Source organism: Kurthia senegalensis (assembly GCF_000285595.1).
Classification (GTDB): domain Bacteria; phylum Bacillota; class Bacilli; order Bacillales_A; family Planococcaceae; genus Kurthia; species Kurthia senegalensis.
In genome coordinates this window covers 1-44,167 of sequence record NZ_HE611068.1, presented here as the reverse complement: position 1 = coordinate 44,167, position 44,167 = coordinate 1, and the positions used below count along the sequence as shown (strand labels likewise).

47 protein-coding genes and 1 pseudogene are annotated in these 44,167 nt (G+C 38.8%); 35 read left to right on the top strand and 13 right to left on the bottom strand.

What is annotated here, in order from left to right; all coding sequences use genetic code 11:
* Positions 1-82 precede the first annotated feature (82 nt).
* Positions 83-985, bottom strand: coding sequence for a LysR family transcriptional regulator (locus KSHG_RS11755; RefSeq protein ID WP_010306667.1), 903 nt, complete (start codon positions 983-985; stop codon positions 83-85).
* Between the two features lie 106 nt (positions 986-1,091).
* Between KSHG_RS11755 and gltB the strand changes: the two genes are divergently transcribed.
* The 15 genes from gltB to KSHG_RS11680 all read left to right on the top strand — a co-directional run bounded on the left by gltB (position 1,092) and on the right by KSHG_RS11680 (position 19,833).
* Positions 1,092-5,606: a glutamate synthase large subunit gene (gene gltB, locus KSHG_RS11750; protein ID WP_010306663.1), complete on the top strand. Its 4,515-nt coding sequence runs from the start codon at positions 1,092-1,094 to the stop codon at positions 5,604-5,606.
* 13 nt (positions 5,607-5,619) lie between these two features.
* Positions 5,620-7,104, top strand: a complete 1,485-nt coding sequence (locus KSHG_RS11745) for a glutamate synthase subunit beta (RefSeq protein ID WP_010306659.1) — start codon at positions 5,620-5,622, stop codon at positions 7,102-7,104.
* Positions 7,105-7,535: 431 nt separating this feature from the next.
* Complete coding sequence (gene sufC / locus KSHG_RS11740) at positions 7,536-8,318, top strand: Fe-S cluster assembly ATPase SufC (RefSeq protein WP_010306654.1); 783 nt, start codon at positions 7,536-7,538, stop codon at positions 8,316-8,318.
* 19 nt (positions 8,319-8,337) lie between these two features.
* Positions 8,338-9,645 carry a Fe-S cluster assembly protein SufD gene (sufD, locus tag KSHG_RS11735; protein ID WP_010306648.1) on the top strand — a complete coding sequence of 436 codons (1,308 nt, stop codon included), beginning with the start codon at positions 8,338-8,340 and terminating at the stop codon, positions 9,643-9,645.
* Positions 9,645-10,871, top strand: a complete 1,227-nt coding sequence (locus tag KSHG_RS11730; protein WP_010306641.1) for a cysteine desulfurase — start codon at positions 9,645-9,647, stop codon at positions 10,869-10,871. The genes sufD and KSHG_RS11730 overlap by 1 nt, the downstream gene beginning before the upstream one ends.
* Entirely contained in the window at positions 10,864-11,298 is a 435-nt protein-coding gene (gene sufU, locus KSHG_RS11725) for a Fe-S cluster assembly sulfur transfer protein SufU (RefSeq protein ID WP_010306637.1), read from the top strand. Before KSHG_RS11730 ends, sufU begins: the two co-directional genes overlap by 8 nt.
* A gap of 21 nt (positions 11,299-11,319) precedes the next feature.
* Positions 11,320-12,717 carry a Fe-S cluster assembly protein SufB gene (sufB, locus tag KSHG_RS11720; RefSeq protein ID WP_010306633.1) on the top strand — a complete coding sequence of 466 codons (1,398 nt, stop codon included), beginning with the start codon at positions 11,320-11,322 and terminating at the stop codon, positions 12,715-12,717.
* 430 nt (positions 12,718-13,147) lie between these two features.
* On the top strand, positions 13,148-13,525 hold the full coding sequence (locus KSHG_RS11715; protein WP_010306629.1) for a DUF2085 domain-containing protein: 378 nt from the start codon (positions 13,148-13,150) through the stop codon (positions 13,523-13,525).
* The gene (locus tag KSHG_RS11710) at positions 13,526-13,948 is read left to right on the top strand and encodes a zinc ribbon domain-containing protein (RefSeq protein ID WP_010306625.1); all 423 of its coding nucleotides are present in this window, start codon (positions 13,526-13,528) and stop codon (positions 13,946-13,948) included. It abuts the gene before it with no gap.
* 186 nt (positions 13,949-14,134) lie between these two features.
* Complete coding sequence (locus KSHG_RS11705; protein WP_010306621.1) at positions 14,135-14,995, top strand: DUF72 domain-containing protein; 861 nt, start codon at positions 14,135-14,137, stop codon at positions 14,993-14,995.
* Positions 14,996-14,997: 2 nt separating this feature from the next.
* The gene (locus KSHG_RS11700) at positions 14,998-15,819 is read left to right on the top strand and encodes a sulfite exporter TauE/SafE family protein (protein ID WP_010306618.1); all 822 of its coding nucleotides are present in this window, start codon (positions 14,998-15,000) and stop codon (positions 15,817-15,819) included.
* A 14-nt stretch (positions 15,820-15,833) separates the two neighbouring features.
* Positions 15,834-17,183, top strand: coding sequence for a bifunctional metallophosphatase/5'-nucleotidase (locus tag KSHG_RS11695; protein ID WP_010306610.1), 1,350 nt, complete (start codon positions 15,834-15,836; stop codon positions 17,181-17,183).
* A gap of 82 nt (positions 17,184-17,265) precedes the next feature.
* Positions 17,266-18,381 (top strand): HD-GYP domain-containing protein, encoded by a 1,116-nt coding sequence (locus KSHG_RS11690; RefSeq protein ID WP_010306607.1) that lies wholly within the window; start codon positions 17,266-17,268, stop codon positions 18,379-18,381.
* Positions 18,382-18,552: 171 nt separating this feature from the next.
* Positions 18,553-19,485, top strand: a complete 933-nt coding sequence (gene lipA, locus KSHG_RS11685; RefSeq protein ID WP_010306604.1) for a lipoyl synthase — start codon at positions 18,553-18,555, stop codon at positions 19,483-19,485.
* A gap of 21 nt (positions 19,486-19,506) precedes the next feature.
* A complete protein-coding gene (locus KSHG_RS11680; protein WP_010306601.1) occupies positions 19,507-19,833 on the top strand; it encodes a YutD family protein in 327 nt (108 codons plus the stop codon).
* A 96-nt stretch (positions 19,834-19,929) separates the two neighbouring features.
* Here the strand turns inward: KSHG_RS11680 and KSHG_RS11675 are convergent, their stop codons facing one another.
* Entirely contained in the window at positions 19,930-20,193 is a 264-nt protein-coding gene (locus KSHG_RS11675; protein WP_010306599.1) for a DUF3055 domain-containing protein, read from the bottom strand.
* A gap of 82 nt (positions 20,194-20,275) precedes the next feature.
* Between KSHG_RS11675 and KSHG_RS11670 the strand changes: the two genes are divergently transcribed.
* Together KSHG_RS11670 and KSHG_RS11665 are read left to right on the top strand one after the other, a co-directional pair.
* Positions 20,276-20,728 (top strand): DUF86 domain-containing protein, encoded by a 453-nt coding sequence (locus KSHG_RS11670; RefSeq protein WP_010306596.1) that lies wholly within the window; start codon positions 20,276-20,278, stop codon positions 20,726-20,728.
* Between the two features lies 1 nt (position 20,729).
* Positions 20,730-21,497, top strand: coding sequence for a TIGR01457 family HAD-type hydrolase (locus KSHG_RS11665; RefSeq protein ID WP_010306594.1), 768 nt, complete (start codon positions 20,730-20,732; stop codon positions 21,495-21,497).
* Positions 21,498-21,533: 36 nt separating this feature from the next.
* Here KSHG_RS11665 and KSHG_RS11660 read toward each other — a convergent pair whose 3' ends face one another.
* The gene (locus tag KSHG_RS11660) at positions 21,534-21,785 is read right to left on the bottom strand and encodes a YuzB family protein (RefSeq protein ID WP_010306593.1); all 252 of its coding nucleotides are present in this window, start codon (positions 21,783-21,785) and stop codon (positions 21,534-21,536) included.
* A 175-nt stretch (positions 21,786-21,960) separates the two neighbouring features.
* Between KSHG_RS11660 and KSHG_RS11655 the strand changes: the two genes are divergently transcribed.
* Positions 21,961-23,031, top strand: coding sequence for an NAD(P)/FAD-dependent oxidoreductase (locus KSHG_RS11655; protein ID WP_010306589.1), 1,071 nt, complete (start codon positions 21,961-21,963; stop codon positions 23,029-23,031).
* 76 nt (positions 23,032-23,107) lie between these two features.
* Here the strand turns inward: KSHG_RS11655 and KSHG_RS11650 are convergent, their stop codons facing one another.
* Both KSHG_RS11650 and KSHG_RS11645 read right to left on the bottom strand, forming a co-directional pair.
* Positions 23,108-23,479 carry an MFS transporter gene (locus KSHG_RS11650; protein ID WP_026022593.1) on the bottom strand — a complete coding sequence of 124 codons (372 nt, stop codon included), beginning with the start codon at positions 23,477-23,479 and terminating at the stop codon, positions 23,108-23,110.
* 261 nt (positions 23,480-23,740) lie between these two features.
* Positions 23,741-24,064, bottom strand: coding sequence for a YuzD family protein (locus tag KSHG_RS11645; RefSeq protein WP_010306584.1), 324 nt, complete (start codon positions 24,062-24,064; stop codon positions 23,741-23,743).
* Between the two features lie 80 nt (positions 24,065-24,144).
* Here KSHG_RS11645 and KSHG_RS11640 point away from each other — a divergent pair, with 80 nt between their 5' ends.
* Positions 24,145-24,366, top strand: coding sequence for a NifU family protein (locus KSHG_RS11640; protein ID WP_010306580.1), 222 nt, complete (start codon positions 24,145-24,147; stop codon positions 24,364-24,366).
* An 86-nt stretch (positions 24,367-24,452) separates the two neighbouring features.
* Here KSHG_RS11640 and KSHG_RS11635 read toward each other — a convergent pair whose 3' ends face one another.
* Positions 24,453-25,127: a DUF2225 domain-containing protein gene (locus tag KSHG_RS11635; RefSeq protein ID WP_010306577.1), complete on the bottom strand. Its 675-nt coding sequence runs from the start codon at positions 25,125-25,127 to the stop codon at positions 24,453-24,455.
* 135 nt (positions 25,128-25,262) lie between these two features.
* Between KSHG_RS11635 and KSHG_RS11630 the strand changes: the two genes are divergently transcribed.
* Positions 25,263-25,631, top strand: a complete 369-nt coding sequence (locus KSHG_RS11630; RefSeq protein ID WP_010306573.1) for a HesB/IscA family protein — start codon at positions 25,263-25,265, stop codon at positions 25,629-25,631.
* A gap of 326 nt (positions 25,632-25,957) precedes the next feature.
* On the opposite strand, the gene KSHG_RS18855 is transcribed toward KSHG_RS11630, so the two are convergent.
* Positions 25,958-26,209, bottom strand: a complete 252-nt coding sequence (locus tag KSHG_RS18855; RefSeq protein ID WP_010306569.1) for a DUF2975 domain-containing protein — start codon at positions 26,207-26,209, stop codon at positions 25,958-25,960.
* A 216-nt stretch (positions 26,210-26,425) separates the two neighbouring features.
* On the opposite strand from KSHG_RS18855, the gene KSHG_RS11620 reads away from it, so the two are divergent.
* The 4 genes from KSHG_RS11620 to KSHG_RS19275 all read left to right on the top strand — a co-directional run bounded on the left by KSHG_RS11620 (position 26,426) and on the right by KSHG_RS19275 (position 28,818).
* Positions 26,426-26,920, top strand: a complete 495-nt coding sequence (locus KSHG_RS11620) for an NUDIX domain-containing protein (protein ID WP_010306566.1) — start codon at positions 26,426-26,428, stop codon at positions 26,918-26,920.
* Positions 26,921-26,991: 71 nt separating this feature from the next.
* A complete protein-coding gene (locus tag KSHG_RS11615; RefSeq protein ID WP_010306563.1) occupies positions 26,992-28,251 on the top strand; it encodes a cytosol aminopeptidase in 1,260 nt (419 codons plus the stop codon).
* Between the two features lies 1 nt (position 28,252).
* Positions 28,253-28,681: a DUF5366 family protein gene (locus KSHG_RS11610; RefSeq protein WP_010306559.1), complete on the top strand. Its 429-nt coding sequence runs from the start codon at positions 28,253-28,255 to the stop codon at positions 28,679-28,681.
* A gap of 35 nt (positions 28,682-28,716) precedes the next feature.
* Positions 28,717-28,818, top strand: a complete 102-nt coding sequence (locus tag KSHG_RS19275; protein WP_407635308.1) for a DUF5366 family protein — start codon at positions 28,717-28,719, stop codon at positions 28,816-28,818.
* A gap of 86 nt (positions 28,819-28,904) precedes the next feature.
* Here KSHG_RS19275 and solA read toward each other — a convergent pair whose 3' ends face one another.
* Positions 28,905-30,035 (bottom strand): N-methyl-L-tryptophan oxidase, encoded by a 1,131-nt coding sequence (solA, locus tag KSHG_RS11605; protein WP_010306554.1) that lies wholly within the window; start codon positions 30,033-30,035, stop codon positions 28,905-28,907.
* 222 nt (positions 30,036-30,257) lie between these two features.
* Here solA and KSHG_RS18415 point away from each other — a divergent pair, with 222 nt between their 5' ends.
* The 6 genes and pseudogenes from KSHG_RS18415 (at position 30,258) to KSHG_RS18405 (ending at position 33,977) form a co-directional block, all read left to right on the top strand.
* Positions 30,258-30,398, top strand: coding sequence for a hypothetical protein (locus KSHG_RS18415; RefSeq protein WP_154646910.1), 141 nt, complete (start codon positions 30,258-30,260; stop codon positions 30,396-30,398).
* Positions 30,398-30,781 (top strand): carboxymuconolactone decarboxylase family protein, encoded by a 384-nt coding sequence (locus tag KSHG_RS16930; RefSeq protein ID WP_010306550.1) that lies wholly within the window; start codon positions 30,398-30,400, stop codon positions 30,779-30,781. The genes KSHG_RS18415 and KSHG_RS16930 overlap by 1 nt, the downstream gene beginning before the upstream one ends.
* A gap of 12 nt (positions 30,782-30,793) precedes the next feature.
* On the top strand, positions 30,794-31,600 hold the full coding sequence (locus tag KSHG_RS11590; protein ID WP_010306546.1) for a mycofactocin-coupled SDR family oxidoreductase: 807 nt from the start codon (positions 30,794-30,796) through the stop codon (positions 31,598-31,600).
* Between the two features lie 23 nt (positions 31,601-31,623).
* Positions 31,624-32,442: a transporter substrate-binding domain-containing protein gene (locus KSHG_RS11585; RefSeq protein WP_010306542.1), complete on the top strand. Its 819-nt coding sequence runs from the start codon at positions 31,624-31,626 to the stop codon at positions 32,440-32,442.
* A gap of 72 nt (positions 32,443-32,514) precedes the next feature.
* On the top strand, positions 32,515-33,225 hold the full coding sequence (locus tag KSHG_RS18410) for an amino acid ABC transporter permease (protein WP_010306536.1): 711 nt from the start codon (positions 32,515-32,517) through the stop codon (positions 33,223-33,225).
* Positions 33,226-33,977 (top strand): annotated as a pseudogene (locus KSHG_RS18405) (amino acid ABC transporter ATP-binding protein).
* A gap of 260 nt (positions 33,978-34,237) precedes the next feature.
* Here KSHG_RS18405 and KSHG_RS11570 read toward each other — a convergent pair.
* Positions 34,238-36,097 (bottom strand): transglycosylase domain-containing protein, encoded by a 1,860-nt coding sequence (locus KSHG_RS11570; RefSeq protein ID WP_010306523.1) that lies wholly within the window; start codon positions 36,095-36,097, stop codon positions 34,238-34,240.
* Between the two features lie 170 nt (positions 36,098-36,267).
* Between KSHG_RS11570 and KSHG_RS11565 the strand changes: the two genes are divergently transcribed.
* The gene (locus KSHG_RS11565) at positions 36,268-36,855 is read left to right on the top strand and encodes a peptidylprolyl isomerase (RefSeq protein ID WP_010306520.1); all 588 of its coding nucleotides are present in this window, start codon (positions 36,268-36,270) and stop codon (positions 36,853-36,855) included.
* Positions 36,856-36,974: 119 nt separating this feature from the next.
* Here KSHG_RS11565 and KSHG_RS11560 read toward each other — a convergent pair whose 3' ends face one another.
* Positions 36,975-38,153 carry a MalY/PatB family protein gene (locus tag KSHG_RS11560; RefSeq protein WP_010306517.1) on the bottom strand — a complete coding sequence of 393 codons (1,179 nt, stop codon included), beginning with the start codon at positions 38,151-38,153 and terminating at the stop codon, positions 36,975-36,977.
* An 83-nt stretch (positions 38,154-38,236) separates the two neighbouring features.
* Between KSHG_RS11560 and KSHG_RS11555 the strand changes: the two genes are divergently transcribed.
* From KSHG_RS11555 to KSHG_RS11545, 3 genes are all read left to right on the top strand, one after another.
* Positions 38,237-38,509: a DUF1871 family protein gene (locus KSHG_RS11555; protein ID WP_010306515.1), complete on the top strand. Its 273-nt coding sequence runs from the start codon at positions 38,237-38,239 to the stop codon at positions 38,507-38,509.
* A gap of 200 nt (positions 38,510-38,709) precedes the next feature.
* Entirely contained in the window at positions 38,710-39,084 is a 375-nt protein-coding gene (yugI, locus tag KSHG_RS11550) for a S1 domain-containing post-transcriptional regulator GSP13 (RefSeq protein WP_010306513.1), read from the top strand.
* A gap of 186 nt (positions 39,085-39,270) precedes the next feature.
* Positions 39,271-40,515: a Glu/Leu/Phe/Val family dehydrogenase gene (locus KSHG_RS11545; protein ID WP_010306509.1), complete on the top strand. Its 1,245-nt coding sequence runs from the start codon at positions 39,271-39,273 to the stop codon at positions 40,513-40,515.
* A 39-nt stretch (positions 40,516-40,554) separates the two neighbouring features.
* On the opposite strand, the gene KSHG_RS11540 is transcribed toward KSHG_RS11545, so the two are convergent.
* From KSHG_RS11540 to KSHG_RS11530, 3 genes are read right to left on the bottom strand one after another with little or no spacing between them, the layout of a single operon-like run.
* The gene (locus KSHG_RS11540; RefSeq protein ID WP_010306505.1) at positions 40,555-41,259 is read right to left on the bottom strand and encodes a metallophosphoesterase family protein; all 705 of its coding nucleotides are present in this window, start codon (positions 41,257-41,259) and stop codon (positions 40,555-40,557) included.
* 24 nt (positions 41,260-41,283) lie between these two features.
* Positions 41,284-42,291, bottom strand: a complete 1,008-nt coding sequence (locus KSHG_RS11535) for a cation diffusion facilitator family transporter (protein WP_010306502.1) — start codon at positions 42,289-42,291, stop codon at positions 41,284-41,286.
* 17 nt (positions 42,292-42,308) lie between these two features.
* On the bottom strand, positions 42,309-43,025 hold the full coding sequence (locus KSHG_RS11530; RefSeq protein ID WP_010306499.1) for an MgtC/SapB family protein: 717 nt from the start codon (positions 43,023-43,025) through the stop codon (positions 42,309-42,311).
* A 110-nt stretch (positions 43,026-43,135) separates the two neighbouring features.
* Here KSHG_RS11530 and KSHG_RS11525 point away from each other — a divergent pair, with 110 nt between their 5' ends.
* On the top strand, positions 43,136-44,020 hold the full coding sequence (locus KSHG_RS11525) for a DMT family transporter (RefSeq protein ID WP_010306497.1): 885 nt from the start codon (positions 43,136-43,138) through the stop codon (positions 44,018-44,020).
* Positions 44,021-44,167: the final 147 nt, after the last annotated feature.

The window sequence follows — 44,167 nt, the reverse complement described above, 5'->3', positions numbered from 1 at the left end:
TATGTGTTTCTACCATATAAATTCGTCTGTATATGCTTTTTGAAAATAAAAAATTTCGAGTTTTCAAAATTTGGAGCATAAATTAACGGAACTGTGTAAGGCGGGAGAAGAAGTTCGTCACGAAGTTAAGGAAGATTTCTTCTGATGGTGCCAGTTCCCGTGTACTCGGGAAGATGACACCGACATTCCGTGTGAACGGAGGGTCGATGAGTGATAGCCTTACTGTACGTCGTGGCGTCGCATCGTAGAAGGCACTTTCAGGGAGTAACGTAATGCCGATACTTGCAGCGACGAGACCTTTGAGCGCATCCATGTCTTCTCCTTCGGAAGATACTTGTGGCGTGAACCCGACGGACTTACAAGCATCTACGACGACTTTATTCAAAATGTATTTTTCCGGGAATAAAACGAATTCTTCATTCCGTAAGTCACCAAGCTGTATTTCTTTTTTCTCAGCGAGTGGATGATTTTCTGGAACGAGTGCTGAAATATTTTCAGTGAATAAAATTTTCGTATCGATCAATTCATCTTTTTGTGGAACGGGACCTAAGAAGGCAAGATTCAATTCGCGATTTTTCACAGCATTAATTAAAAAGCGATAAGAGCCTTGGCGTAAATGGAAAGACACGTTCGGATGTTCTTTTTTAAAAGCGGAGATGACGGTTGGCAATAAGAAGCTTGCTAAACTCGTAGGAAATCCGATTTTAATTGTGCCTTGTTCTGGATCTAAATATTCGTCGACTTGCTTTTTCGCAAAGTCGATTGCTTTTAACGCCACGATGGTATGTTCTAAAAAGACATGTCCGATCGGCGTTAATTTGACGTTGCGCCCAATTCTTTCAAATAAATCTGTTCCGAGTTCAGCTTCTAAATTTGCGATTTGTCTACTGACGGCAGATTGTGCAACGTGTAAATTTTCGGCTGCTTCTGAAATGTGCTCACGTTCAGCAACAGCTACGAAATAGCGTAGTTGTCGTAATTCCACGATGTGTCAACTCCAATTCATCTATTTTGTAGATTGATTCTATATAAAGTATATATTGTTTGTATTGATTTGTGAATTTAAAATATATAAAGAGGGAGGGATTTTTATGACTTTTCAAAATATTCAAGAAAAAGAGGGGCTATACGATCCGAATTTCGAGCACGACGCGTGTGGAATCGGATTTTATGCGAGTTTAAAAAATGAACCATCACATGACATCGTGGTGAATGGTTTAGAAATGCTTTGCCGATTAGACCACCGTGCAGGACGTGGTAGTGACGGGAAAACCGGAGATGGTGCTGGACTGATGGTTCAAATCCCGGATTCCTTTTTCCGCCAAGTTACGGAATGGACATTACCACCTAAGGGCGAATATGGTGTCGGTCAATTCTTTTTCACAGAAAACGAAGAACAACGTCAGTTAATTGAAGCACAGTTTAATGCAATCATCGTGGAAGAAGGGCAGCAACTCATCGGATGGCGAACAGCACCGACGAATGCTACACAGTTAAGTGATGTTGCAAAAGAAACGGCTCCGATTGTCCGTCAAGTATTCGTAGCAAGTAAAACGTCAGGAGATTCCCTTACATTTGAACGGAAATTGTATTTGATTCGCAAACGAGTTGAAAAATGGGTACAAGAACAAGGATTTACGTTTTATTGTCCAAGTTTTTCAACGTCTACGATGGTATTTAAAGGGCTATTATCACCAGAAGAAGTAGCGCAATTTTATGTGGATCTACAAGATGAGCGCTTTACGTCAGCGATTGCATTAGTGCATTCACGTTATTCAACGAATACATTCCCATCCTGGGAACGCGCACATCCGAACCGCTACATTATTCATAACGGTGAAATTAACACTGTATTAGGAAATGCGAACTGGATGAAAGCACGCGAACAAAAATTTGTATCCGAAGCATTTGGTGAAGATTTACCGAAGTTATTACCGATTATTAACGCATCAGGTTCTGATTCTGCGATGGTCGATAATGCGTTTGAATTTTTCCACTTAGCTGGGCGTTCATTAGCGGAAACGGCAATGATGATGATTCCCGAACCGTGGACAGAAAATCCACACATCTCAAAAGAAAAGAAAGCATTTTATGAGTTCAATAGTACGATGATGGAGCCTTGGGACGGACCGACGTCGATCGCTTTTACGAACGGTCGTCAAATCGGTGCGATTTTAGATCGAAACGGCTTACGTCCAGCACGTTACTACGTGACGAAAGATGACCACATTATTTATTCTTCAGAAGTTGGCGTAGTAGATGTGGCAGAAGAGGACGTCGTGTATAAAGATCGTTTGAGTCCGGGGAAAATGTTATTAATTGATTTAGAAGAAGGGCATATCGTGGCTGATGAGCAATTGAAAGATAGCATGGCAAAAGCGAAGCCTTATGAACAGTGGTTACAAGAGCACGTAGTGAAAGTGACGTCTGCAGATGAACGACCAGAAAAATTAGAAGCATTACTCCTTCACCAAAAAATCTTCGGATATACGTATGAAGATGTGCATAAATACATCGTGCCGATGATTCAAGGGAAAACCGACCCACTCGGCTCAATGGGGAACGATGCACCACTTGCAGTATTATCGGATCGCCCGCAATCGCTATTTAATTATTTCAAACAGCTATTTGCACAAGTGACGAACCCACCAATCGACTCGATTCGCGAACATTTAGTAACGTCGACAATGACGTGGCTCGGAAAAGAAGGCGATATTTTAACGCCGACGGAGACGAACTGTCAGCGTATCTTTTTAGAGTCTCCGATTTTAACGAATAGCCAATTAGCACAATTAAAGCGACAACCACAGTTTGAATCCATTGTGATTGATTTACATTTAACAGAGGATGTCGAAGCGGATTTACAACGTATTGCCGATGAAGCAGATGAAGCGATTGCGCATGGGGTGCAATTGCTCATCTTATCAGACCGTCACGTATCAGAAAGTCGCCCGATGCTGCCAATCTTACTTGCAGCGAGTAGCCTACATCAACATCTTGTTCGCGTTGGAGAACGTACACAAGTAAGTATTATAGTAGAAACTGCTGAAGCGAGAGAAGTACATCATCATGCGGCATTGATTGGTTTTGGTGTCGATGCGATTAATCCGTATTTAGTTTATGCGACGATTTATAAAGCAATTGAAGATGAACATTTAACGATTTCATATGATGAAGCATTAAAACGTTACGTTTATGCTTCGTCACAAGGTGTCGTGAAAGTGATGTCGAAAATGGGGATTTCTACAATTCAAAGTTACCGCGGGGCTCAAATTTTTGAAGCGGTCGGTATTAGTGAAGACGTAATCGAACGCCATTTCACAGGTACAGCGTCGCAATTAGGTGGAATCGGTTTACGCACAATCGGGCAAGAAGCGATGCGCCGTCACGAAGTAGCGATCGCTTCTGGGGATAAAGGATTGCCACCGGGTAGCGAATATCAGTGGAGAGCGAACGGCGAACATCATGCGTTTAATCCGAAGACGATTCATACGTTGCAATGGGCAACACGTAAAAATGATTTTGGACTCTTCCACCAATTTTCAGAAATGGCGAATGAAGAGCGCTTAGGCTTTTTACGTAATTTATTAACGTTTAAGCAGACGACGGCGATTCCGATTGAAGAAGTAGAAAGTGCAGCGTCAATTGTGAAACGATTCAAAACGGGTGCGATGTCATTCGGTTCGATTTCTCAAGAAGCACATGAAGCACTTGCTATCGCGATGAACCGTATTGGCGGTAAATCCAATTCAGGTGAGGGTGGAGAAGATCCAGCTCGCTTTGAACGCGATGCCAATGGTGATTTACGTCGCTCACAAATTAAACAAATTGCTTCAGGGCGTTTCGGTGTTAAATCGCATTATTTAGTAAACGCTAATGAATTACAAATTAAAATGGCACAAGGTGCGAAACCAGGTGAAGGGGGTCAACTTCCGGGGAATAAAGTGTATCCTTGGGTCGCAACAGTTCGTGGTTCTACTACGGGTGTTGGATTAATTTCACCACCACCACATCATGATATTTATTCTATTGAAGATATGGCAGAGCTTATTTATGATTTGAAAAATGCGAATCGTTACGCACGTATTTCCGTGAAGCTCGTAGCGAAAGCAGGTGTTGGTACGATTGCTGCTGGTGTTGCGAAAGGTGCGGCAGACGTCATCGTCGTAAGTGGTTATGACGGAGGGACGGGTGCATCACCGAAAACGAGTATTAAACATACAGGCTTACCGTGGGAACTCGGGTTAGCAGAAGCGCATCAAACGCTTATGTTAAACAATCTTCGTGACCGTGTGACGCTTGAAACGGATGGGAAGTTGATGACAGGGAAAGACGTCATTATGGCAGCTTTACTCGGCGCAGAAGAGTTCGGCTTTGCGACAGCACCTTTAATCGTACTCGGTTGTGTGATGATGCGTGCTTGTCATTTAGATACGTGTCCGGTCGGCGTAGCGACGCAAAACCCAGAGCTTCGTGCGAAGTTTATGGGGACGCCGGATCACGTCGTGAATTTCATGATGTTCGTAGCGGAAGAAGTACGTGAGTATATGGCACAACTTGGTATTCGTGAGTTTGAACAATTAGTCGGTCGTACGGATTTACTAGAAGTGAGTGACCGTGCGAAAAATCATTGGAAAGCGGGACAATTAGACTTGTCGAAACTGTTGCACCAAGTAGAAGGTCCGAGAACAAAAGGTATTGAGCAAAATCATAAACTTGATGAAACGTTAGATTTACGTGAAATTTTACCGCGCGTTGATTTCGCAGTGAAACATGCTTCACCAATTGAGTTAACGTTTGCGATTAAAAATACAGACCGTGCAGTCGGTACGATTGTCGGTAGTGAAATTTCTCGTCAGTACGGAAGTGTTGGTTTACCGGAAGACACGATTAAACTTCACTTCAATGGTCATGCAGGTCAAAGCTTCGGAGCATTCATTCCCCAAGGTATGACGATGGCTGTAGACGGAGATGCGAATGATTACTTCGGTAAAGGCTTATCAGGCGGTAAGTTAATCGCTTGTGCGCCGATTAAAGGGAAGGAAGAAAGTAATGTAATCGCTGGCAACGTTTGTTTATACGGAGCGACGAGCGGTGAAGCGTTCATTAACGGACGTGCAGGCGAACGTTTCGCTGTACGTAATAGTGGTGCGAACGTCGTCGTCGAAGGAATTGGCGATCATGGCTTGGAATATATGACAGGCGGGAACGTTATCATTTTAGGCGATGTCGGCAAAAACTTCGGTGCAGGAATGTCAGGTGGTATTGCTTACGTACTGCCTACGAATATAGATGCATTTAAAGAACGTTGTAATACGGAAATGATTGAATTTTCAACAGCGTTTACGCAAAAAGAAATAGAACTCGTGAAAGAATTGTTAGAGAAACATATTCATTATACGGATAGTACGAAAGCGAAAAGAATGTTAAATAATTTTTCACATTATATGGAACGCTGTATTAAAGTCGTTCCGTCTGATTATAAAGTGATGTTAGAAAACATTGAGGCGTTTGAAAAACAAGGATTATCTGAACAGGAAGCGGCGATGGAGGCTTTTACACTTGTAACTTCACCGAAAAAGAAACAACCCGTAACCAAATCTTAAAGGAGTGAGCTAGATGGGAAAACCAACTGGGTTTATGGAATATGCGAAACAAAAAGTAAAAGAAAAAGCACCACTAGAGCGCGTTAAGAATTGGGGCGAATACACGGAGCGTTTAACAGATAAAGATTTACAAACGCAAGGTGCTCGCTGTATGGATTGTGGGACGCCATTTTGTCATATGGGCATTGAAATTAGAGGAGCCGCTGCCGGTTGTCCGATCAATAACTATATTCCAGAATGGAATGACCTCGTTTATCACGGAAAATGGGAGGAAGCGTTAGAGCGTTTACGCATGACGAATAACTTCCCAGAGTTTACAGGTCGTGTTTGTCCAGCACCGTGTGAAGGTTCTTGTACGCTCGGTATTAATGAACCATCTGTTGCGATTAAAAGTATCGAACGTTCTATTATCGATAAAGGGTTTGAAATGGGCTGGGTGACGCCTCGTATACCAGAAAAACGTACGAATAAACGTGTTGCGATTATCGGTTCAGGTCCTGCGGGCTTAGCAGCTGCGGATGAATTAAATCAACTAGGTCATAACGTAACGGTGTATGAGCGTGCGGACCGGGCCGGTGGATTACTAATGTATGGTATTCCGAATATGAAACTTGAAAAATCAATCGTCGAGCGTCGTATTCAGTTGCTGCAAGAAGAAGGCATTCAATTCGTATTGAATACCGAAATCGGAAAAGATGTGACGGCAGATGCACTTCGTAAACAGTATGATGCGGTCATTCTTTGTATCGGGGCTACGAAAGCACGTGAGTTGCATATGGACGGTGCAGAATCAGCGGGTGTCGTGCCAGCGATGACGTATTTACATGACGTGACGAAAAGTTATTTAGACTCGAACTTTGAAGATCAAAAAGCAATCGATGTAAAAGGGAAAAATGTCATCGTTATTGGTGGTGGTGATACGGGAGCAGACTGTGTTGCGACAGCGCTTCGTCAAAAATGTAAAACCGTGCATCAATTCGGGAAACATCCCGCATTGCCAACGACTCGTCAACAAGAGCAACCGTGGCCAGCAGATCCAAACGTTTACAAACTGGATTATGCGTATGCGGAAGCGGATGCGAAATTCGGTGGAGATCCGCGTGAATATTGCATTCAAACGAAAAAAATCGTGGCAGATGATGCAGGAAATGTAAAACAACTGCATACGATTCAAATGAATAAAATCGTCAACGATGAAGGGTATGCTTACTTTGAAGAAGTGCCGGGAACAGAAAAAGTATGGCCGGTCGATTACGTGTTTATCGCTATTGGTTTCCAAGGAGCTGAATCCCCATTAGCACAACAATTCGGTGTGAAGATGGCAAACAATCGTATTCAAGCTTCTCGATTCGATTATACGACGAACGTGCCAGGTGTTTACGCAGCGGGGGATGCACGTCGTGGGCCGTCATTAATCGTATGGGCTATTAAAGAAGGGAGAGAAGTCGCAGTAGAAGTCGCGAACTTTTTATCGAAAGAACATGCAATTGTACAATAATAAAATGAAATAAAAAATGTGGGGTCATTTCTCGATTCCACATTTTTTGCTGTTTCAGTTTAAATTAAAATAATGATAACTTTTCATTTTTAAAGAAATATAACGACTCATTCTTATTCGGATGTAATGGGGATTTGTTTGGAAAAGCCGATTTAATAGGGTTTAAACCTCTTTAAACAGTGGAAATCAATAGATGTTATTGAAATCTATTCTCAATTAGAAGTTGCTTATTGAAAATGAGAATAAAATATGAGCGAGGGATGAAAAGAGAAGACTTTATAATAGGAAATCTTTTCGTAGCAACGATTAAAGAAACTACTTGAGAATGAAATTCAAATGGTTGCAAACCGTTTTTAATTAAGTTAAGATTAGAATGATGTTAAATTAAGAATGGTTTTGCCATTCGAAAAACGCAAACGGAGGGTATTAGAATGTCAACTTTAGAAATTAAAGATCTTCATGTTTCAATCGAAGACAAGGAGATTTTAAAAGGTGTTAACTTAACACTAAATACAAATGAAGTGCACGCAATCATGGGGCCAAATGGTACTGGTAAATCAACTTTAGCTTCAGCTATCATGGGTCATCCTAAATATGAAGTAACTTCTGGTGAAATTTTACTTGATGGTGAAAACGTATTGGAAATGGAAGTAGACGAACGCGCTCAAGCCGGTTTATTCCTTGCTATGCAATATCCATCTGAAATCGCTGGTGTTACGAACGCAGATTTCTTACGTTCAGCAATTAACGCTCGTCGTGAAGAAGGCGATGAAATTTCAATCATGAAATTCATCAAACAATTAGATAAAACAATGGACTTCTTAGAAATGCCAGAAGAAATGGGCCAACGTTACTTAAACGAAGGTTTCTCTGGCGGTGAGAAAAAACGTAACGAAATTCTTCAATTAATGATGATCAAACCAAAATTCGCAGTACTTGATGAAATTGACTCAGGTCTTGATATCGATGCACTTAAAGTTGTATCAAAAGGTATTAATGAAATGCGCGGCGAAGGTTTCGGTTGCTTAATGATCACGCACTACCAACGTCTACTTAACTACATCACACCTGACCACGTTCACGTAATGATGCAAGGTAAAGTTGTTAAATCTGGTGGTTCTGAATTAGCTCAACGCTTAGAAGCAGAAGGCTATGACTGGATTAAAGAAGAATTAGGCATCAAAGATACTGACGCAGTAGTAGAAGAAGCATAATAGAGGAGGACGAGCACAGATGACGGTCGAAACAAAATTATCTTTCACAGCCGAAGATGTACGCTCTTTCTCCGAAGCAAAAGGTGAACCAACTTGGTTTGCTGAGCTTCGTGAACGTGCTCTTGCGGAAGTTGAAACTTTAAATATGATCCAACCAGATAAAACGAATGTGACTAAATGGGATTTCTTCACAGTAGGTCAACATACAGTTGAATCTGACACATATGCTTCATTAGCAGAGCTACCTGAAGATGTGAAAAAAATCGTAGACGTTGAAGGTCAACAAAACGTTTACATCCAACGTAATAACACACCTGCTTTCCTTCAAGTTTCTGAAGAGTTAAAAGCACAAGGTGTTATTATGACAGATATTTTTACAGCACTTAAAGAACATGGCGAATTAGTTCAAAAATTCTTCATGGACGAAGCTGTAAAAGTAGATGAACACAAATTAACAGCATTACACGCAGCATTATTAAACGGTGGCGTATTCGTATACGTACCGAAAGATGTAGAAGTAAAAGAACCACTTCAATCAGTGTTCTACGTTGATAATGAAAATACATCATTATTCAACCACGTATTAATCGTTGCAGATACAAATGCAAAATTAACATACGTTGAAAATTACTTCTCTGGTGTTGCTTCAAATAAAGGTCAAGCAAATATCGTAACAGAAGTGATCGCTCGTGATGGCGCTAAAATTACTTTCGGTGCAGTAGATACATTAGATGCTGGCTTCACAACTTACGTAAACCGTCGCGGTGAAACGTTACGTGATGCTGAAATTGATTGGGCATTAGGCTTAATGAATGACGGTGACACAATCACAGAAAGCGTTACACATTTACGCGGAGATGGTTCCGTTGCTGATACGAAAACAGTCGTAATCGGTCGCGGTAACCAAAACCAAAACTTCACAACAGAAGTACGTAACTGGGGGAAAGCTTCAATCGGTAGTATTTTAACTCATGCAGTAATGAAAGACGCTTCTCGTGCAATCTTTAACGGTATTGGCAAAATCGAACACGGCGCTACAAAAGCAGATGCACAACAAGAATCACGTGTATTAATGCTTTCTCCAGACGCTCGTGGCGATGCTAATCCAATTCTTCTAATCGATGAAGATGATGTAACTGCAGGACACGCAGCTTCAGTAGGTCGTGTTGATGAAATGCAACTTTACTACTTAATGAGTCGCGGTATTTCTCGTGCAAATGCAGAACGTTTAGTTATTCATGGCTTCCTAGAACCAGTTGTTTCTCAACTTCCAATCGAAGGTGTACGCAAACAATTAATCGAGGTTATCGAAAGGAAAGTTAAATAATGATTAAAGACGACATTCGTAGCTATTTTCCAATTTTAAACCAAGAAATTAACGGTAACCCACTTGTTTATTTAGACAGCGCGGCTACTTCACAAAAACCAACGCAAGTAATCGAAGCACTTAAAAACTATTATGAGTTCGACAACTCTAACGTTCACCGTGGTGTGCATACACTCGGTAATCGTGCTACAGACGCTTATGAAGGCGCCCGTGAAAAAGTTCGTCAGTTTATTAATGCTAAATCTACTGAAGAAGTGATTTTCACACGTGGTACAACGAATGGTTTAAACATGGTTGCATTAAGCTATGGTCGTGCTAATGTTTCCGAAGGTGATGAAATTGTCATCACATATATGGAACATCATTCAAACTTAATTCCATGGCAACAACTAGCGAAAGCTACTGGTGCAACATTGAAATACATCGATATGCAAGAAGATGGTACGTTAGATCTTGCAGACGTTGAAAAAGCGATTACTGACAAAACAAAAATCGTATCTGTCACTTTTGCATCGAATGTTTTAGGTACACATAATCCAGTGAAAGAGATTGCTGCAATCGCGCATAAACATGGCGCTGTAATGGTTGTTGATGGTGCACAAGGTGTTCCTCATTTCCACACAGACGTACAAGATTTAGATTGTGATTTCTTAGCATTCTCAGGTCATAAAATGTGCGGACCAACAGGCATTGGTGTATTATATGGTAAAAAAGAGCACTTAGAAAAAATGGAACCAGCTGAATTCGGTGGGGAAATGATTAACTTCGTAGGTCTTCAAGATTCTACTTGGGCTGATCTTCCAGCTAAATTTGAAGCAGGTACACCAATTATAGCTGGCGCAATCGGCTTGGGTGCAGCAATCGATTTCTTAAATGAAATTGGTATGGATAACATTATCGCGCATGAGCAAATGTTATCAACATATGCATTAGAGCAACTTTCAACAATTGAAGGGCTTGAAATTTACGGACCAAAAGATCCGACAAAACGCTCAGGTCTGGTTACATTCAACATTGAAGGCGTTCACCCACATGATTTAGCGACAGTTCTAGACAGCAAAGGTATTGCCGTTCGCGCTGGTCACCACTGCGCACAACCATTAATGAAATGGTTAAAATGCGTAGCGACAGCTCGTGCAAGCTTCTACGTGTACAACACGAAAGAAGATATCGACAAACTAGTTGCTGGGGTGCGATTCGCGAAGGAGTATTTCGGAAATGTCTAACTTAGATCAACTATATCGTTCAGTAATTATGGATCATTATAAAAAACCACGTAACAAAGGGATTCTTGAAGGCTCAAACGTAGCATTAGATATGAATAACCCTACTTGTGGTGACCGCATTCACTTAACTTTACAAGTGGATGATAACATCGTAACAGAGGCAAAATTTGAAGGTGAAGGTTGCTCGATCTCAATGTCATCTGCTTCAATGATGACACAAACAATCAAAGGGAAAACAGTAGAAGAAGCTGTTGAACTTGCTCATGTTTTCTCTGAAATGATGTTAGGCCATGAACACGATGAAGATTTAGACCTTGGTGATGTAGAAGCATTACAAGGTGTTTCTCAATTCCCAGCACGTATTAAATGTGCAACATTGGCTTGGAAAGCAATGGAAAAAGGAATCAACGAACAAATTAAAAAATAAGCTTTGAACGGAGGAGAAATAATGGCTAAAAATATGCCCGAAATCGGCGAGTACGAATATGGTTTCCACGATAAAGACGTATCGATTTTCCGTACGGAACGTGGTCTTACTCCTGAAATCGTTAAAGAAATTTCTCGCATGAAAGAAGAACCACAATGGATGTTAGACTTCCGTCTAAAATCTTTAGATATTTTCTATTCAAAACCAATGCCTCAATGGGGTGGAGACCTTTCAGGTTTAGACTTCGATGAAATTACGTACTACGTAAAACCATCTGAAGGTGCTGAAAAGTCTTGGGATGAAGTGCCTGCTGAAATCAAAGCAACATTTGATAAATTAGGTATTCCTGAAGCAGAACAAAAATACCTTGCAGGTGTTTCTGCACAATATGAATCAGAAGTTGTATATCACAACATGAAAGAAGATCTTGAAAAACTAGGTGTTGTATTTAAAGATACAGACTCAGCACTTCGTGAAAACGAAGAACTTTTCAAAGAATACTTCGGTAAAGTAATTCCTCCATCTGATAACAAATTCTCAGCACTTAACTCTGCTGTATGGTCAGGTGGTTCATTTATCTACGTACCAAAAGGTGTTCAATTAGATACACCATTACAAGCTTACTTCCGTATTAACTCTGAAAACATGGGTCAATTCGAACGTACGTTAATTATCGTTGATGATGACGCTTCAGTACACTACGTTGAAGGTTGTACAGCGCCTGTTTATACAACAAGTTCTCTTCACTCAGCAGTAGTAGAAATCATCGTTAAGAAAAACGCTTATTGCCGTTATACAACAATCCAAAACTGGGCAAACAACGTGTACAACTTAGTAACAAAACGTACAATGGTTGATGCACACGGTACAATGGAATGGGTTGATGGTAACATCGGTTCTAAATTAACGATGAAATACCCTGCATGTATTTTAAAAGGCGAAGGCGCTCGTGGTATGACATTATCAATCGCAATCGCTGGTCGTGGTCAAAACCAAGATACAGGTGCGAAAATGATTCACTTAGCACCAAACACATCTTCAACAATCGTATCGAAATCAATTTCTAAACACGGTGGTAACGTAACATACCGTGGTCAAGTGAAATTCGGTAAAAACGCGACAAACGCTCGTGCAAACGTCGAATGTGATACGTTAATCATGGATAACGAATCTACATCAGATACAATTCCATACAACGAAGTAATGAATGATCAAATTTCTTTAGAACACGAAGCAAAAGTTTCTAAAGTATCTGAAGAACAATTATTCTACTTAATGAGCCGCGGTATTTCTGAGCAAGAAGCAACAGAAATGATCGTAATGGGCTTCATTGAGCCATTCACTAAAGAACTTCCAATGGAATATGCAGTAGAAATGAACCGCCTAATCAAATTTGAAATGGAAGGTTCAATTGGTTAATTAAGTGATGAAAACACCGTTTAGTGCTGACGGGCGTTTATAGTTCCTGACAAGCGGCGTTCTTCGTCGCGTCGGAAGGAACGAAACGACCCGAAGCACTGGTGTTTGAATCCGGATATCCAATAAGTGATGAATCGACTCGTTCAGATTCGAAGGGCAAATAAAGATTCTGGCAAGTGGCGTCTAGCCACGTAGGAAGAAGTGATTTGACCCGAGAATCAAGTCGATGAATCCGGATAGGGTCTGCTGGACGCTTACCTTCCTTTGTCACAAACAAGGACCAATCAACTACAAAATGACGAGACTCTTAAAGGAGTCTCGTTTTTTTGATACAATGGAAAATAGTATACAAAAGTTCGCTATAGTAGTCGTTACAATTAAATGTTAAAGGGTATAATAATTAGGATAGGTATATAAAAGGAGCCGGTATATGACAGAACGAACAGAACGGATTATGAAGATGTTTTTTTTATGTCACGGCATACCAGAACGTTGTTTTCACCATAAAGGAAAGCCTTTTCCTATTTGTGCAAGATGTACGGGACTAGGCGTTGGGTATGTTCTTTCTTTTATCGTATTAGCGATTGTAGGTATGATGCACTGGTGGATTATTTTATTATTGCTATGTCCGATGGCGATTGATGGATTCGGTCAATTGTTTACCTTTTGGTCGAGTACGAATCCGAGAAGGTTTGTGACAGGTATTTTAGGAGGAATCGGGATTTTTTACGTTTTCTTTTTTATTTGGTATGAAGGGTATCACTTCGGTCAAAAACTAGGCCCTTTTATTTGGAACGGAGGAATGTAAATGCATTGTATGAATTGTAATGAAACAATCGATTCTAAAGCAGAAATATGTCCGAAATGTGGTGTACGAACATTTACGGTCAAAAACTATTGTCCTGAATGTGGGAGTTCGGTAACAGCTAATCAAGCGTTATGTGTGAAGTGTGGAACAACGCTAGAAGCACCTAAACAAACGATTACATCGAATTATTCTTACAGTCCTCTCTTGATGGGGATTGCGTCATTTTTCATCCCAGGACTTGGACAAATGATTATGGGACAAGTGAAGAAAGGATTGACGCTATTAATCATTAGCATTTTCTTAGGCATCGTAACGTTTGGACTTGCTGGATTTGTTCTGATGATTGTGGCGACAGTCGACGCGGTGAAAATTGCGAATAAATTACAACAAGGTCGCGCTGTAGAAGAATGGGAATTCTTTTAAAATAGTAGCAATGCATCTCGAATCGTATTGATCGGTTCGAGATTTTTCTTTTTCTTGAAATAAAACGTTTAAAATCGGGAATAGTAGTAGAATAGAAACGTTGTTTTTTTAATATGAAAAACATGTAAATATAAAGAAGTTCATTTAGAAGATATGGTACGATACATAAAGAGAGGAGGAGAGAAAATGATCTATGTTGGTTTAACAGGTTGGAGTGATCATCCGGACGTTTATAGTACAGCGACTTCTTCGACAAGTCAGTTGTTTGACTATGCGGGGCATTTTCCAATCGTTGAAATTGATACGTCATTTTATGCGATTCCTTCTATGAAAAGCGTTCAAAAATGGCTTGCGGAAACGCCTGCACATTTTCAATTTATAATAAAAGGGTATCAAGGGATGACCGGGCATATGCGCGGGAAGAACCCTTATTTTGAAACGAAAAAAGAAATGTTTGACGCGTTTCGAAAAGCGGTAGAGCCTTTCCAAAGAGCGGGAAAACTTGCGGCGGTTTTAATGCAATTTCCACCGTGGTTTGATTGTCAGTTTGCGAACGTACAATATATACGCTACGTTCGACAACAATTAGAAGGGTTACCTGTCGCAATCGAATTTCGAAATCGGTCGTGGTATAGCGAGAAATATTTTGATGGGACGATCAATTTATTGAAAGAACATCAATTGATTCACACAGTTTGTGATGAGCCACAAGCAGGTGATGGCTCAGTACCACTCGTGCCGGTAGCGACAGAGCGAAATGCGTTCGTTCGTATACACGGGCGAAATGTTCATGCTTGGAATAGCAATGGGCGAAACTCAGAAGAATGGCGAAAGATTCGTTTTTTATATGATTACACGGTAGATGAATTAAAAGAATTGGCACAGCATATTCGTAAGCTACAGCAAACGTGCCAAAATGTGTTCGTCGTCTTTAACAATAATTCCGGGCATGACGCAGCTAGAAATGCGAAGCAGCTACTCACATTATTAGATATTACATACGATGGTTTAGCCCCGAAGCAACTCGGTTTGTTTGAGGAGGAATAAAAATGATTGGTTTATTCATTGCCGTATTAGCAATCGTTTCAGGTGTTGTCGGTGCACTCGTTGGACTCGGTGGGGGAATTATACTCGTTCCAGCCCTTTTGTATTTCGGCATATCACTCGGATATATCGATGATTTGACACCACAGAAAATTGTAGGGTTATCAGTCGTTATGATGATTTTTACGGGGTTATCTTCTACGCTAAGTCACATAAAGGCGAAGACGGTCGATTATCGTTCGGGCTTCATTTTCTTTATGGGGAGCGTCCCTGGTACGATAGTCGGTGCATACATTAATAAAAAATTGAACGTAGAAGCATTCGAATTGTATTTCGGTATTTTAATGATTATTTTGGCGATTGTATTACTCGTTCGAGATCGATTAAAGCCCGTTCAATGGTTTGTGAATCATGGATATAAACGCGTATTTACCGATAAAGAAGGAAAGCAGTATACATATGGATACCCGATTTGGTTTGCGATACTTGCTACGTTTGGCGTAGGCATTATTTCGGGAATGTTCGGAATCGGCGGCGGTTCGATGATTATACCGATGATGCTCGTACTATTTTTATTCCCAGCGCATGTTGCCGTCCCGACATCTATGTTTCTCGTGTTTTTAACGTCCATCGTCAATTCGTATGCACATTTTTCATTAGGACATATTCCGTGGCAATACGTTATACCGGTCAGTATCGGTGCACTAATTGGTGGGAAACTTGGAGCGGATTTAAATAAACGCTTTTCATCAAAAACAATCGTGTTGTTTTTGCGCATCATGTTGTTGGTTATGGGGATACGCTCGATCGTATCGAGTATTTTATAAGGAGATGAATCAATTTGGAAAAAATTCATATTTATCATACGAATGACGTGCACAGTCATTTGGATTCATGGCCACGTACGCGAGCATTTTTACAAAGGCAAAGGCAGTACCATGAAGTACATGGTGAAACGTGCTTTATTTTTGACCTTGGTGACTTCATTGATCGTTCAAACGTCTTTACAGAAGCAACGCTTGGAAAGTCGAGCATTCCGTTGTTAAATGATGCAACGTACGATGCTGTAACGCTCGGTAACAATGAAGGCATTACACTGTCTAAAGGTGCACTTGAACATTTGTATGACGAAGCACATTTTGATGTCATCGTCAGCAATTTAAAAGAAGCGGATGGCACACAACCGAAGTGGGTACAAAACGAAAAAGTGTACACGTCATCAACAGGAAAGAAAATAGGCATTGTCGCAGCGACAGCGCCGTTTGCCGATTTTTATAATAATCTCGGGTGGCAAATCCAAAATCCGTTTCAAACGTTAGCTGATTCGGTAGAGCGATTGAAGGGGAAGGTCGATGCGATTGTCTGCTTATCGCATTTAGGATTGCAGTCAGATGAACAATTAGCAGAAATGATGCCAGAATTGACGCTCATTATTGGTGCGCATACGCATCATGTGCTAGAACGAGGTAAACAAGTGCAACATGTGCTTTTAACAGGTGGCGGGAAGTATGGCACGTATATTGGGCATTCGGTCATTACGTTCGGCGAGGAGCGTACGACACAGACAGAATTAATTGAAACGGCTACTTTACCTGCAGAGCGCGGGGAGCACAGAGAAGTCGAAGCGCAGCAACGTTATGGAGAACAACTATTAGACGTTGAAGTGTTCAGGACGACTAAATATTATAACAAAGAATGGTATCATTATTCAAAACTATCCGATTTTTTTGCAGAAGCATTACTCGATTTTTCTCAAGCAGATTGTGCCTTTTTTAATGCAGGAATTTTCTTAACACCGATGAAAAAAGGTTCGATTACAGCGAATGATGTACATAAAATGTTGCCGCATCCAATTAATGCATGTGTTTTATATTTAAATCAATCACAACTAAAGTCCCTTATTTTATATATTGAAGAAAAGGAAGAATTATCTAGATACGAACTGAAGGGACTTGGTTTCCGAGGAAAGGTAATTGGGAAAATGTTACTGTATGGATTTGAAGAACGAGAAGATGAGATTTATGTGAACAATCGTCGTCTTGAAGAGGGAGAAACCATTGCAGTAGCAACTTTAGACTCCTTTACATTTGGTTGGATATTCCCTGAATTGAAAGATTTACCGAAAAAATATTTGTTGCCACAATTTTTAAGAGATATTTTGACAATTTATGGCCATCGATATTTTGAGTGAATTTTTAAAAAAATATAATATTTTTATTAAGCAGAATAGTATATAATATTTTGTATGATAAAAAAGTTAGTGGGGACAAAGTATGAGGCTAATATCAACGGATGTACTTCAAGAAGAAATGATCATAGCTCGAACAATTTGGAATGAATCAGGGATGCCTTTGTTACAAGAAGGAATGAAAATAACCCCTAGAATTATCCAAAGGTTACAGCAATTAAATATACAATATGTATACATTGACGATGTGATTTCAAAAGGGATTGAAGTGAAAGATTCGATTCCTCCTAAAATTCGAACGCAAGCAGTGAAGCATATTGAAACGTCCTTTAAAGAACTGAAAAAATTTAAAGGGACGGATATTACGTATTGCTTAGAGAAAAGTTCAAAAGATTTTACGAATATTATTAATTCATTAATGGATAGTATTTTTAACAATGAAGACATGTTGACTGTTCTTAGCGATGCATTTATTTATGATCAATACATTTATCAACATTCATTGCAAGTTGCCATTTACTCTATTTCGATTGCACACGAGATGCATTATAATGCAGAAGAAGTGCGTCAAATTGGAGTAGGTGCGATGTTGCATGATATTGGGAAAATGTTAATTCCTCAAGAAATTTTGCAAAAACCTTCTCGTCTTTCAGATGAAGAGTATGCGACGATGCAGAAACATACGCAATTTGGCTTTGATATTTTACGTAATTTACATACGATTTCATTACTGTCTGCACATTGTGCATTCCAACATCATGAACGTTTGGATGGCAGTGGCTACCCACGTGGTTTAGTCGATTTTGAAATCCATCCATATGCTAAAATTATTGCGGTAGCAGATGTATTTGATGCGGTGACATCTAAGCGTGTGTATCGTAATAAAATGCTTCCCTCAGAAGGTTTAGACATTATACAGCAAGGTTCAGGCACATTGTATGAAAAAACAGTTGTGGATGCCTTTAAACGCGTTATTGCGGCATATCCAAACGGATCAGTCGTTTTATTAGATGATGGAAGTCGTGGTATCGTTTCGAAACAAGAACAACGAAATACGTTGCGCCCCCACGTGCGTGTATTTGAAAAAGATGGAATCCTTCTGAAAGCAACGTATGAAGTGAAATTAATTGATAGTGCGCGACAAATCGTAAAAGTAGACTCTGAATATTTACATCAAGATATAATCGTATCTCCAACATAAAAAATAATGGAACTAGAAAATCGTGCGAAAGCACGATTTTTTTCATTGGAGTAGAAAAAAATGTTTTGTAAATGATATCTAATTTTTCCTAATATACTGTTTTTTTAATAAAAAGTGTGTTACATTGACTGACGGGGACGTCATTTATACACGATAAGGAGTTGAATATCCATGTCATCATGTAAACCAACCACACCATCGAAGGAAAATAAACGTCAACACGTTCGCAAGCCGGAATGGCTAAAAATCAACATTAAGGCGAATAAAGAGTACAAAGAATTGAAAACCTTAATGCGCGAAAAAAATCTTCACACAGTTTGTGAAGAAGCGCGCTGTCCGAACATTCACGAATGTTGGGGAGAGCGCCGTACAGCTACTTTTATGATTTTAGGTTCTGTATGTACACGTGCTTGTCGTTTCTGTGCCGTGAAGACTGGATTGCCGACTGAGATTGACTTAGCCGAACCAGAGCGCGTCGCAGACTCCGTTGTATTAATGAATTTAAAGCACGTCGTAATAACAGTTGTAGCCCGTGATGATTTGAAGGACGGGGGCGCGAGTGTACTGGCTGAAACAGTGCGCGCCATTCGTCGTAAAAGTCCACAAACTTCCGTTGAAGTGCTACCATCTGATATGGCCGGCGTGAAGGAAAATCTTCAAATTTTAATGGACGCGAAGCCCGATATTTTAAATCATAATATCGAGACGGTTCGTCGTCTAACACCAAGAGTTCGTGCAAAAGCGAAGTATGATCGTTCACTTGAATTTTTACGTCGTTCAAAAGAAATGCAACCTGACATTCCTACAAAGTCATCTCTTATGGTAGGATTAGGGGAGACGGAAGAAGAAATTCTAGAAGTAATGGATGATTTACGCGCTAACAATGTAGATATTATGACAATCGGTCAATATTTACAGCCGACGAAAAAGCACTTGCCCGTACAAAAATATTACGCACCAATCGAATTCGGTCGTCTGCGTAAAATTGCGATGGAAAAAGGCTTTAAACATTGTGAAGCAGGTCCTTTAGTTCGCAGTAGTTACCATGCAGATGAGCAAGTAAATGCAGCGACTAAAACTCGACAAATGCAAGCGGAATCGTAAATCCTGTAGGAGGGTTCAAATATGATCGTTGCAGATCAATATGAATACGAAGTCGTGCAAGATTATCGCAATGCCTTTAACGAGGAAGAGTTTAAAGGACGTTATGCCGACATATTATCAAAATATGATTATATTGTTGGCGATTGGGGCTACGGTCAATTGCGTTTGAAAGGGTTTTACGAAGATCGAAACCAAAAGTCGACTTTCGATACGAAAATCAGCACACTTGATGATTATTTATACGAATATTGTAATTTTGGTTGCGCTTATTTTATCGCTCGTAAAATCGGCAAAATTGAGCCGCCAGCACCTGAAGAAGTTACGAAAGAATCAAAAGAAAAAAAGTGACGGAACCAGTGCAAGAAAAACAACCTGCGCAATAACATGACATGAAAAAAGGGAACTCGCCTAGGCGAATTCCCTTTTCTTGTTTGTAAAGTCACATTAAACGAGTTCATGTAAGTAATCACGTAACTCTTGTGCTTCATCTGCTGGTCGTTTGTAAACGTGCTCTAAATAACCAGGCTCATCTAAATCGTCAGAACCGATAATAGCAAAGCGATTCATTTGCATATCGAGCACTAAAATTTTACCGTAAAAGCGATTGCTTTGTGTAATGACTAAGTCATAACGTTGGTTGTCACCCATGAAGCTTACGAAGCGTGTTTGTGTATCTTCTAAATCGTCATATAAGAAAAATCTATCCAATGTAAATGCTCCTTCCGCAGTTAAAGTTATGTTACTATAAGGGAGTTAATACTATCAACTTTTTTCAATTGGAGGAATTGCTGTGTACTTTATCGACAGTAAAAAAATTACAAATAACTTATCATATATGGATGATATCACTGCAGTATTTGAGAGTCGTGAAAACTGGTTGGAAGATGCGGTTTCTAAATTAGCATTAGAACGTATTGCCAACGTTTATATTGAAGCGATTATCGACATCGGTAATACGATGATCGACGGTTTCATTATGCGTGATCCAGGTAGCTATGAAGACATCATTGATATTTTAGTAGATGAAAAAGCAATACCTCAATCGTTTGATGCAGATTTAAAATTATTACTAACAGTTCGTCGCCCACTTGTTCGTGATATTTTAGAAGTAGAAGACGAAGAAATTTTACGTATTTTAAATAAAATTATGCCTACACTTAAACAGCTTCGTCACTCAATTGAAACGTTCGTAGAAAAAGAAATGGGTTCTACTGTAACGGCATTCATTCCTGAGGAGGACTAGAATGAAAGTTTATAAAGCGTATTGTTTTGATTTAGATGGTACGGTTTATCGTGGTGGGACAGCGATTCCAGAAGCCGTCACTTTTATTCAGCAATTGCAACGACAAGGAATCGAACCTTTTTTAGTGACGAATAATGCGAAGTATACGCAAGCGCAACAACGTCAAAAAGTCGCAGCGATGGGATTAGACATTGCAGAAGATCATATTATGACGTCAGCGATTGCGACAGCGAAATATATTCGTACTCATTATCCTGAATCAACAGTGAAAGTAATCGGCCAAGACGGTCTTGTTGAAGCGGTACGTCAAGAAGGTTTGACCGTTGTAGAAAAAGAACCAAACATTGTCGTACAAGGGCTAAGTGCTTCTATTTCATATGAAGACATTGAAGACGTTTGCTATGACATTCAAAATGGGGCACTTCATATTGCGACAAATGGTGATTTAAAATTACCAAAAGAGCATGGTTTTGCGCCGGGGAATGGTTCTTTCGTGAAGCTCGTACAAGGTGTTACAGGCATCGAACCACTGATGATTGGAAAGCCAGAAGGTCATATGCTCGAAATAATCCGAACGCAGTATCATTTTGAAAAAGAAGAGATGCTCATGATTGGAGACAATTATGATACGGATATTTTAGCAGGCATTCATTATGGAATCGATACGTTGCATGTCGATACAGGCGTGACGCGTCAAGAAGATGTGAAGAAAATGGATTTACAGCCAACTTATTATGTAAAAACATTGCAAGATGTAGATTGCTTATAAAAAAACGGGTACATGATGAATAGTCATGTGCCCGTTTTAAAATTCATATGAAGAAAACATTGGATTGTTTTCGATTGCTGTGTAAATGTTTTGAAGCAGTTCTTCCGGCGTAGCACCTTCGACGACATCGCCTTCAACGACTGCATACAATGATTCAGAACAGCGCGTGCAGAAACTTAGACAACCGTACTCAAGTACTTCTACATTTGGATCTTTTTCTAATGCTTCGAATACAGACTGTGCGCCCATCGCTAAGTTGCTCACGCAAAATTCTACTAATGGATTCAAATCTTGTTCACCTCTAGTGCAAAATCGTACTATTATTTGCTCGATTAGTCAATGATTCCACATTAATTGTGAAAAGTATCACAAAGATATTGTGAAAAGTATCACAATCATTTATACTCGTAAAGGATAGAAAAGTTGTAACTAAATTGTCATATAAAAAGGAGAAACACCACAAATGAAGAACTTAGTATTATTAGGCGGCGGTTATGGTAATATGCGCGTATTGTTACGTTTGCTACCGAACAACCTTCCCCAAGACGTTCAAATTACACTTGTTGACCGCGCCCCATATCATAGTTTGAAAACTGAATTTTATGCTTTAGCCGCAGGGACTACACCAGAAAGCCATATTCGTGTTCAATTCCCAGGACATGATCGCTTGAAAGTCGTTTACGGAGAGGTAACAAACGTAGACCGTTCGAAACAAATTGTACAATTAGCAGATGGCACAGACGTCGCTTACGACGATTTAGTCGTTGGCTTAGGTTGCGAAGACAACTATCATAACGTACCAGGTGCTGAAGAATTCACATACAGCATTCAATCAATGAAGAAATCTCGTATCGCATATGACGCAATTAACTCATTACCTACAGGCGCTACTGTTGCCGTTGTAGGTGCTGGTTTATCAGGTATCGAGTTAGCTTCTGAATTACGTGAAAGCCGTTCAGATTTAAAAATTAAACTATTTGACCGTGGACCACGTATATTGAAAAACTTCCCAGAACGTTTAAGCCGTTACGTACAAAAATGGTTCGACAGCAATGACGTTGAAGTTATTGCAAATTCAGATATTACAAAAGTTGAAGAAGGCGCATTATTTAACCACGAAGATCGAATCGATGCAGATATTATCGCTTGGACTGCAGGGATTCAACCTGTTAAAGTAGCACGTGATATCGAAGGCGTTGAAATGTACCGTGGTCGTATTAAAATTACTGAGCACTATCACTTACCAGTCGATGAACACGTATTCATCGTAGGTGACTGTGCGCATTCAGATGTCGGTGGTCCAAGTGCACAACTTGCAGAAGAACAAGGAGATCGTATTGCGATTGTTCTTCAAAAACGTTGGAAAGGCGAAACACTTCCAGCAACATTAGCACCAATTAAATTAAAAGGTTTCATGGGCGCATTAGGTAAAAAACAAGGGTTCGTCAACTTAGGGAATTCAACAGTGACAGGCCGTATTGCACGTATGATGAAATCTGGTTTATTATGGATGTATAAACATCAAAACGGTTAATAAATCGTATTGCATAATAGAAGAACGAGGTTGGGATAAACCCCTCGTCAGTAAGAAAAGACATTCATGATTTTATTCAAATCATGAATGTCTTTTTTTGTCTGATTTTTTTCGTTTCGGTCAACATTTTCCGCAAGCACAGCTTCATCTCATTTTTGCGAGAGCGCGAAAAAAATGGATATAAAATAATCGCAATCGTTAATAGTAAACGAACATCGTATTTTTCGAATAACTTACCGGCAAACGGTAAGACGATCAACGTCATAATCGCACCGACGCTTAAATAAAGTGTTAAGTTGCCCATACCGATTCCTAACTCAGTAGAAACAGGTGTTAAAAATAAGCTTGAACCATTTGTAATAGCTCCTTTTGCTAAGCCTAGAATCAAACTAATGCTAATTAACATAACCCAAGCATAATGAAAAGATGTTTTCTTTTCGTTCATCATGAAATGCCCCCTAAATAAAATAGTTGTAGAAATAAAACTAAGCATTATCATAAGGTATTACATCATATAGTAGCATGAAATGTATGTTTAAAAACATTTTTTTCTATTTAAAACAATAATTTCTTTTTTAATGTTTTTCTCCGTTGGAATTTCTGTTGTTTTATAGGAATGAATTTAAATGAGGAGCTACATCAAAAAACAATAAAATTGAGGAATAAAAAAACTCTAAATACAAGGCGTATTTAGAGTGATAATAAAAGATTATGCTTGAAATCCTAGTTTTTCAAGTTGTGCATAAATAGGTTTGAGCTGAATATATCCTTCGCCAACTACTTCATTATTAATTAAAATAAGTGGATAAAAAAATTCATCTTCTCGAACGCGTGTTGCCCAATCCTGATGTCGTTCATTCTCAATTGGCTGTTCAATATCAATATAATTGATAGTGTACGTTTGTTCAGGATATTTGCGATCAATCGCTGCTTGTAACCATTCATACGTATCTTTTGAAGAAGGTGCATTCACACAACTCGCACAATGAACGTCTGCGCCGAAAATTTCGATTTCAATTGGTTCCTTTGGCATTTCTTTGACCCCCATGTTTCTTTAATGGATTTTTTAGCTTATAGACATTATAATAATTTTAGAGAGAGGAGTCGATACGAATGTTAGAACAAGTACAAGAAGTGCTCGATAAATTACGTCCATTCCTATTACGCGATGGCGGAGACTGTGAATTAGTAGATGTAGAAGATGGTGTAGTAAAATTACGCCTATTAGGTGCATGCGGTAGCTGCCCGAGTTCTACAATTACATTAAAAGCAGGGATTGAACGTGCTTTACTAGAAGAAGTCCCTGGTGTAGTCGAAGTTGAACAAGTATTCTAAGCAATGACTGCTTATAATAAATACGTATGATTTCATACGAAAAGAACCTCACTTTAACTTTTGTTAAAATTGAGGTTCTTTTTTGTTTATTGTTGGTCACGCATTTCTTGCCACGCATCTTTTGCCATTTCAATGATTTTTGTTTCATTCGATTGTCGCTGTTGTTCGATAATCGTTGAAAAATATCGAATAGCTTGATCGCGGTCACCGAGTTGGCGTGATAACACAGCGACGAGATAGCAAATACGAATTTCAGTCATATTGGAACTCGCATAATCACCTGTCGAAAAAGAAGATATATATTGATCACGCGCAAGGTGAATGAAGCGGGTTTCAGCTTCCTTTTTATTAAGGGTGCGGTAAATCCAAGCACAGCGTAGAGAGAGACCCGCTAATGTGACGTGTTTTTCATCTTTAAGCTGACCAGAAACGAGTGCCAGTTGATACGTTTGAAGCGCTTGTTCAGCTGTTCTTTCACCACTAAAGTCGTGATGCACCCATTTATCTGTTATTTTTTGACGAATTAAATCATTTGCTCCGGGTTTGAAGTACGTACTAAAATCATCTGTAAAAGCGAAGCCACAATGCTCACATACGAACACATTGTAAAAATAACCATTCACATCATTTTCGTATATGGGTCGAAAATCAAAATCAGAAGCGGCGATTTTTAATGATTTCGTGCGAACTTTTGTCGTTTTAAATTTCTTTTTGCATTGTATACAGTCCATTTGTTTTTCATAATAGGGTGAAAGTTCCAAAATATAGTCCTCAATTCTCATTAATATTATGTAGGTCTATTATATCACCTTGTATAAAAAAAGAAACGATTCAACTATTTTACGCGAACGATAAAAATTGATATGATACAGTTATAAAGAAAGCAGGTGTTTCATATGACAAAACAAATAGTAGATATTACAGAAGCAGCCGTATTTCATATTAATGAAATGATGGAAAACAATGAACAACAAGGCGCTTATTTACGTGTCTCTGTAAAAGGTGGCGGTTGTAGCGGTTTAACATATGCGATGGGCTTTGATACAGAAGTTGACGATGAAGCAGACGAAGCGTATGAAGAATTCGGTTTAAACATCGTCGTTGCGAAACAAGACATTCCTGTATTAAATGGAACGGTTATTGATTTCAAACAATCATTAATGGGTGGCGGTTTCACAATTGATAATCCGAATGCCATTGCATCTTGTGGTTGTGGCTCATCATTCCGTACAGCTAAAAATGCTGGTACACCAGCAAACTGCTAAATTGGACGATCGTCTTATTAAGAAATAAAGCTTGAACATATCGATGTTCACTCATATAGTTAACGCTTCTCAGTAAAGGATTCCATTTACTGAGAAGCGCTTTTTTATTGTTCATTGTGGATGGCTTTTAATGGTTTTTGTAGCACGTTTACACACGCTATAAATATCATCGTTATTAACAGTGCGATGAAACATAATGCACGAGGACCAGCTGGATCATCACTACCGATTGTTTTAGTTAGTATTTGTAGCGTTCCAGCCGCTAAAAGAATGAAGAGTATAGCGGCGAAAGCGCATTTTTTAATTGTTTGTAAAGCGTGAAGGGATTACTTTGAAATGGCATTATTTTTCTCTACGTATGTTACTAATTTGTACGCTTGATAAAGAGAAATGAACAAACATACACATAAACCGTACGCATAAATTAGAAATGGAATGAGAAAGGAAGTAGTTTCAGGATGGGATTTTGCATCTTTACTAGCTAGGAAAGGGAGCCAACTACATAAAGAAACTAAACCGAACCCAATGAAAACAATGCTTATTTTTAAGAAAATGGTCGAAACGCTTTTCTTATTCATACACACACCTCGTCTTTTTATTTAAATGATGACAAGCATTCTCGTATTGCCTTATGCAAATACTATGCCGCATGCGGTAAATCTTGTTATGATAAGAACGATATAAAAAATAGTTAGTTTCATGTAGGAATAAATAGTGCTTTTTTTATTTTGAAATGAAGAGGTTCAAATGAGAAGGAATGTGGGAATAGGACAAATAGGTAGGAGGAGTTGTGGATGGATCAAAATGAACGCTCTCGTGTATGGCTCGGTGTAGCCGCTCTAGTAGAAAATGAAATGGGCGAATGGCTCGTCGTTATGAAACGGTACGGTGGACTAGACGGGAAATGGTCTTTGCCAGCCGGATTCGTTAAGCCAGGAGAAACGGTAGATGAAGCGTGTCATCGTGAACTAAAAGAAGAAACGAATGTACAAGCGTCTCTTCAAGGATTTTTAGGATTTCGAACAGGCGTCTTGAAATATGATATTAGCGATAATTTAGCTGTCTTTTATTTAACAGCACATACAGCAGAACAGCAACTCATTGCACAATTAGATGAGTTATATGAAGTACGTTGGATGTCGCCAGAACAATTAGCGAAAGACGAGCGTACGTCGGTAATGATTTTAGAATTATTAGCGCTTGATTTATCTGCGAAACCTGTCCGAATGGACGAATTGAAAGAAGAAGATAATATTTTTGGATATACAGCATATAAATTATTTTTTTAAAAGAAGGACGTCAAATTTCTTTTTGACCCCTTCTTTTTTGCTATAATAAAACGAAAAAAGGAGGGGGTTCAATGGAGTGGAGTACGTCAACGAAACAAGAACAAGTAGACATTCGAATCGTCGGTATTTCTCGCCATCAAGAGCAGCAAAGCGATTGGCAACGATTTGAGGAAGAAACGGGTTTGCCTTTATCTGTTTTGTTAAAACGGGGCGATTTAGACGTTTCGTTTGGGCAGATGACTTTTTTACCGACAGCGACGACGCGTTATGTGTTCGTCGGATTACAAGAACGCAAACAATTGACGGTACAAAAAATGCAGCTGTTATGGCAAAAAGTCGGAAGTTGGTTAAGAGACCATTCGTATGCTGTGGCATCGATTTACTTAGAAAGCTTTTCTACGCCGCAAATGACCGAACAGCAAACGGCGGATGTGGCGATTTCTATGTTGCATTTAGAAAGCCAATTCATTCCGAACTATCAAACTTTTTCAAATGAAGCCGATGCACTAATAGAACGAATCTTCGTTGAAACGAACAAGCCGATTACACTTCTACCTGTAGACGGATTACTAACGTACGATGCACAAATGCGCCAGTTTATAGCGTTGCCACCTAATTTACGTTTGCGTGAACAATGGCTTCGGTACACGGCATCACTTTGTGAAACATACGGCGCAACGATGCATACATATTCAGAAAACATGTTACAACAACTCGGGTTCGGGGCATTGATTGCTGCGATGGATGATGTGGAACTTGTCGTATACGAAGCATCTTCAACGACGGCTATTTTATGTGTTGTCGACTTGGCATGTGACTTATTAGCCGCGATACGTGCGGTTCGCCTTATCGCAAAAGGGTATACGGTTATTTGTGCAATCGGAACGCAGCGTAAGCAAAGTATCGGTACTATTTTAACGTCTATTAGCGGAAAAACAATCAAAATTGGTCATGCATTTGATGCGCAAATGGTTGCTCTTTTAGATGTGATGACGTTTGCATCGATGCAACAATTCAAAAAAATATGGACGGTATGTGCTATTCAACATGATACGTCTCAAGCATTCGGTGCGGAAAGTGTGCTAACGATGACGAATCAGCCGGTTTACATAACGGAAAGTGATTGTTGTTTGCATCCGAAATACCGAAAAGTAAAAGGATGTGCGGACGTAGTCGTAGATGCGATGCGAGAGGGTAGTTTGTTAAAGCGTGGAGAAGTACTCGCAGCTTTTGCGAATATACCGTGGTTCCACATAGAAGTACCGAGCGATTTTGTACGTAATCAATTTTTGTTCGAGCAAGTCGTTACGAAATATAGTAAAGAGGATTAATATGATTAAAAACCCATATCTTTATAGTTATTTGCCACTCATTACAATCGTTTTATTCAGTTTGACATTCGGTTTATACAGTGTGAATGAAGCGGTTATTTTATTCCATAAAATTGGCGTGTACGGAGGAATGCATGAGTTTTTATCAGACGTTCAAATGCGTATTTTATTACTTATTGTATTTTCGCTTATTTATTTCATGGTTTTTTCAGCTTTAAAATTAATCGGCGAAACGATTCACGATGTTGGCATGCTTTTCTTTACGAAAGACAGTATTGATAAAGCGATGGAAAACAAAGCGAACGCTGGCGTCGTCATTTTTTTCTTCGGGGCATTAGCGTCTGTTGCCGGATTAGCGAATGTATTTCTTCTCGTCGGTATTTTTTACTATCAGCTATTTTTTATTTTATTTTCGTTACATACAAGTTGAGTGATTACTTATCATTCGGTTCTATTTTAGGCATTATGTTATTTGAAATAACGATGTGGATTCTGCTTTTGACTTTAGTCGTATACGCTATTTTCAAATTGTATAACGGCATCGTTTCTAGCTTGCCTTTTAATTAAATACAAATAAAAAGTCTAGGACAAAATCTTCGTCAATAAGAAAAGACATGCATGATTTGAATCAAATCGTGCATGTCTTTTTGGTTTTATTTAAAACGATTGATGGAGAAGGGGGTTAGGTCGAATTGTGGTTTTTCGTTCATTGCGAGGTCGCTTAAAATTTCACCTACAACGCTCGCAAATTTAAAGCCATGACCAGAAAAACCTGCTGCAATCGTAATGTTGGAATGATTCGGGTGACGATCAATAATGAAATCTTCATCAGGGGTCATCGAGTACATACACGTTTTTCCAAATTTCATTGGACCGACTTTCGGCATATATGTTTGGAGAAACGCATCGAGGTCACTTTTATCTTCTACTATGTCCCCAAAAGGAACACGTGCTTCATCCGGGTTGATGGAATCCCCGCCATCGTGACGTCCAATTTTTAACCCAGCACCATCAATTGATGGGAAGCCATAATACGCTTCCCCGTCAAAATCAAAAGCGAAACCCGGAAAGTTTTGTTGATCATATAGCGCTTCTTCTGCTTCATACCAAGCAAATGTTTTTCGGATTGGATTGAGTGGTAAGTCGAGAGCGAGTGAGTGAAGCAATTGTTTTGCCCAAGCACCGACAGAAATGATCGCTGTATTCGCCGTAAATCGTTCGCCTGTTGCTAGTTCTACTTCGACGATGTCGCCAACCGAACGTACAGCTACTACTTTACTATTCGTTCGAATCGTCGCACCTTCTTTTTCAGCAAGTGTTCGATAACTACGAATACAGTTTTCGACGCGCAATACGCCAGAAGTCGGTTCGAAACAGCCAATTAACTTTTTAGGAATGTGTATGCCTGCCCATTTTTCTTGAATCTCATCAGCACTTAACACTTCTAATGGTAAATCAAATTGTTTTGCACTTGCGATGACGTTGTTCATAAAGGGATGGTCTTTGTAGCCAATATTAACAATGCCAGTTTGATGGAAAATCGTTTCATCCGTTTGTCGTTGCAATTGTTCCCAAAGTTCCTTTGCGCGTAGTGCCATTGGAACGTAGTAAAGACCTTCGCCGTAAGCGTATCGGATGAGACGTGTTTCACCGTGATGACTAGCGTGGTCATGTGGAGGATTAAATGCATCTAACAATAAAACATTTTGTCCTTTTTTAGCTAAAAAATACCCAGCAGCAACGCCCATTGAACCGGCGCCTACAATAATATGATCATAATGCATTTGAAGAACCTCGTTTCTTTAACTATGTATGTGAACTGTAGTTTATAAAAAATAACTGTAAATATAAATAGATAAATGCGTTTATACAAATAAAATTCAAAAAATAAAACTATTCAAAAAAGTAAATTGAATTTTTCCTACCTGTTTACTATACTTTATTCAAGAAAAATATTCAATTTAGTTTTATTGTTCTGAATAATAGCGAAATAGGAGTGTTTTAAAATGGCATATGTATCGCAAGTTGAGTATGAAACAGCGACAGATGAGGCGAAAGCGGAGTTTGAAGATCAAATCCAACGTCACGGGCGTATTACGAATATGAAAAAACGTTATTGCATTCTGTTCCATCTTTCAAAGCATTGATGGAATGGTATCCATTACAAGAGGAAGTAGCAAAAGTAGTAGGAGAGCGTGCCACTAATTTTTATTGCTATGCAATTTCAACGAAAAATGAATGTTTAATTTGTTCAATGTTTTTCAAAAAAATATTAGATGACTTAGGCATTGATTTTGAAAACTTTGCGTTTACGGAAGAAGAGCAAGATTTAATGGAATATGGACGCTTACTCGTAAGTAGCCCTGAAACGATTCCTGCATCTCTTTTTGATAAATTAAAAGAGCGTTATTCTGAGCAACAAATCGTTTTGATTACGGCATTTGGTAGCATGATGATTGCTACGAATTTAATTAATACTGCTTTAAAAGTAGAATTAGACGATATTTTATTACCATACACGAAAAAGTAGAGGAGCTTTCTAATGACACAAGAATTTGAGAATAAAACCGTATTTATTACAGGGGCAGCGAAAGGACAAGGGAGAGGTGTTGCTTTAGCTTTTGCAAAAGAAGGCGCTAATATTATCGCATTTGATTTAGGCGAAAAAATTGAGTATCCAGCATATAATCGTTCTTCAAATGACGACTTAGAAAAATTAAAAGAAGATGTGCAAGCAGTCGGTGGGAAAATTGAAATTTTTGCTGGGGACGTTCGAAAAGCAACTGATGTTCAATACGCAGTTGAAAAAGGAATCGAAGCTTTCGGAACAATCGACGTATTATTTAGTAATGCAGGGATTTGTGCATACGGTTTATCGTATGAGTTAACGGAAGAAGAATGGGATTCAATGATTGATATTAACTTAAAAGGTGGCTGGTTAGTATCTAAATATGTAATTCCACATATGATCAAACAACAAAGTGGTGTCATTCTTTACAATTCCTCTGTTGCTGGCTTGCGTGGGATGAATCGTATTTCACATTATGCTGCATCAAAACATGGCTTAGTCGGTTTAACGAAGTCACAAGCAATTGAATTAGCACCGCATGGCATTCGTGTAATTAGTATTCACCCAACAGGTGTGAACACACCGATGAATGATGGATTAGCTGAAATGGAAGGCGCTACGCCAATTGAAATTGCAGAACGTTCTGCTGGTAACTTATTACCTGTACCATGGGTTGAAGTTGAAGATGTGGCGAATTCAATTCTATTTTTAGCGAGTGATAAAGCACGTTACGTAACAGGGAGTCAGTACGTATTGGATGCAGGGCTATTAACACAATAATCGAGATATAAGGGGATTGCACAATGAAATCAAAATTAATCGCACTATTTGCTATTTTGACAGCTGTATTTACGTTAGCTGCATGTTCATCTAAATCAGATGAATCGACGAAGTCTGGTGAAAAAGATGGGGTACAAACCATTAAAGTAGGGACGATGGGGACATACAATCCATTTTCTTTTGAAGATAAAGATGGGAAGCTAACGGGATATGATTTAGAGGTTTTACGTTTAGTTGAAAAACAAGATCCTAGTTTGAAATTTGAATTTATAGCCGGTCCATGGGATTCACTATTTGTCGGTTTAGATTCTAATAAATTTCAATTGTTAGCGAATCAAATTACATCTAATCCAGACCGTGTAGCGAAATATACGTTAACAGAAACACCGTACTTCAACTCGGTGTCACAAATTATCGTTAAAAAAGGCAATGAAAAAAATATTCAATCGTTAGAAGATTTAAAAGGGAAGAAAATCGGTTTAACAGTAGGGGATTCATTTACTCGAATTGTTGAAGATTGGAATAAAGAAAATGGGAACATTTTAAAAATCACATATTATGAGCAAGATATTACGACAATTTTAGAAGATATTGAAAATGGTCGTATCGATGCGACGGTTAATGATCCAATTATGGCGAAAACAAAAGCAGAAGTTCAAGGGCTACATATTGAAGCTGTTGGCGAGCCAATTAAAAAAGAACCGACATTATTTATTGCACGACAAGATGCTGAAGGAAAAGCGTTAATTAAAAAAATCGACGACGCTTTACAAGCATTAAAAGAGAACGGCAAACTTTCTGAACTTTCAAAAGAGTGGTTTGACGTTGATTACACGAAATAGTTGAAATGGAAAGGGATCCGATAAATTGAGGGTCTCTTTCTTTATCTTAATAGAAGTGGAAGGTATCAATTGATGAGTGACTTATTAGATTATCAATATATGTTAGATTCTTTACCCGCAATTTTAAAAGGTGTTCCTGTCTCGCTAACGATTGCATTAATTGCTTTCGTCGTCGGGTTAATTATTGCATTAGCTTGTGCACTAATTCGAATTTATAACGTGCCTGTTTTAAAACAATTAGTCGTTTTATTCGTTTCATTTGTTCGTGGGACACCGCTACTCGTACAAATTTTCTTATCGTATTATGGAATTCCAATCGTTATTCGAGCATTAAACGAAAGTTACGGTCTTAACTGGGATATTTCATTTATTCCAGCTATTTATTTTATTTATGTAGCTTTTTCAATTAACTCAGGAGCTTATTTATCTGAAACGATTCGGGCGGCTATTTTATCTGTAGATAAAGGTCAATTTGAAGCGTGTTATTCAGTCGGAATGACGACGTCACAAGCGCTTAGAAGAGTTATTTTCCCTCAAGCATTAAGAGTTGGGTTACCGAACTTATGTAATCATTTTATTATTTTATTGAAAGATACATCTTTAGCATTTGCTGCTTCCGTGCCAGAAATTTTAGGAGAAGCAAAAATGATTGCGGGGCGTACGTCTCAATTTTTCGAAGTATACATCGTCGCTGCTTTAATTTATTGGGTGCTATGTACAATTTTAGAGCAAATCAGCATGTATTTAGAAAGACGCTTGAATAAGAAAAATGGAGGCATTTAAATGATAAAAGTAGAAGGATTAAATAAAAAATTTGGCTCTAACGAGGTGTTAAAACAAATTGATTTAGACATCGAACAAGGTGAGACGATTACAATTTTAGGACCGAGTGGTTCGGGGAAGTCTACTTTATTAAGATGTTTGAACTTATTAGAAACACCTACAAAAGGAACAGTTACGATTGATGATGTGACGTATACAGCGCCAAAAGTATCGAAAAAGACGACGTTGCAACTACGTCGTAAAACAGCTATGGTATTTCAAAGTTATAATTTATTTGAAAATATGACAGTTTTACAAAATATTATTGAAGCGCTCGTAACTGTGCAAAAGCAATCGAAAAAAGAAGCGGTACAAACAGCATATGATTTACTTGATAAAGTCGGGTTGAGAGATAAAGAGAATGCGTACCCACACAGTTTGTCGGGTGGTCAAAAACAACGAATTGCTATCGCTAGAGCGCTGGCTTTGAATCCGAAAGTTATTTTATTTGATGAACCGACGTCAGCGCTAGATCCAGAATTAGTCGATGAAGTATTAAATGTGATTAAAACGGTCGTGAAACAAAAATCACAGCGGTGATTGTTACACATGAAATGGAATTTGCTAGTCAAGTTTCAGATCGGGTTATTTTGATGGACCAAGGTGTGATTGTCGAGCAAAATACAGCGAAAGAGTTTTTCAATCATCCACAACAAGAGAGAACGAAAAAATTCTTAGCTAAATTCAATCGTCAGTTAGAATATTATTTATAAGAAAAAAATGGCTCGTCCATAAGCAAAAATGCCGGTCTTTAATAGAAAAAGGGATGTTGAATTTGATAGCCTATTCTTTATTTTTTTGCGCCCTCACGAAAAAAATAAGGTGAAGCCATGCCCGCGAAAAGCGTCGGCCGAAACGAAGAACAACGGTTTCCTAATAGGTAAAAAAAGACATGCATGATTTGAAACAAATCATGCATGTCTTTTCTTATTGACTAAGGTTTTGTCCCAGCCTCTTTTGTATGATTACAAATTTATTTACTCATAATAATAGAAAATATTTTTTGTTGGATTTTTGCATCTTCTAATTTGACCATGCTCTTCGGTGTATCGTAGCCGATCCAGACAGCAGACGTATAATCATCTGTTAAACCGGCTGTCCATAAGTCGAAGAAGTTATTCGTTGTACCTGTTTTTGCACCGATATAGTTCGTGCCACTTACGCTTATGTCGGCACCTGTACCAGAAGTGGCCGTTGCATTCATAAGTGAGCGCATCGTACTCGTTGTTGATGTTGACCAAACTTGTTTTTCAGTAGTTGGCCATGAATACAATGTTTTGCCGTCTCGGTTTTTCACTTTACGAATCGCGTGTGTGCGAACGTAGCTTCCATCAGCAAAACTAGAATACGCATCTGCGAGTTCGGCTGTCGTAACGCCTTGATAAAGTCCGCCTAACGCAGAAGGGTAGCGATGGTCTAACTCTGTAATCGAACGGAAATTAAATTGATCTAAATAACTGAATGCCGTTTCGACACCGACGATATGGAATAGGCGAATTGCAACAGTGTTGTAACTGTATTTGAAACCATTTTCTAACGAAATATTTCCGATGACCGTACCACCTTTATTTTCAGGACAATAGTTGCCATTACAGAAAGGTGCACCACTAACCGTCGTATTCGGGTTGGCATTGTACAATTCTACGTATGGACCGTAATCGAGTAGCGGTTTAATAGCAGAACCGGGTTGACGGACAGCTTGGTACGAACGGTTAAATTCATATCGTTTGAATTTAAGACCGCCGTATACGCTGACGATTTCTTTCGTATGATTATCGATGACGACACTAGCGGATTGTAGTTTTTTGTGTTTTGCTACAATCGCATCGATTGATTTCGTATCTTTTCCTTGTTTCGCAGGATCAAGTGCCGTTTCAATGACGAGCCCTTTAGCGATTAGTGCATTGACATGTTCTTTTAATTCTTTTTGAATCGCTGCTTTTTCACGAGATGTTTTGACGATATTCATCCGTTTCGTATAACCGTCTCGTAATGAAATAAGTGCAGTAAGCTCATTCATAACGTATGAGCTGTATGCTGGGTATGCTTGTTTTTTCTTTTTAATATGTAACGTAATTTTTTCTTTTTTCCATAAAGCAACTTGTTGTTTCGTCGCAATGTTTTTCTCGACCATTTTATCTAATAACCGTTGTTGTCGTTTTTTCGTATTATTGAAATGGTTGACGGGGTTGTATAAACTCGGATTGTTTGGAATTGCCGCAATGAAAGCCATTTCTGCACGTGAAAGTTTATCGAGTGACTTTCCGAAATAATACGTAGCAGCAGCGGAAACACCATATACACCGTTTGAGAAGTACATTTCGTTTAAATAGCTGTTTAAAATTTCTTCTTTTGTTGTTTTTCGTTCTAGTTCATACGCATAAAAAATTTCGAGCATTTTTCGCTCATATGATTTTTCTTGTGATAAATAGCGCATACGCACAAGTTGCTGCGTAATTGTACTACCACCTTGCGACGAAGCGCCACTCGCACTATTCGCCATGAATGCACGGGTAATTGCCGTAACATCAAAGCCAATATGATCATAAAAACTAGCATCTTCACTATAAATGAATAGATTTTGCATGAATTCGGGAATGTCAGCCAATTTTTCAGGTTGACGCCATTCAGTATATTCTTCCGAAAAGGTTTGATTATGACGGTCTTTCAAAATAGTCGGGATAGAATTGTTCGGTTCTGTAATTTGGACAGAAGCATCGAACTGGTCGTTAAAAGCTTTCGTATCCGTTAATTCTACAGCGATTTTTTGGAATAGTAAGACGAGTAAGCCGATACCCGCAAGTATGAGGAAAGTACCAAATACTTTTTTCACGAGAATCCTCCTCATGACTTATTTTTTTGTCTATAAGAAGAATAGCATAAATAGAATGGAGAATCGGCAAATTATGAAAAAAAGAGATGAATTTAGTGCTTCTAACTGAAATAAACTCCGTTGTATGTTAGACTATGAGCGTATAATAATTTGTATTAAGGAGCGATACGATGTATCCACAATTAACTTCTGAAATTCAAGAAAACGAAATCAAAATGGTAATGGACACTACAATGGGTGCGATTACTTTTAAATTATTCCCAGAACAAGCACCAAAAACAGTTGAAAACTTTGTAACTCTTGCGAAAAAAGGTTACTACGATGATGTTATTTTCCACCGTATTATTGAAAACTTCATGATCCAAGGTGGCGATCCAACTGGTACTGGTATGGGCGGCGAATCTGCATGGGGTGGCAACTTCGAAGATGAATTCCACCAAGAATTATTCAACTTCCGTGGTGCTTTATCAATGGCAAACGCAGGTCCAAACACAAACGGTTCTCAATTCTTTATCGTACAAGCGAAAGCAGTAGATAACGGAATCATCAAACAATGTGAAGTTCGCGGTTGGCCAAAAGATGCACTTAAATCTTACAAACAACTTGGTGGTACACCGTGGTTAGACGGTAAACACACTGTATTCGGTCAAGTAATTGACGGTATGGATGTTGTTGACGCAATGGCTAAAGTTGAAAAAGGTTTCCAAGACAAACCAAAAGAAACAATTTCAATTAAATCTATTACAATCGAAGACTAAAATAAAAGAGTTTGGGACATAATGTCGCATAACTTAAATAAAAATGACGCTGTCTATAGGCAGCGTCATTTTTATTATCCATTCTTATTGACTAGGGTTTTGTGCCAGCCTTTTTTCGTTTAAGTAAATGAAGCAAATGTTTTTTGGATACGTTCGAGTGCCTCTGTTAAAGTAGTTTTCGGACAAGCGATGTTCAGGCGAAGGAACCCTTTGCCGTGCGCACCGTATTTAGAACCCGCATCGAGTGCGACGCCGTGATCTAGAAGTGCATTCATAATATCCGCTTCGGCAAGTAATGTATCGCGGTAGTCAATCCACATTAAATACGTTGCTTGTTGTTTTTGAACACGTACACCCGGAATAGTTTGCAATGCATCTACTACAAGCTGACTATTTGTACGCAAGTAATCTTTTAATTGGGCTAACCATCGAGCGCCTTCTTCTGAAAAAGCACCTTCGATTGCAGCGATTGCGAATACGTTTAAACTGCTAATGAAATGACGTTCAAAATATTTTTTCAACGTTAAGCGTCTAGCTGCGTCTGGAACGAAAATGAATGCTGCATGAATACCTGCGATATTAAATGTTTTCGTCGGTGCAAAAAGAGAAATAATATGGTCGGTTTGTTCTGCTGCTTTCAATAAAGGAACATGTTTCTCACTACTTAGTACGAGGTCGCTATGAATTTCATCTGAAAGTAAAAGTACATGATGTTTTTTACATAGTGCGGCAATCGTTTTTAATTCAGATTCACTCCACGTGAAGCCAATTGGATTGTGTGGGTGACATAAAATGAACAATGTCACTTTCTCATCACGTAACGCTTGTTCAAATAATGCAAAATCAAGCGTGTACGTACCGTCTTCTTCTTTTAATGGGCAATAGACGGCTGTTCGATCCATCTGTTCGGGTACGTGGAAAAAAGGTGGGTAAATTGGTTCAGTCATTAAAATGTGATCGCCTTTTTTCGTAAAAGCATCGACAACTGCACCGATAGCAGGAACGACACCTTGATGATACAAAATCCACTCCGGTTGAATGACTGTGTCATGTTGCGTCGCAAGCCAGTGAATAATAGCTTGTTGGCACGCGTCATTTTCAAAAGAATATCCGAAAACACCGTGCTGTAATTTTTGGTCGATCGCCTCTCGTATACAACGAGGGGCAGCGAAATCCATATCAGCAATCCAAAGCGGAATCGTATCCTCCGGAATTACGCGGTTGTAAATAGCTTGCATGCGGTCCCATTTCAGTGAACCGGTATCGCGTCTTTCAATGACTTCATCAAATAAATTCATTTTCAAACCTCATTTCGTTTGGACTATTTTGTATTTATGTTATTATATCGAGTATGAATAAAGCAAACAGATAGGTGGAAGCTATGGACAATATGGATACGATTCAAATGAATCAAAAAGCGGTACGTATTGTGGTTCAATGGAATCCGTTTAATTTAGAGGGTTTTGACTATGCGACAGAAGCAGCAGACGTTGTAGCAGCTTTACAAACAATCGATGACCCTTCTGAATTAGGGAAGGTTATTCAAAACGTATATGAGCAATCTTTTGAAGAATGGATTCCGCTTGAAAAATGCGTGGACATTTCATATAAATTAATCGGATTAAAATTTGAAACGAAATGCGTTATTAAGTAGATGGATAGGTTGAGAATTCTTTTTTTAAGAAGCGAGGGCGATTTGCAAAAATCGTTCTCGTTTTTATTTTAATGAACCTAAAATAGAATTATATATATTTTCAGAAATAACCGAGAATTTTTGTCGGGTCTAATCGTCTATGGTATAATATTCTTGCATAGTATATAAGAACAAAGGGAATTCGGGAAAGTGGGATGACGATGTCTAACAAATATAAAGTAGGCGATATTGTTACAGGCAAAGTCACGGGTATTCAGCCTTATGGAGCATTCGTTGCATTGGATGTTAATACGCAAGGGTTAGTTCATATTTCTGAAATTACTTACGGCTTTGTAAAAAGCATTGGCGATCATATTAGCGTTGGAGATACTGTTCGTGTCAAAGTTTTAGACATAGCAGATAACGACGAAAAAATTAGTCTGTCATTGCGTGCTTTACAACAAAAACCTGCTAAACGAAAAGAGCACATGCCACGTAAATCTTTGCAAGCCCGCGTAGATGAGAAAGACTCCGTTGGGTTTCAATCTCTTAAAGAAAAATTAGGAGAGTGGATTGAACAGTCAGGCATGAAATAAGAAGTGAGGAGATGTAGAAAGAATCATGCATTTCCTTGCTTCTTTTTTATTAGAAGACGTTTTATGTAACCGTTTTAAAAATATTCGTAAAAGTAAGTAGAAATAGTCTACAAAGCGTCAATTTGTATGTTACAATATGGGCGATATTGGTAATCTAATAAATAAGCAAAGAGGCGAGGAATTACAATGGCAGAAAATCTAAACCTATTCACATCAACGCAAGCAATCATAAAAGAAGCTCTTCAAAAATTAGGCTATGATGAAGCAATGTATGAACTTTTAAAAGAGCCACTTCGTATGTTACAAGTGCGAATCCCTGTCCGTATGGATGACGGTTCCATTAAAGTGTTTACAGGATATCGCGCACAACATAATGATGCGGTTGGCCCTACAAAGGGTGGCGTACGTTTCCATCCGAACGTATCAGAAGAAGAAGTGAAGGCGTTATCTATGTGGATGACATTAAAAGCAGGCATCGTGGACTTACCATATGGTGGTGGTAAAGGTGGCGTCATTTGTGACCCTCGTCAAATGTCGATGGGTGAGTTAGAACGTTTAAGCCGTGGATACGTTCGTGCAACGAGTCAAATTGTTGGGCCGACAAAAGATATTCCAGCACCGGACGTTTTCACGAACGCACAAATTATGGCTTGGATGATGGATGAGTATAGCCGTATGGATGAATTCAATTCACCTGGTTTTATTACAGGGAAGCCAATCGTCCTTGGTGGTTCACAAGGTCGTGACCGTGCGACTGCTCAAGGTGTCACAATCGTCATTGAAGAAGCGGCGAAAAAACGCGATTTAGAAATTAAAGGCGCACGCGTCGTTATTCAAGGTTTCGGGAACGCGGGTAGTTTCTTAGCGAAATTCATGAACGATTTAGGCGCAAAAGTAGTCGGTATTTCAGATGCGAACGGTGCATTATACGATGAAGATGGTTTAGACATTGATTATTTATTAGATCGCCGAGATAGTTTCGGAACGGTTACAAATTTATTTGAGAACACCATTTCTAATGAAGAGTTGTTAGAACTTGAATGTGATATTTTAGTGCCAGCTGCAATTGAAAACCAAATTACAGCAGAGAATGCACATAATATTAAAGCGAAAATTGTCGTAGAAGCTGCAAATGGTCCAACGACAACAGAAGCGACTAAAATTTTAACGGAACGTGGTATTCTACTCGTGCCAGACGTACTTGCTTCATCTGGTGGAGTAACGGTATCGTATTTCGAATGGGTACAAAACAATCAAGGTTATTATTGGACGGAAGAAGAAGTATTTGAAAAGCTACATAAAAAAATGGTTGATGCTTTTGAAAATATTTATAATGTAGCGACTTCTCGAAAAATTGATATGCGTTTAGCGGCTTATATGGTCGGTGTTCGTAAAACAGCTGAAGCTTCTCGTTTCCGCGGTTGGGTTTAATTTTCATAAAAAAAGCTGATGCCATCGCATCAGCTTTTTTTATTCTTTTTTAGAAACCGAGATGACTTGCTTACTTGGGAGTACTAAGCAATGGAGTTGACCACCGAATACAGCGCCACCATCGATTCCGATAATACGATTTTCTCCGAAGTACGGAGAATGATTGTTTTTATCTTTATGAAGAATTGACGTTGGCGTATGACCGAACACAATTGTTTTCGTGCCATGATAATTCAAATGGAACTCTTCTCGAATCCAAAGAAGTTGGTCAACAGGTGTTTCTTTCACATCTTTCTCTGGGTCGACACCACCGTGTACGAAAATCGTATCTTCTTTTTCGAAATAAGGAAGCAATGTTTCAATAAAGCGAAGATGTTTATGCAACGTCTCATCTGTATACGCTTCTTTAAATAAATGTTCTTCTATATAAGAAGGGGAATAACCATAGCTCTCAAGTGTTGCACGTCCACCAGCTACTGTAACCCAATGTTCAAACTTCCGTGCGTTCGCATGTGTAAAAACAGAAAGCATAATATGCTCATGATTCCCCATTAAACAATATGCACCTTTTTGCTGTAGTTCTTCCATTAGTGAAAGCACTTCTTTTGAAGCAGGTCCACGGTCGATGTAATCGCCGAGAAAAATGAGCCGATCTTTTTGAAAGTCTATATGAATTTTTTGTAGCAATGCATTCACGAGTGTAAGTTCTCCGTGAATATCACCAATGACATATGTGTTTGACATGTAAGCGTCTCCTTTACGTTGCGCTTATTTTGTTTTTAAATTCGCATGTTCAGTTTTTAAAGACTCTGGACGTTCTCCAATATGGCTCCAATCCGTAATACCGTCATCTTCATCAAAGTAAATCGTTGCACGTGTTACATTTTTTTGAGCTAAAATTAATTTCATTAACTCATCTCGTACATCATCTGCATAGGCAACTGTCACTGTTGGGTCAATTTCAGCCATTAACTCTACGTGAAGTGCTTCACCTTCTTTAATGACTTCAAGTCTACGAATATCTTGAACATCTTTATTGTCTGAAACGAGATAAGCGATATGATTTAACATTTCTTCATCTGTTTCACCAATTGCGCCGCGTGCGTTTTCTAAAAAGACGATTCCAACTACGAAGAACATCATAATACCAATCAAGATGGAAACAATTCCTTCAATTTGACTGAATGGTGTGTAGTAGGCAATTAAAACAGCGATAAAGGCAAGAACATTCCCTGCTGTTGCGACTGTATCTTCCATGAAAACAAGTTTCGTTGCAGGCTTCGCTTTGTTTAAATGGCGTAATGCTTTAATGAATACTGCAGGACCACGTGTATGTACACCTGCATCTACGGTAATTTCTGTACACGCTTTGTACAATACCGTTCCTTCTAAAATAATCCCTAATGCTAAAACGCTTAACGTAATCCAAACTTTCGTTGAAGATGTTGGATGTAAAATGTGATGCCAACCTTCTAAAATCGTTTCATAGGCTAAAATCCCGACGACTAACACGGCAAATAAACAAACGAGGTTGATGACACGTCCGAATCCAGTAGGGAACTTACGTGTAGGCGCTTTTTTAGAAAGTGCCGATCCGACGAATACGAAAAACTGATTCGCAGCATCTCCGAGGGAGTGCATCATTTCTGCAAACATTGCGACGTTTCCCGTCAAAATATAAGCAGCTCCTTTAATAATGCCGAGAACGAGGTTTACAAAGCCAGCTAATAAGGAAGGCTTATTTCCTTTTTTTAACAATGTGAAAAATTCACTCATAATAGTCACTCCTTCTATTAAGATAATCTAATTTCAGCTGCATTAATAAATGAAAGTTCACGAATAGCTCGATACATGACGAAAGGATCTGCAGCGAGTTCGGATGAGAGCTGCATCGTAATAATATGAACGAATGCATCTTGTTGCCATTCATCTTTAATATGCAAATCTTCTACAGTGAAATTTTTTTCTTTCAAATAGTGTATTAAATCTTCGATACATTGAACATCACTAATTTGTACAGTGAGCAAAATATCTTTTCTTCTTAAATGGGAAGGGCCCCAGTGAAAGAAGAGAGGGGCGATGACTTCAACACCGATTAGTACGAGCAAAACGGCAATTGTCGCAGGAAGATAAAAACCAGCACCTACTGCAATACCGATTCCTGCAGCGCCCCAAATCATAGCAGCTGTCGTCAAACCAGTAATGCTATCGTTCGTACGATGAAGAATGACGCCAGCTCCAAGGAAACCAATCCCACTAACAATCTGAGCTGCTAAGCGAAGCGGGTCCATCGTTACGTTAATTCCTTCAACAGGTGTGGCACGTAATACCGACTCCATAGAAATAATCGTTAGCAAGCAACTGAAGGTTGCAATTACTAAGCTTGTTTTCAAACCGACAGGCTTTTTCTTTAATTCCCGTTCTACGCCAATAATCAAACTTAATGTTGCGGCAATGATTAATTTAATACTTACTTCTTTTAAAAGACTATAATCTGTTAACCAATCCAAAATAATCAGCCTCCTTATGGTACGATAAATAGACTTCGTATTTTTACGAAATAGGAATGATTTCATTCTACAATACTTTTAGTAAAATGTTGGAAAAAAGGAGAGTTTTTATGCGTCCGTATTTATTCGTTTTAATTGGCGTATTATCTGTTGCATCATCTGCCATTTTTGTGAAATTAGCTAATGCTGAATCAGGAGCGATTGCTTTTTATCGTATGCTGTTTTCTGTGTTATTGATGTTGCCGCTATTTTTAGTGAAACACCGTCATGAAATAAAACATATAAAGAGAAATGATTATGTGATTATGACCTTATCGGGTATATTTTTAGCTTTTCATTTTATATTATGGTTTGAATCGTTGAATTACACATCGGTTGCGAGTTCGACGGTACTTGTAACGTTACAACCATTGTTTACGATTGTCGGTACATACGTATTATTTAAAGAAGCTATTACACGAAAGACCATCATCGCTGCAACCATTACAATTATCGGAAGTGTTTTGATTGGGTGGGGCGATTTTAAAGTTGGTGGCACAGCTTTATGGGGGGACTTTTTGGCGTTAGCAGCGTGTGCATTAATTTCTTTTTATATGCTTTGTGGGCAAAGTGCTAGAAAAAATGTATCTTCTACTACATATACCCTTCTTGTTTATTTTGTGAGCGCGGTCACTTTAGCTATTTATATGATTGTGAAGGGAGAGAAGTTTGGACCTTACGCAAGCATTGATTGGTTTTGGTTTTTATTATTAGCGATTGTTCCGAATTTGTTAGGGCATAATTTATTTAATTGGGCTTTACAGTACATATCCGCTAATGTTATTTCTATTGCCATTCTATTTGAACCGGTCGGGGCTTCCTTGTTAGCTTTCTTTGTATTTAGTGAAGTGTTACGTGGATCTCAAATTATCGGTGGTGCGATTGTTATAGTGGGAATCATCTTTTATACACTCGATGAGAAGAAAATTAAAAAGTATTTCAAAAAAAACTATTGACGAATAATAGTTTCTTGGTTTATAGTATTACTTGTCCTTGAGAAAATGACTTACAAAACATCATAAAAAACTTTCAAAAAAGTTCTTGCTTTTAAAAAGTTATGATGATATAATTATTAAGTCGTCAAGAACGACACACGATGAACC

Coding starts and splice junctions, on each gene's coding strand:
- solA (WP_010306554.1), bottom strand. CDS start 30,035: ATGCATTATGATCATATTATTGTAGGCGCCGGTTCAATGGGCGTTGCT.
- KSHG_RS11710 (WP_010306625.1), top strand. CDS start 13,526: ATGCATTGTATGAATTGTAATGAAACAATCGATTCTAAAGCAGAAATA.
- KSHG_RS18855 (WP_010306569.1), bottom strand. CDS start 26,209: ATGAATAAGAAAAGCGTTTCGACCATTTTCTTAAAAATAAGCATTGTT.
- KSHG_RS11535 (WP_010306502.1), bottom strand. CDS start 42,291: ATGAGTGAATTTTTCACATTGTTAAAAAAAGGAAATAAGCCTTCCTTA.
- yugI (WP_010306513.1), top strand. CDS start 38,710: ATGTCTAACAAATATAAAGTAGGCGATATTGTTACAGGCAAAGTCACG.
- KSHG_RS11620 (WP_010306566.1), top strand. CDS start 26,426: ATGGATCAAAATGAACGCTCTCGTGTATGGCTCGGTGTAGCCGCTCTA.
- sufD (WP_010306648.1), top strand. CDS start 8,338: ATGACGGTCGAAACAAAATTATCTTTCACAGCCGAAGATGTACGCTCT.
- KSHG_RS11730 (WP_010306641.1), top strand. CDS start 9,645: ATGATTAAAGACGACATTCGTAGCTATTTTCCAATTTTAAACCAAGAA.
- KSHG_RS11555 (WP_010306515.1), top strand. CDS start 38,237: ATGGACAATATGGATACGATTCAAATGAATCAAAAAGCGGTACGTATT.
- sufC (WP_010306654.1), top strand. CDS start 7,536: ATGTCAACTTTAGAAATTAAAGATCTTCATGTTTCAATCGAAGACAAG.
- KSHG_RS11655 (WP_010306589.1), top strand. CDS start 21,961: ATGAAGAACTTAGTATTATTAGGCGGCGGTTATGGTAATATGCGCGTA.
- KSHG_RS11560 (WP_010306517.1), bottom strand. CDS start 38,153: ATGAATTTATTTGATGAAGTCATTGAAAGACGCGATACCGGTTCACTG.
- KSHG_RS16930 (WP_010306550.1), top strand. CDS start 30,398: ATGGAATGGTATCCATTACAAGAGGAAGTAGCAAAAGTAGTAGGAGAG.
- KSHG_RS11585 (WP_010306542.1), top strand. CDS start 31,624: ATGAAATCAAAATTAATCGCACTATTTGCTATTTTGACAGCTGTATTT.
- KSHG_RS11715 (WP_010306629.1), top strand. CDS start 13,148: ATGACAGAACGAACAGAACGGATTATGAAGATGTTTTTTTTATGTCAC.
- KSHG_RS11545 (WP_010306509.1), top strand. CDS start 39,271: ATGGCAGAAAATCTAAACCTATTCACATCAACGCAAGCAATCATAAAA.
- KSHG_RS11665 (WP_010306594.1), top strand. CDS start 20,730: ATGAAAGTTTATAAAGCGTATTGTTTTGATTTAGATGGTACGGTTTAT.
- KSHG_RS19275 (WP_407635308.1), top strand. CDS start 28,717: ATGTTATTTGAAATAACGATGTGGATTCTGCTTTTGACTTTAGTCGTA.
- sufU (WP_010306637.1), top strand. CDS start 10,864: ATGTCTAACTTAGATCAACTATATCGTTCAGTAATTATGGATCATTAT.
- sufB (WP_010306633.1), top strand. CDS start 11,320: ATGGCTAAAAATATGCCCGAAATCGGCGAGTACGAATATGGTTTCCAC.
- KSHG_RS11680 (WP_010306601.1), top strand. CDS start 19,507: ATGATCGTTGCAGATCAATATGAATACGAAGTCGTGCAAGATTATCGC.
- KSHG_RS11630 (WP_010306573.1), top strand. CDS start 25,263: ATGACAAAACAAATAGTAGATATTACAGAAGCAGCCGTATTTCATATT.
- KSHG_RS18415 (WP_154646910.1), top strand. CDS start 30,258: ATGGCATATGTATCGCAAGTTGAGTATGAAACAGCGACAGATGAGGCG.
- lipA (WP_010306604.1), top strand. CDS start 18,553: ATGTCATCATGTAAACCAACCACACCATCGAAGGAAAATAAACGTCAA.
- KSHG_RS11640 (WP_010306580.1), top strand. CDS start 24,145: ATGTTAGAACAAGTACAAGAAGTGCTCGATAAATTACGTCCATTCCTA.
- KSHG_RS11645 (WP_010306584.1), bottom strand. CDS start 24,064: ATGCCAAAGGAACCAATTGAAATCGAAATTTTCGGCGCAGACGTTCAT.
- KSHG_RS18410 (WP_010306536.1), top strand. CDS start 32,515: ATGAGTGACTTATTAGATTATCAATATATGTTAGATTCTTTACCCGCA.
- KSHG_RS11610 (WP_010306559.1), top strand. CDS start 28,253: ATGATTAAAAACCCATATCTTTATAGTTATTTGCCACTCATTACAATC.
- KSHG_RS11525 (WP_010306497.1), top strand. CDS start 43,136: ATGCGTCCGTATTTATTCGTTTTAATTGGCGTATTATCTGTTGCATCA.
- KSHG_RS11690 (WP_010306607.1), top strand. CDS start 17,266: ATGAGGCTAATATCAACGGATGTACTTCAAGAAGAAATGATCATAGCT.
- KSHG_RS11615 (WP_010306563.1), top strand. CDS start 26,992: ATGGAGTGGAGTACGTCAACGAAACAAGAACAAGTAGACATTCGAATC.
- KSHG_RS11745 (WP_010306659.1), top strand. CDS start 5,620: ATGGGAAAACCAACTGGGTTTATGGAATATGCGAAACAAAAAGTAAAA.
- KSHG_RS11650 (WP_026022593.1), bottom strand. CDS start 23,479: ATGATGAACGAAAAGAAAACATCTTTTCATTATGCTTGGGTTATGTTA.
- KSHG_RS11540 (WP_010306505.1), bottom strand. CDS start 41,259: ATGTCAAACACATATGTCATTGGTGATATTCACGGAGAACTTACACTC.
- KSHG_RS11590 (WP_010306546.1), top strand. CDS start 30,794: ATGACACAAGAATTTGAGAATAAAACCGTATTTATTACAGGGGCAGCG.
- KSHG_RS11565 (WP_010306520.1), top strand. CDS start 36,268: ATGTATCCACAATTAACTTCTGAAATTCAAGAAAACGAAATCAAAATG.
- KSHG_RS11705 (WP_010306621.1), top strand. CDS start 14,135: ATGATCTATGTTGGTTTAACAGGTTGGAGTGATCATCCGGACGTTTAT.
- gltB (WP_010306663.1), top strand. CDS start 1,092: ATGACTTTTCAAAATATTCAAGAAAAAGAGGGGCTATACGATCCGAAT.
- KSHG_RS11700 (WP_010306618.1), top strand. CDS start 14,998: ATGATTGGTTTATTCATTGCCGTATTAGCAATCGTTTCAGGTGTTGTC.